Annotated in this window: 55 protein-coding genes and 1 pseudogene (2 of these 56 cut by a window edge); 9 read left to right on the top strand and 47 right to left on the bottom strand. The window is 45.7% G+C overall.

Annotation, left to right across the window (positions count from 1 at the left end):
* The 19 genes from U5R06_04570 to U5R06_04480 form a co-directional block, all read right to left on the bottom strand.
* Positions 1-179, bottom strand: the 5' end (the start) of a protein-coding gene (locus tag U5R06_04570) for a hypothetical protein (protein ID MDZ7722105.1). It extends 721 nt beyond the left edge of the window; the window shows 179 of its 900 coding nt (coding positions 1-179); the start codon lies at positions 177-179; its stop codon lies off the left edge, out of view.
* Positions 180-289: 110 nt separating this feature from the next.
* Positions 290-565 carry a hypothetical protein gene (locus U5R06_04565; protein MDZ7722104.1) on the bottom strand — a complete coding sequence of 92 codons (276 nt, stop codon included), beginning with the start codon at positions 563-565 and terminating at the stop codon, positions 290-292.
* On the bottom strand, positions 543-863 hold the full coding sequence (locus U5R06_04560) for a hypothetical protein (GenBank protein MDZ7722103.1): 321 nt from the start codon (positions 861-863) through the stop codon (positions 543-545). The genes U5R06_04565 and U5R06_04560 overlap by 23 nt, the downstream gene beginning before the upstream one ends.
* A 39-nt stretch (positions 864-902) precedes the next feature.
* A complete protein-coding gene (locus tag U5R06_04555; protein ID MDZ7722102.1) occupies positions 903-2,078 on the bottom strand; it encodes an ATPase, T2SS/T4P/T4SS family in 1,176 nt (391 codons plus the stop codon).
* A gap of 10 nt (positions 2,079-2,088) precedes the next feature.
* Positions 2,089-3,060 (bottom strand): hypothetical protein, encoded by a 972-nt coding sequence (locus U5R06_04550; protein ID MDZ7722101.1) that lies wholly within the window; start codon positions 3,058-3,060, stop codon positions 2,089-2,091.
* A gap of 19 nt (positions 3,061-3,079) precedes the next feature.
* Positions 3,080-3,979: a response regulator gene (locus U5R06_04545; GenBank protein MDZ7722100.1), complete on the bottom strand. Its 900-nt coding sequence runs from the start codon at positions 3,977-3,979 to the stop codon at positions 3,080-3,082.
* Between the two features lie 8 nt (positions 3,980-3,987).
* Positions 3,988-4,896 (bottom strand): GspE/PulE family protein, encoded by a 909-nt coding sequence (locus tag U5R06_04540; protein ID MDZ7722099.1) that lies wholly within the window; start codon positions 4,894-4,896, stop codon positions 3,988-3,990.
* Positions 4,812-5,774 (bottom strand): hypothetical protein, encoded by a 963-nt coding sequence (locus U5R06_04535; protein MDZ7722098.1) that lies wholly within the window; start codon positions 5,772-5,774, stop codon positions 4,812-4,814. Before U5R06_04535 ends, U5R06_04540 begins: the two co-directional genes overlap by 85 nt.
* Before the next feature lie 2 nt (positions 5,775-5,776).
* Positions 5,777-7,117 (bottom strand): type II secretion system F family protein, encoded by a 1,341-nt coding sequence (locus U5R06_04530; protein MDZ7722097.1) that lies wholly within the window; start codon positions 7,115-7,117, stop codon positions 5,777-5,779.
* Positions 7,118-7,208: 91 nt separating this feature from the next.
* Positions 7,209-7,604, bottom strand: coding sequence for a hypothetical protein (locus tag U5R06_04525; protein MDZ7722096.1), 396 nt, complete (start codon positions 7,602-7,604; stop codon positions 7,209-7,211).
* Positions 7,565-7,999, bottom strand: coding sequence for a response regulator (locus U5R06_04520; protein ID MDZ7722095.1), 435 nt, complete (start codon positions 7,997-7,999; stop codon positions 7,565-7,567). The genes U5R06_04525 and U5R06_04520 overlap by 40 nt, the downstream gene beginning before the upstream one ends.
* Positions 8,000-11,477: 3,478 nt before the next feature.
* Positions 11,478-12,848, bottom strand: coding sequence for a sigma-54 dependent transcriptional regulator (locus tag U5R06_04515; protein ID MDZ7722094.1), 1,371 nt, complete (start codon positions 12,846-12,848; stop codon positions 11,478-11,480).
* An 18-nt stretch (positions 12,849-12,866) separates the two neighbouring features.
* Positions 12,867-14,759 (bottom strand): ATP-binding protein, encoded by a 1,893-nt coding sequence (locus tag U5R06_04510; GenBank protein MDZ7722093.1) that lies wholly within the window; start codon positions 14,757-14,759, stop codon positions 12,867-12,869.
* 85 nt (positions 14,760-14,844) lie between these two features.
* Positions 14,845-15,219 (bottom strand): NAD(P)-binding protein, encoded by a 375-nt coding sequence (locus tag U5R06_04505; protein MDZ7722092.1) that lies wholly within the window; start codon positions 15,217-15,219, stop codon positions 14,845-14,847.
* 164 nt (positions 15,220-15,383) lie between these two features.
* Entirely contained in the window at positions 15,384-16,925 is a 1,542-nt protein-coding gene (locus tag U5R06_04500) for a hypothetical protein (protein ID MDZ7722091.1), read from the bottom strand.
* Positions 16,926-17,000: 75 nt separating this feature from the next.
* A complete protein-coding gene (locus U5R06_04495; protein ID MDZ7722090.1) occupies positions 17,001-18,695 on the bottom strand; it encodes a hypothetical protein in 1,695 nt (564 codons plus the stop codon).
* A complete protein-coding gene (locus tag U5R06_04490; protein ID MDZ7722089.1) occupies positions 18,613-18,990 on the bottom strand; it encodes a hypothetical protein in 378 nt (125 codons plus the stop codon). Before U5R06_04490 ends, U5R06_04495 begins: the two co-directional genes overlap by 83 nt.
* Before the next feature lie 21 nt (positions 18,991-19,011).
* Complete coding sequence (locus U5R06_04485; GenBank protein ID MDZ7722088.1) at positions 19,012-20,601, bottom strand: hypothetical protein; 1,590 nt, start codon at positions 20,599-20,601, stop codon at positions 19,012-19,014.
* A gap of 89 nt (positions 20,602-20,690) precedes the next feature.
* Positions 20,691-21,050, bottom strand: coding sequence for a hypothetical protein (locus U5R06_04480; GenBank protein MDZ7722087.1), 360 nt, complete (start codon positions 21,048-21,050; stop codon positions 20,691-20,693).
* Between the two features lie 126 nt (positions 21,051-21,176).
* Here U5R06_04480 and nadA point away from each other — a divergent pair, with 126 nt between their 5' ends.
* Complete coding sequence (gene nadA / locus U5R06_04475) at positions 21,177-22,223, top strand: quinolinate synthase NadA (protein ID MDZ7722086.1); 1,047 nt, start codon at positions 21,177-21,179, stop codon at positions 22,221-22,223.
* 188 nt (positions 22,224-22,411) lie between these two features.
* Positions 22,412-22,681: a hypothetical protein gene (locus U5R06_04470; GenBank protein ID MDZ7722085.1), complete on the top strand. Its 270-nt coding sequence runs from the start codon at positions 22,412-22,414 to the stop codon at positions 22,679-22,681.
* A 209-nt stretch (positions 22,682-22,890) separates the two neighbouring features.
* Here U5R06_04470 and U5R06_04465 read toward each other — a convergent pair whose 3' ends face one another.
* The gene (locus tag U5R06_04465; GenBank protein MDZ7722084.1) at positions 22,891-23,925 is read right to left on the bottom strand and encodes a hypothetical protein; all 1,035 of its coding nucleotides are present in this window, start codon (positions 23,923-23,925) and stop codon (positions 22,891-22,893) included.
* 282 nt (positions 23,926-24,207) lie between these two features.
* Here U5R06_04465 and U5R06_04460 point away from each other — a divergent pair.
* A pseudogene (locus tag U5R06_04460) lies at positions 24,208-25,389 on the top strand (IS4 family transposase).
* Here U5R06_04460 and U5R06_04455 read toward each other — a convergent pair.
* Both U5R06_04455 and U5R06_04450 read right to left on the bottom strand, forming a co-directional pair.
* The gene (locus U5R06_04455) at positions 25,383-25,709 is read right to left on the bottom strand and encodes a hypothetical protein (protein MDZ7722083.1); all 327 of its coding nucleotides are present in this window, start codon (positions 25,707-25,709) and stop codon (positions 25,383-25,385) included. The pseudogene U5R06_04460 and the gene U5R06_04455 sit on opposite strands and share 7 nt — an antisense overlap.
* A 134-nt stretch (positions 25,710-25,843) precedes the next feature.
* Positions 25,844-26,452, bottom strand: a complete 609-nt coding sequence (locus U5R06_04450) for a methyltransferase domain-containing protein (protein MDZ7722082.1) — start codon at positions 26,450-26,452, stop codon at positions 25,844-25,846.
* Between the two features lie 323 nt (positions 26,453-26,775).
* Here U5R06_04450 and U5R06_04445 point away from each other — a divergent pair, with 323 nt between their 5' ends.
* A complete protein-coding gene (locus U5R06_04445) occupies positions 26,776-27,501 on the top strand; it encodes a GDSL-type esterase/lipase family protein (GenBank protein MDZ7722081.1) in 726 nt (241 codons plus the stop codon).
* Positions 27,502-27,615: 114 nt separating this feature from the next.
* On the opposite strand, the gene U5R06_04440 is transcribed toward U5R06_04445, so the two are convergent.
* The 15 genes from U5R06_04440 to U5R06_04370 all read right to left on the bottom strand — a co-directional run bounded on the left by U5R06_04440 (position 27,616) and on the right by U5R06_04370 (position 39,124).
* Positions 27,616-29,079 (bottom strand): sulfotransferase, encoded by a 1,464-nt coding sequence (locus U5R06_04440; GenBank protein ID MDZ7722080.1) that lies wholly within the window; start codon positions 29,077-29,079, stop codon positions 27,616-27,618.
* The gene (locus U5R06_04435) at positions 29,076-29,291 is read right to left on the bottom strand and encodes a hypothetical protein (GenBank protein ID MDZ7722079.1); all 216 of its coding nucleotides are present in this window, start codon (positions 29,289-29,291) and stop codon (positions 29,076-29,078) included. The genes U5R06_04440 and U5R06_04435 overlap by 4 nt, the downstream gene beginning before the upstream one ends.
* A gap of 107 nt (positions 29,292-29,398) precedes the next feature.
* A complete protein-coding gene (locus U5R06_04430; protein MDZ7722078.1) occupies positions 29,399-30,115 on the bottom strand; it encodes a class I SAM-dependent methyltransferase in 717 nt (238 codons plus the stop codon).
* A gap of 4 nt (positions 30,116-30,119) precedes the next feature.
* Positions 30,120-30,926 (bottom strand): class I SAM-dependent methyltransferase, encoded by an 807-nt coding sequence (locus tag U5R06_04425; GenBank protein MDZ7722077.1) that lies wholly within the window; start codon positions 30,924-30,926, stop codon positions 30,120-30,122.
* The gene (locus tag U5R06_04420) at positions 30,916-32,304 is read right to left on the bottom strand and encodes a Coenzyme F420 hydrogenase/dehydrogenase, beta subunit C-terminal domain (protein MDZ7722076.1); all 1,389 of its coding nucleotides are present in this window, start codon (positions 32,302-32,304) and stop codon (positions 30,916-30,918) included. Before U5R06_04420 ends, U5R06_04425 begins: the two co-directional genes overlap by 11 nt.
* Entirely contained in the window at positions 32,291-33,199 is a 909-nt protein-coding gene (locus U5R06_04415) for a glycosyltransferase family 2 protein (protein MDZ7722075.1), read from the bottom strand. Before U5R06_04415 ends, U5R06_04420 begins: the two co-directional genes overlap by 14 nt.
* Before the next feature lie 146 nt (positions 33,200-33,345).
* On the bottom strand, positions 33,346-33,744 hold the full coding sequence (locus U5R06_04410) for a CHAT domain-containing protein (protein ID MDZ7722074.1): 399 nt from the start codon (positions 33,742-33,744) through the stop codon (positions 33,346-33,348).
* Positions 33,710-34,579: a CHAT domain-containing protein gene (locus tag U5R06_04405; GenBank protein MDZ7722073.1), complete on the bottom strand. Its 870-nt coding sequence runs from the start codon at positions 34,577-34,579 to the stop codon at positions 33,710-33,712. The genes U5R06_04410 and U5R06_04405 overlap by 35 nt, the downstream gene beginning before the upstream one ends.
* Positions 34,580-34,602: 23 nt before the next feature.
* A complete protein-coding gene (locus tag U5R06_04400; GenBank protein MDZ7722072.1) occupies positions 34,603-35,454 on the bottom strand; it encodes a hypothetical protein in 852 nt (283 codons plus the stop codon).
* Positions 35,435-36,655: a tetratricopeptide repeat protein gene (locus U5R06_04395; GenBank protein MDZ7722071.1), complete on the bottom strand. Its 1,221-nt coding sequence runs from the start codon at positions 36,653-36,655 to the stop codon at positions 35,435-35,437. The genes U5R06_04400 and U5R06_04395 overlap by 20 nt, the downstream gene beginning before the upstream one ends.
* A 124-nt stretch (positions 36,656-36,779) precedes the next feature.
* A complete protein-coding gene (locus U5R06_04390) occupies positions 36,780-36,962 on the bottom strand; it encodes a hypothetical protein (protein ID MDZ7722070.1) in 183 nt (60 codons plus the stop codon).
* Between the two features lie 16 nt (positions 36,963-36,978).
* Positions 36,979-37,485 (bottom strand): hypothetical protein, encoded by a 507-nt coding sequence (locus tag U5R06_04385; GenBank protein ID MDZ7722069.1) that lies wholly within the window; start codon positions 37,483-37,485, stop codon positions 36,979-36,981.
* Positions 37,451-37,978: a hypothetical protein gene (locus U5R06_04380; protein MDZ7722068.1), complete on the bottom strand. Its 528-nt coding sequence runs from the start codon at positions 37,976-37,978 to the stop codon at positions 37,451-37,453. Before U5R06_04380 ends, U5R06_04385 begins: the two co-directional genes overlap by 35 nt.
* Complete coding sequence (locus tag U5R06_04375; protein MDZ7722067.1) at positions 37,962-38,456, bottom strand: hypothetical protein; 495 nt, start codon at positions 38,454-38,456, stop codon at positions 37,962-37,964. The genes U5R06_04380 and U5R06_04375 overlap by 17 nt, the downstream gene beginning before the upstream one ends.
* Before the next feature lie 29 nt (positions 38,457-38,485).
* Positions 38,486-39,124 (bottom strand): hypothetical protein, encoded by a 639-nt coding sequence (locus U5R06_04370; protein ID MDZ7722066.1) that lies wholly within the window; start codon positions 39,122-39,124, stop codon positions 38,486-38,488.
* 316 nt (positions 39,125-39,440) lie between these two features.
* On the opposite strand from U5R06_04370, the gene U5R06_04365 reads away from it, so the two are divergent.
* A complete protein-coding gene (locus U5R06_04365) occupies positions 39,441-40,670 on the top strand; it encodes a phosphoglycerate kinase (GenBank protein ID MDZ7722065.1) in 1,230 nt (409 codons plus the stop codon).
* A 350-nt stretch (positions 40,671-41,020) separates the two neighbouring features.
* Here U5R06_04365 and U5R06_04360 read toward each other — a convergent pair whose 3' ends face one another.
* Positions 41,021-41,431, bottom strand: coding sequence for a GxxExxY protein (locus tag U5R06_04360; GenBank protein ID MDZ7722064.1), 411 nt, complete (start codon positions 41,429-41,431; stop codon positions 41,021-41,023).
* A gap of 180 nt (positions 41,432-41,611) precedes the next feature.
* Between U5R06_04360 and U5R06_04355 the strand changes: the two genes are divergently transcribed.
* Positions 41,612-42,088, top strand: coding sequence for a hypothetical protein (locus U5R06_04355; protein MDZ7722063.1), 477 nt, complete (start codon positions 41,612-41,614; stop codon positions 42,086-42,088).
* Entirely contained in the window at positions 42,042-42,608 is a 567-nt protein-coding gene (locus tag U5R06_04350) for a hypothetical protein (protein MDZ7722062.1), read from the top strand. Before U5R06_04355 ends, U5R06_04350 begins: the two co-directional genes overlap by 47 nt.
* On the opposite strand, the gene U5R06_04345 is transcribed toward U5R06_04350, so the two are convergent.
* From U5R06_04345 to thrH, 4 genes are all read right to left on the bottom strand, one after another.
* Positions 42,567-42,974, bottom strand: a complete 408-nt coding sequence (locus U5R06_04345; protein ID MDZ7722061.1) for a VanZ family protein — start codon at positions 42,972-42,974, stop codon at positions 42,567-42,569. The two genes, U5R06_04350 and U5R06_04345, sit on opposite strands and share 42 nt — an antisense overlap.
* Entirely contained in the window at positions 42,962-44,275 is a 1,314-nt protein-coding gene (gene thrC / locus U5R06_04340; protein ID MDZ7722060.1) for a threonine synthase, read from the bottom strand. Before thrC ends, U5R06_04345 begins: the two co-directional genes overlap by 13 nt.
* A gap of 14 nt (positions 44,276-44,289) precedes the next feature.
* On the bottom strand, positions 44,290-46,728 hold the full coding sequence (gene thrA / locus U5R06_04335) for a bifunctional aspartate kinase/homoserine dehydrogenase I (protein ID MDZ7722059.1): 2,439 nt from the start codon (positions 46,726-46,728) through the stop codon (positions 44,290-44,292).
* Positions 46,729-46,806: 78 nt separating this feature from the next.
* Positions 46,807-47,424, bottom strand: coding sequence for a bifunctional phosphoserine phosphatase/homoserine phosphotransferase ThrH (thrH, locus tag U5R06_04330; GenBank protein ID MDZ7722058.1), 618 nt, complete (start codon positions 47,422-47,424; stop codon positions 46,807-46,809).
* A 458-nt stretch (positions 47,425-47,882) separates the two neighbouring features.
* Between thrH and U5R06_04325 the strand changes: the two genes are divergently transcribed.
* Both U5R06_04325 and U5R06_04320 read left to right on the top strand, forming a co-directional pair.
* A complete protein-coding gene (locus U5R06_04325) occupies positions 47,883-49,508 on the top strand; it encodes a T9SS type A sorting domain-containing protein (GenBank protein MDZ7722057.1) in 1,626 nt (541 codons plus the stop codon).
* Positions 49,509-49,782: 274 nt separating this feature from the next.
* Positions 49,783-50,253, top strand: a complete 471-nt coding sequence (locus U5R06_04320) for a hypothetical protein (protein ID MDZ7722056.1) — start codon at positions 49,783-49,785, stop codon at positions 50,251-50,253.
* A gap of 113 nt (positions 50,254-50,366) precedes the next feature.
* Here the strand turns inward: U5R06_04320 and U5R06_04315 are convergent, their stop codons facing one another.
* The 5 genes from U5R06_04315 to U5R06_04295 form a co-directional block, all read right to left on the bottom strand.
* Positions 50,367-51,656, bottom strand: coding sequence for a TolC family protein (locus U5R06_04315; GenBank protein ID MDZ7722055.1), 1,290 nt, complete (start codon positions 51,654-51,656; stop codon positions 50,367-50,369).
* A gap of 9 nt (positions 51,657-51,665) precedes the next feature.
* Positions 51,666-54,836, bottom strand: a complete 3,171-nt coding sequence (locus U5R06_04310; protein ID MDZ7722054.1) for an efflux RND transporter permease subunit — start codon at positions 54,834-54,836, stop codon at positions 51,666-51,668.
* Positions 54,730-56,007, bottom strand: coding sequence for an efflux RND transporter periplasmic adaptor subunit (locus U5R06_04305; protein ID MDZ7722053.1), 1,278 nt, complete (start codon positions 56,005-56,007; stop codon positions 54,730-54,732). Before U5R06_04305 ends, U5R06_04310 begins: the two co-directional genes overlap by 107 nt.
* A 91-nt stretch (positions 56,008-56,098) precedes the next feature.
* Positions 56,099-57,412, bottom strand: coding sequence for a diaminopimelate decarboxylase (locus U5R06_04300; protein ID MDZ7722052.1), 1,314 nt, complete (start codon positions 57,410-57,412; stop codon positions 56,099-56,101).
* Positions 57,413-57,561: 149 nt separating this feature from the next.
* Positions 57,562-57,671, bottom strand: partial view of a hypothetical protein gene (locus U5R06_04295; protein ID MDZ7722051.1) — the 3' end only. It continues 184 nt past the right edge of the window; 110 of the gene's 294 nt are visible here — the last part of the coding sequence; its start codon lies beyond the right edge, outside the window — the gene reads right to left on this strand; its stop codon occupies positions 57,562-57,564.

Below are 57,671 nucleotides of genomic sequence, written 5' to 3'. Positions count from 1 at the left end.
AAATATTGGTATGCGTTGTGTTGATCCGCCTCACCGCATAATATAACGGTATTGATTTGCTCAACCTGCCCCGAATCGATTGAAAACAGCAGTTTTGAATAGGCTGTTTCTGAAGCGGTTTGAATATCCACGCCTTCATGGATTGTGCTGAGGATCAGGGTGATCTCGCTGTTTTTCATAAAAAACACTTTTATAAAGTTTGTCGAGAAAAAGATCACACATGCATTTTCCAGATCTTCGGGAGGCAGGGTTTGCACCAGTTCGTTGGCAAGCGCCAGGTCTCATGGTATCAATCGATTTTATTTTGGGAGACTGCCGGTGAATACTGCGCAGAGAATCCGTCAACAAACCGGCAAGAGATGAGCGGATCATCGTGTACAAACGTCAGAAAGGTTCCGTCGCCGCGTTCGAGATATTGGATATTCTCAACCGTGATATCAAGCTCTTCTTCTTCCTCAATGAGCTGAGACCACATTTGCTGTTTGGCTTTTTGCGGGCGTTTGTCGCGGATGGATTCAAAGGTTTTGTTGTAAACATTGGTATCAGCCAGATTGAATGCTGACACCCGTGCCTTTGGGACACATTTTCGTCATGATATCCAGAATCACATCAACATTGGTGTGCCCTCTTTCGCTTTCAATACTGGCGTTTTCCTCATCCGACAGGTCCACTCCGAACGGATTTTTTCCGCCGTCTTGAATGACGTCGCTGAAATCCTCCGTTTCTCCCTTATCCGAACGTTCCAGTACATCAAAGAGATCAAACTCGTCCAGCTGCTCTATCAACAGAACATCTTTCTCCCGGGCAAGCAGAGCGGCCTTAACTTTGGTTTCCTCGACATATAGTCCAAGTGTTCGTTTCATCAGTACAACTTTGACAAGAGTTCCTTGATTCGCATTTTATTATTTGAATAGTCCAGGGCCACATCTTCGTCGATTTCTCCGCGCCTGATAGAGCCTGAACAAATCCTGTTCCATCGTAATCATTCCGTTTTTTCCGCTTTCACTGATCATCTGATAAATCTCGTGTACATTTTTATTTCGGATCGCCGCCTTGACCGAACTGTTAACCAGAAGCACTTCTTTGGCCAGGGTGCGTTTGCCTTTGCGATTCGGTACCAGTTTCTGGGAAACCGCCACTCTTAACTGATCTGCCAGACGAACACGAACGCGATCCTGTTCTTCGGGCTGACATTCAGCAACGATACGGTCAATGGTCTCGACAGCCGACCCGGTATGCAAGGTTGAAAACACTTTATGACCGGTATCTGAAATTTCCAGACAACTCAGGATCGTTTCAGGATCCCGCATCTCACCGACAATGATGATATCCGGGTCCTGGCGCAGGGCCTGCACCGCGCCCTGCTTGAAATCAATCACATCCCGACCGACCTCGCGATGACGAACCAGACAGCGTTTGGACGTGTGCACGTATTCGATCGGATCACCGATGATCACGATATGGCCGTCAACGCTTTGATTGTTCGCATCCACAATGCTGTCCATTGTGGTGCTTTTACCGCTGCCGGTAATGCCGGTTATTAAAATCAAACCTTGCTTTTCATGTAAAAGCGACAAAGATCGTGCCACATTCTTGTGAAATCCCAACTGTGAAAACGGATAGACAGTGGCCTCGATAGCACGCATATTCAATGCAAGGTGGCCGAGGTCGAAATAAACCGTTGCTCTCCAGCGCAGTAAATGTTCATTTTGAGTGATGGAATAGGAAAAATCAACGGCTCCCCGGTCCAAAAGCCGGTTGATCTGCATTTTATCCAGCATGGCATGGCATAAAATATCGCTGTGATCCAGAGACCATTTGCCCAATTTTGCCTGCGGCGTCTTTCGGCCATGTATTCGGAACCATATGGCATCTTTGGACATGGGTCCGCCGACCTCGATATCCGAGGCTTCCTGTTGACGCATAAACAGCGTTATCTTTTGAAAATGCTCCCGAATGGCTTCCAGTTCATTTTGTGGCAGTTGCTGGACAATTTGACTCATTTGTCTCTGACGCTCAACACCTTCTATATGAACCGGGATCTGTTCAATAATGTTTTTAAAAATGTTTTCAATCATGATATTCCGTTTATTCCTGCCAGGTTTCTGCTTTTGCATTGTTTGCATCGGGATTCGTACTCTCCCCCAGGTCATACATGTCGATATCGTTGTCGGGTTTTTCTTTATAGAAATTCTCAATTTCATTCATGATCACTTTCATCCGCATCAGGGTGTCCCGGATGACTTTGCCGCGCTTGTCCAGATTTTTGCCCTTGTCCTTGATCAGCATTTCAAAATGAAATGTCAGAATGGCAAGCGGATTATTCATGGCATGACGAAAGGTGCGGGATAACCGAGAGATCACACTCTGGCGTTCATTGGAAAGCTGTTCTTCCAGAGAAGATTCAAACTCTTTGTTTTTTTCCTCCAGGGTTAAAGAGAGGTCCTGAAAGGCCTGATTTTGATCCCAGAGCGATTTTGCCAGATAGGATGAGACAAAATAAGCCAGAAAAAACAATACCGTATAAGACAACAGGATTTGCAAATGATCTGTGAGAAAAACAGCAAACTCGGAGGAAAAGACAAGATCCATTCCAAACCCGATTTCCGAGAAAAACAACATAAACACCAGGCCAATGACACTGAATACCGTTGCAAAAAATCCGGTTTTGCGGTCAATCGTGATGCTGGACGTGAGAATGGGGATAATATACAGCCAAATCAACGGGCTCTCGAGTCCGCCTGTCATGTATATCCCCAGCGAAAATATGATAATATCCAGCAAGTTATGAAACACCGGATATATTTTCCGTTTTGAGAAATTATCGATCCAGAAACTGTAGCAGAAATTCAGAAAAATGATGCTCATCAGGATAAGAATGAAACTGTATCGCGGAAACTCGACCCGGTTCACAGCCATCTGCAAAATGCCGATCGAAAGGAAAATAATGGTGGACAGCCAGCGCACATAATTCCACCATTGAAGATTTTGATGAAAACTGGTTTCGATTTCGCGATTGACTTCTGACACCGGCTGGTGAGAAGATTTGGACATGATCATAGCGATCCTCATGGATTTTTTAATTCAACGGAACAATATTCTTGTTCAATAATCGCGCCATATTGTCCGCGGCAGTGCAATATTTTTTTGAAAGGCCGAGTGCGGCGTTTTTGTAATATTGATTGTACAATTGATGTTTTGCCAGAAACGCTTGCAAAAGTTTCTGTGAAACAACAAACAAGCGGCTCTTTTCACTCGCTTTTAAAAGATACTGACTTTTTACGCCTTGAAGATCGAACAGGCAGGATTCTCCTATAGAGTCTCCGGTCTTGAGTTGTCCCAATGCAAGTGGTCCGTATGTAAGGGACAGGGCGCCGTCATACACCACGAGCATCTCTTTGAGAATGTCTACCTCTATGGTTTCCCCTTTTTGAAGCTCTACCCGGCGAGATTGTTTAAGCAGTTCCTCTATTTTTTCTTTCGGCATGTTGAGAAAAATGAGAGGCCATTTTTGCTTTTCAGTTTGTTTTTTAGCAGCCGATTTGTCTGCGGGAGCGGCCTTTGTTTTTTCAGGCTCGGCTTTCTTTTGCTTCTGTGGCTGCCCCTCGGGTTTTCCGATCACATCCTGAACTTTTTGCAGCAGCTTTTCGGAGAACATGGGCTTTGTCATAAAATCATCCGCGCCGGCTGAAATCGCTTTTTTGCGCAAATGTTGACCATTAAATCCGGTAAAGGCAATGATATACGAATCTTTTAAAGCTTTCCGGATCTTGACAATCGTATCAAACCCATTCATAGGTCCGGGGAGCACCAAATCAACAAATGCCAGAGCATATTCGCTGTCACCGGCCTTTGCCAGAGCCTCCGTCCCATCTGCGGCGGTTTCCGCCTCGTATCCCTCCGACGTTAATATCTCTGCTGAACTTTTACGAATCTCCTTTTCATCATCAACGATTAAAATCTTTCTATTCTCTGCCATGCGCTATTTTACTCCAGGGTTACAGCAGCCACTTCCTGTAAGGATGTAACGCCCTGGAGCGCGCGCATCAGGGCTGCTTCCCGCAACGTTTTCATACCGCGTTTGCGGGCTGAGGCGCGAATGGCGTATTCATCCAAATCACCTTTTGAATCCAGTATTATATTACGGATTTCAGGTGTAAAAGTCAATACTTCATGGATACCCATTCGGCCTTTGTAACCATTGGTGCAATTTTCACATCCCACCGGCTTGTGAAAGGTTGCTTTCTGGAAATCAGACTCTTTCATATCCAGCGCATAGGCAACAGCCGGATCAAGTTTTGTTTCCACTTGCTTACAATGCGGACAGAGCTTTCGGATCAATCGCTGCGCGACGACCAGGTTAATCGCATAACCGATCAGGAACGGCTCGATTCCCATCTTGAACAACCGCGAAACCACACCCACGGCATCATTGGTATGCAGGGTTGAGAACGTCAAGTGACCGGTATTCGAGAGTTTGATCGCCACTTCCGCTGTTTCCTTGTCACGAATCTCACCCACCATGACGATATCCGGATCGTGCCGCAAAATCGCGCGGATTGCTTTTTCAAAGCCCATTTTATGGCTGATCTTGAGCTGACGGGCGCCGACAATATTATACTCCACCGGGTCTTCCACCGTCAGGACATTGACCTCAGGCGTCAACACATGGTGCAATGCAGCAACCAATGTGGTACTCTTGCCACTTCCGGTCGGTCCAGTCAGGATTACCATACCTTGCGGCTTGTTGATGGCGTTGACAAACTCTTTTTGGGCGTAATCATCAAGTCCCAGCTTGCTCAGATCCGTGATCACCTTGCGGTCATCGAGCACACGAATGACCACACTCTCATACTTGCGGCCGAGAGAACCGGACACAATCGGCAGAATAGACACACGGAAACGAATAATGGTGCCGTCGATTTCACGCTGGATAAATCCGTCCTGGGCGGAATCCCATTCAAAGCGGTCGACATTTTTGGACCGGTCCTTGACGACAGCAAAAAAGCCTCCGGCCGGTAACCGGGTTGCGTGATCCAGTTCTTTAGTTTGCCGTCTTTGCGGAATCGAATACTGATATTATTGTCCTTGTCCGGAATGATATGAATATCACTGGCATCCTGACGCACCGCCTCTAACAGACAGCCTTCGAACAGATTAACCAGCACGCTTTTGTTGACCGCGGCGGCCAGTTCTTCCTCGTCAATGTTCTCTTCCTTGGGTTCCTCTGCCTGATCCAGAATTTCCTCTTCGGCGTCTTCAAGAACCTGCAGAAATTCGTTCTTCATACCGGCGGCGACGGCTTTTTCCAGGACCTGCTCTACATCTTCCAGGCGGGAATAGGCGATTTCAAATTTTTTAATGCCGCCGTTCAGAAAAACATCCGTCAGAACATTGTCGAGCGGATAAGGGGTGATAAAGAGCATAATATCATCGCTCTTGTCGCTGTACCCGAACGGAATAATTTTGCGCTTGAGAAACTGGGTTTGCGCTTTGGAGGGCAGATTTTCATAAAATTCCTTGATGAATTTCATGAAATATTCCGAAATCTCTCCCGGATCCAGCTTGATCTCACGAAAAGAATAGACCTTGCAGAATTTTTGATACAATTCATGCCGGTCAAATCCCATATCCTCGATCAATACATCTTCAAGCTTGCGTTCCCCGGAAGAGGCGTTCATTTTTTCGCGCGCTTTTTCGAGCACACTAACTTCCAGCGCGCCGTGCTTGGCGATCTTTTCAATGATCGCATTCGATAATGTGTTTATAGCCATAATTACATCCCCGGTAACTCTGGTTGTACAACTGCGGTTTCGCTCGACACAATGGTGAGCGCTGTCATGACAAGCATAATCACAAGCCCAATAACGACCTGGATCCACTCGGTGATCGCTTTCATGCGGTAAGACGTTTCCTTTTCATAATATTTGGCGATCTGAAGGGCGACCTTTTTCAAGGTACCGGATTCAGCGCCGGTATTAAAACGCGTAATCGCATTTACAGTAAACACATCGGATGCCTTTAAACTTTCCACAAATCCCTGACCGCGACGCACCATCATGGGAATCGTGATTTCCTTGATCTGTTTTTCCATATACTTGTTCCGGCATGCCTCGGCTGCGGTCCGGATCACTTCAATGTTCTCTCCGGAACCCGAATACATGGAATAAAAGACCCGGCAGAAAATTTCAATTGAACTTTTGTGCATCAAAGAACCCATAACCGGCATACGAATCATATATTTACCGGTGACCACCTTGCCTTTTTCGGTTTTGGCAAGCTGCCAGAGAATAATCGGCGGCACAATAACAGCCAGCAAAATCCATACCAAATTATCGGTAATAAAGTAACTGGCTTCCAGGGTAAACGCGGTCATGGGCGGCAATGTGGCGCCCACCCGGGCAAACATTTCCGCGGTCTTGGGGAAAATATATCCCACGTAAAACACCACAGCGCCGAATAAAACCAGCAAGGTTATAGTGGGCATGAGCAAGGCGCTGCGAATACTCTTTTTAAATTCATAGTCGCGTTCCAGGAATTTGGCGGTATTTTCATAGATCTCCGCCATATTACCGCTTTTAGAGGCCACGCCCAGCATTTTCGACGGGAATTCGCCCAGAGCCCAGGCCTGCTTGCGGAACACTTCCTCCCCGTCCATGCCGTCCTTGAGATCGGAAATGACTTCTTTGATCATTTTTTTCATGGATTTGTTTGAGGCGTCGATCTGCATCAGCTGCATAATCTCATCAAACGGTAGTTTTTCGTGCAGGAGATCGGCGGTCAGCCGAATAAAGGAAATCACGTCGGAATAGGGGGGTTTGAAATTCAAATTCAACAAGGATTTTTCAACTTTGATCTCCTTGTATCCCATCTGCTGCAACGCCAGTTCAAGGTCTTCCCTGGCGTAGGCCTGCTGCTCGCCGCGAACCAGCGTGCCGTCGCGTTTGCGGTACCGATACAAAAAAATGGTCTTTTTCTGCAAAGAGATCAGTTCAAAGCGGTATTGCCGGGCCAGACTGTCCACCCGCACCCGCGCTTCCTTTTTAGTGGCCGCAGTCAAATAACCGACGATGCGTTTTTTTCTCGAATTGAGACCGTTGTATCGATATTCCGCCATGAGGATCCATCTCTTTTATAAACGCAAAAACCAGCTTTACAGAGCAAGCTCTGTAAAGCTGGATTTGAAAGCTGTTAATGTAATTTTAAACTTAACGGTTGCCTACAGCCGTTCTTACGCTGTCTTCGTAAACAGTGACCGTCGCTTCACAATTACCGGCAACATCGTCACCGTCCATTGTACCTATACCAATAATCTGAACCTGATCAGAGGCTACAGTTCCCAAAGAATAGGTTCCATTATCATTGGAAGTTTTGGCTGTCAAATGCTGAATGGTCAGGTCTGCGAATGAATTACCGCCGCCGCCCATACCCGTGGGTTTCACATAGTATTGCTGGGCGCGCGCCGCCAGATTCAGCAGGTCATTGGTGACCGCTTCCAGGTTCGAAGACGCGGCCTGGCTGTTGAACATGTTGATACCGACCACCACGGCGATACCGACAATAATCACAGATAAAACGATGAGTAAAAGTTGCTGTTGTCCCATGAGAGACTCCTTTCAATTGATTTGAATATATTATGTGGAGAATGGTTTATCAACGCCAAGAGTTGTTTGACATCAAACGGCTTGTTCAGTTTCACAAACGGCTTGATTTCCGGATAGTCTTTTTCATAATCATCAAAATCATAAGCCGTCACCAGAATAATTTTGAGTTCCGGCGATATGCGTTTGGCAACCTGAGCAAGCAGCGCCCCGTTCATTTTGGGCATGCTTATATCGGAAATCAGAATGCTGTACTCGTCCCGGGTTAACAGCTCCAGAGCTTCTACGGAATCGGACACACCTTGCGTCTCAATACCCTGCTTGCTCAGGCCAATCGCCATACTGTGGACCAGATTTTTGTTATCATCAACAAACAATATTTTCAGGTGTTCTTTCAATCCATCCTCATTTGTTATTCTGATTTACTTAACAACAAATCCCGTGCCAAACAATGGGTCGATGTTATAACACCTTGCAAGCACTTGTTAATTTTACCCTTATATCTTACTGTCACTCTATCGGTGGAACTGGTAACTATTGAACCGATTTCAAATTGAAATTCGCTTTGTTTCAATTTGAAAAAGAAATGAAAAGGGGAGGTTTACAGCAAAAAGACAACGTTGTGTGACTGAATCATTAATGTATCAATTTGTGGCAGCAGCGCAGACCGTCGTTCAATCACGCGCCGCTATTTGCAACACCAGGCATTTTCAAATCCGCGAAACACCCGGTCTGATGAAATTTTGCACAGTCCCCGTCCCGGAAGGGACGGTATATCTATAGCAATATCCATCAAACGAAAACAGGCGTCCCATAGGGACGCAATAGGACCAATTTTAATCAGGGTGTGGAAAACCCTTTCCAGAACATCCCGGAATCAATCGTTCGCAGCATTGACGGACGGTTCCGGCCTATGGCGCCCCTGACGGGGCGCTTTTTTGGCTTCGCATGGGTTCTATAAATATTTTGTCCCTACGGGACAGGTTGGGTGATGCCGGAATTGAATGCAACAATGGAGCTATGGATGGGCTGATTGCCATTTGTCAGGCATCACGAGCCGAAGGATCATGACGAGATTAAAAAATGTCTCCCACCCTTTTAAATACATTTTTGCTCTCTCCAGCGGCTTTGATTCTAAATCGAAAAATAACTGCCCGTAGCCGCCCGTCCGGTTTCGCCGGTCGATATTGATTTCGTAAACAAGTTGCAAACAAGGTGTGATAAAGCCATTTATAAGTTATTGTATATCATTAATATAAATTAATATTTAAAAAGTACGTACTCTAGGATGTACTGATGAAATTTTGCACAATCCCCGTCCCGATAGGGACGGTATATCTATAGCAATATCCATCAAACGAAAACAGGCGTCCCGTCAGGGACGCGATAGGCGCCATATTGATCAAGGTGCGGGAAATCCCTTTCAGCATAGTCCGGAATCAATCGTTTGCCGCGTTGCCTGCCGTTTCCGGCATATGGCGCCCCTGACGGGGCGCTTTTTTGGCTTTGCATGGGTTCTATAGATATTTTGTCCCTACGGGACAGGCTCCCGATGCTCGGGACAGGCTCCCGATGCTCGGGACAGGCCCCCGATAGTCGGGACAGGCCCCCGATAGTCGGGACAGGCTCCCGATGCTCGGGACAGGCCCCCGATGCTCGGGACAGGCCCGATAGTCGGGACAGGCCCCCGATAGTCGGGACAGGCCCCCGATAGTCGGGACAGGCCCCCGATGCTCGGGACAGGCCCCGATGCTCGGGACAGGCCCCCGATGCTCGGGACAGGCCCCGATAGTCGGGACAGGCCCCGATAGTCGGGACAGGCCCGATTCTCGGGACAGGTTTGTGAGGTGTCATGAATGAAGGGCATGTAAAGTTCAAATCACCCTTGCAATGAAATATCGAGTTTACAAAAACTGGAATATTCAAATCCGGGAAACACTCGATATGCTGAATCTTCAATGCTGCACAATCCCCGTCCCGGCAGGGACGGTATATCTATAGCAATATCCATCAAACGAAAACAGGCGTCCCATAGGGACGCAATAGGACCAATTTTGATCAGGGTGTGAAAAACCCTTTCCAGAACATCCCGGAATCAATCATTCGCAGCATTGACTGACGGTTCCCGCCTATGGCGCCCCTGACGGGGCGCTTTTTTGGGTTCGCATGGGTTCTATAGATATTTTGTCCCTACGGGACAGGCTCCCGATGCTCGGGACAGGCTCCCGATGCTCGGGACAAGCCCGATAGTCGGGACAGGTTTGTGAGGTGTCATGAATGAAGGGCATATAAAGTTCAAATTACCCTTGCAATGAAATATCGAGTTTACAACACCAGGCATTTTCAAATCCGCGAAACACCCGGTCTGATGAAATTTTGCACAGTCCCCGTCCCGGTAGGGACGGTATATCTATAGCAATATCCATCAAACGTGAAACAGGCGTCCCATAGGGACGCAATGGGACCAATTTTAATCAGGGTGTGAAAAACCCTTTCCAGAACATCCCGGAATCAATTGTTCGCAGCGTTGACTGCCGGTTCCGGCCTATGGCACCCCTGACGGGGCGCTTTGTTGGGTTCGCATGGGTTCTATAGATATTTTGTCCCTACGGGACAGGCTCCCGATGCTCGGGACAAGCCCGATAGTCGGGACAGGTTTGTGAGGTGTCATGAATAAAGGGCATGTAAAGTTCAAATTACCCTTACAATGAAATATCGAGGTTACAAAAACTGGAATATTCAAATCCGGGAAACACTCGATATGCTGAATCTTCAATGCTGCACAATCCCCGTCCCGGCAGGGACGGTATATCTATAGCAATATCCATCAAACGAAAACAGGCGTCCCATAGGGACGCAATAGGACCAATTTTAATCAGGGTGTGAAAAACCCTTTCCAGAACATCCCGGAATCAATCGTTCGCAGCATTGACTGACGGTTCCGGCCTATGGCGCCCCTGACGGGGCGCTTTTTTGGGTTCGCATGGGTTCTATAGATATTTTGTCCCTACGGGACAGGCTCCCGATGCTCGGGACAGGCTCCCGATTATCGGGACAGGCCCCGATGCTCGGGACAGGCTCCCGATTATCGGGACAGGTTTGTGAGGTGTCATGAATAAAGGGCATGTAAAGTTCAAATTACCCTTGCAATGAAATATCGAGTTTACAAAAACTGGAATATTCAAATCTGAGAAACACTCGATATGCTGATTCTTCAATTTTGCACAATCCCCGTCCCGGAAGGGACGGCATATCTATAGCAATATCCATCAAACGAAAACAGGCGTCCCGTAGGGACGCAATAGGACCAATTTTAATCAGGGTGTGAAAAATCCTTTCCAGAACATCCCGGAATCAATCGTTCGCAGCATTGACTGACGGTTCCGGCCTATGGCGCCCCTGACGGGGCGCTTTTTTGGCTTCGCATGGGTTCTATAGATATTTTGTCCCTACGGGACAGGCCCCCGATGCTCGGGACAGGCCCCCGATTATCGGGACAGGCCCGATTATCGGGACAGGTTTGTGAGGTGTCATGAATAAAGGGCATGTAAAGTTCAAATTACCCTTACAATGAAATATCGAGGTTACAAAAACTGGAATATTCAAATCCGGGAAACACTCGATATGCTGAATCTTCAATGCTGCACAATCCCCGTCCCGGTAGGGACGGTATATCGTATAGCAATATCCATCAAACGAAAACAGGCGTCCCATAGGGACGCAATGGGACCAATTTTAATCAGGGTGTGAAAAACCCTTTCCAGAACATCCCGGAATCAATTGTTCGCAGCGTTGACTGCCGGTTCCGGCCTATGGCACCCCTGACGGGGCGCTTTTTTGGGTTCGCATGGGTTCTATAGATATTTTGTCCCTACTCTATTTCCCCCCTTCTTCTTCTATCGTTTGAGCGGGCTGATCTGTGGACAGGTCATAGCTTTTGATTTTTCGCCACAATGTAGTTGGAGATATCCCCAGTTTTTTGGCAATCAGTTTGGGATTGTTGCCGTATTTGGTTAAATGCTTCATAATTAGATATTTTTCCATTTCCTCCAGCGTACATTCCTCGAAATTGATATCATCGATCAGTACTTTTTTAGGAAAAGAAGGAGACAGGTCTTCCGGCCGAATAACGGTATGATCGGTTAGTGCGATGGTGCGTTCAACGAGATTTTCCAGTTCACGTACATTGCCGGGCCATCGATATTTGATCAGGATATCCATGGCCGCGTCGGAGATTTCAGGCACATTTTTATTCATTTGGCGGGCATGCGCATCGACAAAATGCCTTGCCAGCAGCGGTACATCCTCACTGCGTTCACGCAGACTGGGGATCTGTATGGGAATCACATTTAACCGATAGAACAGATCTTCGCGAAAGAGTCCGCTTTCTACCTGATGCGCCAGGCTTTTATTGCTGGCGGCAATCACACGCACATCCACTTGTATTTGCTTATCCGATCCCACGGGACGGATTTCCCCTTCCTGCAGCACTCTCAACAGTTTAACCTGCATTTGCGGAGAGATATCACCGATTTCATCCAGTAAAATGGTTCCGCCATGGGCCTCGGAAAACAGTCCTTTGCGTTCTTTTACAGCTCCGGTAAAAGAGCCCTTGATATGCCCGAACAACTCGGTTTCCAGCAGCGTATCCGGCAGGGCGCCGCAGTTAATCGAGACAATGCTTCCCTGCTGGCGCCGGCTGGTCGAGTGAATGGCGCGGGCAATGAGTTCTTTGCCCGTACCGCTTTCCCCGGATATCAAAACCGTCGAGTCTGTATTGGATATCTTGTCAATCAGAGTCAAGACCCCGTTCATGATCTCTGATTGATAAATAATATCAGGGAACTTGTTCCGGGTTTCACGGTCTACTTTTTCTTCGTAATACTTGCTCTTGTTGAGGGCGCGGCGGATCGCAGACAAGAGTTCTTCTACATGATACGGCTTTTTGAAATAATCATAGGCGCCCAGCTTCATGGCATCGACACTGTTTTCAATGGTGCCAAATGCTGTCAAAAGAATCACTTCGGTGCTGGGACAGAATTTTTTTGTTTTGCGCAAAATTTCGAGACCGTCAATCGGTTCCATTTTGAGATCCGTTACAATCAGATCATAAGCCTTTTCGCGCATTTTTCCCAGCGCTTCCATCCCATTTCGGGCTTCTTCCACATTATAGCCTTCTTTGCGAAGCAAAATGGTGAGTACCTGTCTGGGATTATCCATATCCTCAACAACTAAAATGTCTGACATATCATCATCTCCACAATATTAAACCGGCAGTGAAATGCTTACCTGCAATCCATTGCCGGCGCTGCTCTTGAAGCGGATGAACCCGTTGTGATGTTGTACAATTCGTTCGCTGATCGCCATGCCCATTCCAATACCTTTGTCCTTTGTGGTGTAAAAGGGCTGAACGATCTTTTGTAATTTATCCTGATCAAATCCGGGGCCATTATCCTTTATTGTAAATTGTACCTGGTCTCTGCCGATATAGTCCTGCTGCATGGATGAAGTAATTTCAATCTTGCCGCCTTCGGGCATGGCCTCGACGGCATTTTCCAATATGCTTTTAATCACATAAGCAATCTGACGCGAGTCCGCCTCGATCGTATCCACATCGGTTTCAAGAACGGTTTCAATTTTATAGACCTCGCCAAAATCTGCTTTTACAGCGTTGATTTCCTTTATCAACAGATCATTCACATGAACCGGTTCCAGTTCCGCTTTTTGAATCCTGGCAAACTGTAAAAAATCGGTAATGATCCGGTTCACACGCATGGTTTCTTCACCGATTATTTTGAACAATATGTGTTCGTCGCCGTCGAGCTCAAGAGACTGTTCCAGCACATCGATCGATGCGTTAATGGCGCCGAGAGGGTTTCGGATCTCGTGCGCCAGCGAAGCCGACATTTCACCCACCTCGGCCAGGTGTTGGGTACGATTTAGTTGATTTTGCAGTTCACGAATCTGCGTAACATCCGTCATATTGGCCAATACGATCAACGTATTGGGCAGCAAACTGACATTCAGATTCACCCGCTGGAATACATCATCGCCGGTTTTCAAAACAGATTCACAATTCAGCGGCTCGTCCATATATTCTGAACTGCGCGCGGTGACCATGATCTGTTCGATATCTTTTTGATCCGCGTTATCGAACAATTCGCTAAAATCATTGATACGTTCAATCTCGTTGCCGGACAACCCGCTCAAGCGCCTGAACTGATGATTGACCATGATCAGAGAGTTATCCGGAGCAATCAAAGCCAGAGCCGTCCCCGAGTGTTCGAACAACGTTCTGTACTTTAACTCGGACTGTTTGAGATCGGCTGTGCGCTTTTCAATTTCATGTTCCAGATTATCGGTGTAGCGCCTGAGCTGTTCCCGCGATTCTTTTAATTGCTCAATCATCGAGTTGAAGGATGCGGCAACGAGGCCAATTTCATCGTGAGACTGATGCTTGACATGGATTGACAGATTACCCTGCCCGATGGCGCGCGCCGCTGTCGTCAATTCTTTCAAAGGCAGACTGGCGCGGTCCATCAAGATCACACTGATGGTGATAAATATCAACAACAAGGCGCCGATGATCAGAATGGCCTGTTTGATCCAGGAATCCATACGCTGCTGCATGGAAACCGGAGAAATGCCGAGCAGCAACATGGGATTCTCCAAAAAGCCCGGCGAAGCGACTGTTCCGGCCCGATCATCCCCTTCCGGCCCCTCGATCGCGCGTATGAACCGGAAATGCTTGCCTCTGTTTTCATGCTCGATTTCGAGCATCTGCTGGGATCTGACCTCATCCCTGTCAAAGAACATGTCCTGGTACATATCTCCAGGGTCGTATTCTGCAATCGGCGTGCCAAATTTATTCAGAACGACCACATATAAAATACGGGAATCATTGCGGGCGGTTCTGATAAAGTCATTTATTTTCTCTGTATCGCGCTGCGTCACCACATCCCGGAGATAAAAGGCAAAATTATCAGTATAGGAATCCGCCCAGTGCTGCAGATTCTGCAGCATGGCTTTTTCACTGATGATATAAAAAAAGCCGCCGACACAGAGCGAAAAGGACAGAATAATAATCACCGTGTAAATAATCAGCCTGGTTTTCAGACTGATAAAAGATACGGTTTTTGATGTCTCGGATCCGTTCATGCAAGCTACCTCTCTCTATTCAATTGAATATAAAAAAATAGAGCCTGAATCACAATATATATTCCCGGTACCCCGGCGCCGAAGCTCAACGCTCCTCGTGATAGTTATCGCATATTCTTGAAAGACGCGCGCGCACCAGCATCACCACATCCGTTTCCACAGGATTTTTTTCTCCGTCCAGGATTGGTTGCGAAAGCGGTACGCCCTGAACGCTTGAGGAACCCTTTTCAACAGGTAAACTATTTAACCACCAGTCCATGACCCGTCCGGATTTGGGAAAAAACAGGAGCCCTCCAATATCTATTCGATTCCCCCGATAATTGACGGTTCGTGAAAGGCCGCCGATCACGGATGATTTCTTAAAGACAACGGGTTTGGTACGGGTCTGCTTGCAGAGTTCATAAGCTGTCGTAAGGCCCACAGGTTTGGCGCCGATAATAATGGCAGCGCGTTTAGACATGAATTGAGAATCCCAAAATAAAACCTTGATTTTTAATCTTACTTTAATTGCGTTTCAGAACAGGTAAAATGATTCAGATGTGTGATAAATACCCCCCCAAATAACAGAATTTCTCAAAATAATTTTGGGAAATCTTTCCACACAACAAAAATTAAGAAAATTCTTCATGTCTTTTTATTCAAGTTGTCTTTATACTTGTATTTTAAAATAATAAACAGGCCGGCAAATAATGTCAAAAAAACTGCGGAACCAAACAGCCAAATGTTGAGATTGGTTAATTCCGTATTTTGCATTAAAAACGGTCCTGTTTTCCCTTCTAATATATGCAGCACGGGAGACAGGTGAAGGTTGAAATAAAGAAGATTATTTTCAAAGACATTAATCCCCATTTGGCTGTATTTGAACTTTTGAAAATGAAGAAATGAAAACACCTCACCGGTGTTAAAGTACAATTCCTGCAGCACACAGACAGATGTTACCAGAAAAAGAATGATCTCTGCTTTCTTTCTTTTCATCTTTTCAAATGCCGGACCCAGTGGAATAAGAAAGAAAGGAATAGCCATAACCAGATACCTGGGTCCCAGACAAAATCCGCCATGCCAGTCGGTTCTGCATGAAATGAATATTATACGGAACGCGATCATGAACAAAATCAGGATCGACAGAGACTTGTATTGATCATGGAAGGAACGCCAAAACGCCAATCCCAGAATCACAGCCGGACAAAACCAGATAACCCCTTTGCCCGGGCTTAATAAAAGCCCGAGCAAACCTTCAAATGGTAATGTAAAAAAAGCATAGCGCAGATGAGGATCTGCTGTACGACCAGTCTCTAGAAATGATCCAAATCTCAGGTAATTATACAGGCCAATACAGGCAATGACCAGGAGAAATAAACTTGAAAATAGGAATAATTTTTTGATCCACTCGTACCTTTGAAGTTCTTTTTCTTGCTTGATAAGCGGGATAACTAAAAAAAAGGGGGCAAATAAAATTGCGCTAATATGAGTTGCGACAGCCAGTCCCAAAAACAATCCAGCTGCTAAAAGTGTTCGGTTTGGTTTAAAAGCCGTGCTGTATCGCAAAAGCTGCAAAAAAGACAAAAGCACAAACAACAAGGCCAACGGTTCACTGAAAAATGTGAGAGCGTAAGCGAATACCAAAGTTCCAAACGCAAACATGTTACCTATTAAATAGAGAATGAGTCTGGATGCCGTAAAAAATATCATGATCTTTAAAAACACGATCACTGACGCTGAACTGACAAAAACATAAAACAAACAGACCCAGAATCGCAAGGCATGCTCTTTTGCAGGCGTTGCAGTTTCTCCTCGTAGAAATGACATGATACCTCCCGGTACATAATGAGAGGTTGGGACTATGTTGAGGTAGCTTTGATACCATTTTGACTTGTTGATAATCTGCGATAACTTGATCAGCGGCACGGCAGCTATTGCCTGAGCCGGGCCAAAAATCGAATAGCGGTTTCCATCTTTGCCTTTGGGTAATCCAAACTCTTTCCACTGTAATTGTTCGGAAGCGTAAAAATGCCCTGAATCAGCCAGTGCCAAACTTGTTCTGAACATAATTTCACTGTCAGGAGAACGAATTGCCCCATAACTGAAAATCAAATAAACCAGAGTGGTCAGACAGAAAGCAACAAGTAATTCCTTTTTCGAAAGCTTTACTTTTGCAGCAGATGGCATAAAATTAATTCCTTAACGTTATCTACACTCATTTCTTGACATACAGCCAATAGGCTGCCGGGATATGATAACCGTTCAAGTTGATAACCATGTTCCGATCTTTAACGGTGTTTTCGGGATATGGATCAAAAATTCATTCATTTTTCCGGGTATCGATCCTAAAGTATCTGCAACAGCACCTGTAAATCCCGAAGCAAGCTGCAATGAAAACGAATTATAGTCATCCAATTCAATATCGATTAATTTGCCAAAGGCCTGAAGCTGAACAAACTTGGGGACGAAACAGCGAACAACCAGCCAATGATCACGATCCGAATATGAGCGGAAGTGAAAACGGTCCTGTCCCAAAACGGGTCTGGCGACATCCAAATACTCGAGAGAATCCCGTTGAAAAGACATACTAAAAGGTCTGGCGTAATGGACATCATAATCAAGCTGATAGGAATAATCACAACGCTCCTCGTCACAAACAAAACCGATGTCCAGACTATCTATACAAGTAAGAGAGTCGTTTAAGCGTGAGGCAAAAACGGGACTCGAAGACCTGAGAAGAGGCTGCCAATTCATCTTTTTTAACGAGGAAGAAATATCAAAAATAGTGGCAACTCTAATCTCTTTTTCACTTTTGAACAGCAGATTCGGAATAAGATGCTTTTCATTTTTATCCAGGAGATATTCAAACTGTAGTTCCGGATTATATTGTGCAGTTTTTAATCGATGCACCATAAATGGCATTCCCCGGAAATAAGGTGCAATCCCCCCCATATTAACGACATTATGACTCTCGTTAACATATTTTATTCCGGCATTATTGATTGTTCCGATTGTAGTCTGTTCATTGACAGACGCCAAAGCAGTGGTTAATATATCAATCCGGGTTTGAGTGCGGGCACAGGACTCGGCGTACAAATTGATAAAAACGGAAAATGACATGATCTGAAAACCGATGATCAGACTATAAAACAGAATTATTTTATTTTTTGATTTGAACAGATCTCGCACTGAATCAAACAAGTAGATTGTGAGTATCGGAAATATCCATGTAAAATATCGGTCTGTATGAATGCCCTGATAGCCGCTCCATGCCACCAGTGCGAACTGAAGCAGAACAGCCCCCAGCCACCAATATTCCACAAACACATGAATCGGCTCTTTGTCTCTGCGTGAAAACCGCCTTAAAAGTCCCCACATGATCAGTACACCGGCTACCACAGCCGGGAAATAAAATTCACGGGATCCAGTCCGTCCAAGAAATAATATCTCCCGAAAAAGAGCAAGAATATCTTTTACGAAAAAACTCAGTGCCGTCAGGATGTCATGACGAAAAAAATAATTTTTCCCGATGCCCGAATCAAATGCGATCATTCCGGTCAGACTGTAATTCAACATCATGATAAAACCGATTCCGGTCAGACCCGCAGCAACAGGTATCATATTGTTGACTGTGAGTCGCCTTGAAACCTTTTTAGCAGAGAAGAGCAGAAAAAGAGCGACGATAATAATACCCTCAGGTCTGGCGATTGCGACCAGAAAGAGCAGCACAGCCTGTAAGATCGGCTTTTTATAAAGCACCGCAAACCACAGCGCAAAAAGCAAGGTTACAAACAGCCCCATATCACTGGCGCCCAGATAAATTAAAATCAGCTGCCCGTTAAAAAGAACAGTCAATACAGCCGGCCATTTGATTTCAGGTGCAATGACACTGAGGATGCGCCAATAGAAAAAGAAAAAAACAGCACTCAATACAATATTCAGGATCAGCATCAGCATCTAAAAGTTCAAGACCGCGTATGCCTGTTTTATGCAGACCTGCTAATATCCAGACATATAAATGGCTGGATGACCCCGTTACGGGCTGTTCTCCTGCATTGAACTCATAGGCATGTCCATTCGCTATGGTCTTTGCAAACTGGGCATAAATCATTGAATCCATATTCAATACCGGGGCGTGGCCCATCAGCCCAAAGGGTTTGGCAGGTGCTAAAAATAAAAGGATAGAGAGAAATAGCAGAACAATGATGAAAAACAGGGATAAGAAATTATTTGTGTGTTGCGGATTCAGCATTCTTTTTTCCAATTGTCAGATTTACTGCGTTGTAAATATCCAATAGTGAGCGGGCAGATGATCACCATGAATCGCAAACCGGGTAAAAGGGCCAGCAATGGCTTCAGGGGGCAAGGCAAAAAGGTATTCATTGACTTTTTCCTCGCCCGGATCGAGCTCCAGAATGGTTTGAAACCCTGTTGTGGTTTTCAGCAATAACTCTTTAACGGTTTTTGTATCCGTTGCAACATTATGCACAGAGCCGAATGCCTGATATTCGACTGTATCCGAATTAACAAAACGTACCGCCAGCCAGTGTTGTGTTTCAGGTCTGGTTTTCAGGGTAAAATAATCAGATCCCATAACAGGCCGGGCCACATCAACACAGGAGATGGTATCAGCATGAAAGGAGAACGCAAACGGCAGCACCTTTTGAACATGATACTGGCTGTCGAGCCGATAATCACAGCGTTCTTCATCATCTGCAAATCCGATGTCCAGCTTGTCAGTCAAAAGCAGTGTATCAACTGCATGTAGGGTCAATGGCGCTGCACTTTGCCGGAGTGGTGACCAATCCATTGGGAAAACATAGAGAATATCATCAAAAATAGAGGGAACATCCACAAAATGTGCATCGGAAACCAGAGGCCCGGGAAAACCATGACTAGAGTCACTGGATAAGAAAAGATCAAATTGGGCATCAGGGACATACTGTATCTGTTTTAAACGAGAGATTTGTTCAAACACACCACGAAAAAACGGGTTTGTAACTCCAACTATGTTGATTACCCGATTTTCAGGCAAAAGATATTTGACACCACTGCCGCCTTGCAGGCCAAGTGTCAAATCCATACTAATCTCTGCTCCAAATTGTTCATACTCGGTTAATTCTGAACGTGTTTTGGCGCAGGCTTGTTTGTATTGATTGAGAAAAAACGGGTAATTCAGTATTTGAAACCCAATAAAAATGGCAAACAGAATACGAGTAACCGGCTTGTGAAGCGGCAAAGCCTGAATACCACGAAGCAGATACAATCCAATCAGCGGAAAGATCCAGACCAGGTATCGGTCAAGATGAACCCCCTGCCAGCTGCTTGCCGCCACCACGGCAAGTGATGAAACAGCAGATAGTATCCACCAGGTTTCAATTTTTCCGGTTTTTTCAAAATCAGGTTTGTCCCATGTGCGTTGCATCAAGCCCCAGAAAAAAAGCAGACCGGCAATCACAGCAGGAAAAAAATGCTGGCGGAATCCGCCGGATACGGCAAATACGATCTCGCGTATCAAAATCACAAAATCACGGGCGAAAAAGGTGAGGGCTGTCAATGTATCATAAAAATTAAAATACCCTTTGCTTGCTGTGGAATCAAAGGTCAGCATACTGGTCATATCAAAGTTGATACCCAGAGCCAGGATTACACCGGCAATACCGGCAGCCACTACACCCCATCCGGGAGACTCTGGTTTTGAAATTTGTTTCTCAATTACGGTCAGAACAGCGAAAAAAGCAGCGATGATCATACCTTCCGGGCGCGTTAAAGCCAAAAGAAAAAGCAAGCCGCCGCCCCATTTGCGCTTACCGTAAAGTAATAAGCAAAATACCCCGTAAAGAAGAAAAACAAACCAACCCATATCACTAAACCCCATAAAGACAAGAGCAAAGTGACCGCTGAAAACCAGCAAAAGAATACCCGGCCATACAAGAGAACGTGCAACCTTTTTTAAAATGAACCAGAAAAAAAGGACAGATCCCATAAGGAGCAGTATATTGAGAACCAACATGGCATCAAATAGTTGATAGCCGGTAAAGCCGAGCCTGTAACATAAAGCGAGCAGCCAGATATGGAATGACTCGTCGAGCCTGTCGTGGGGCCATCGCCTGCATTAAACTGATAGGCATGCCCGTCTGCCATAGCGCGGGCATATTGAGCATAGATTAATGTATCCGTATTCATGATAGACATATGTCCATCATATTGGTATGACTGCACCGCAAACACAAATAAAAGAACACCGATAAAACAAAGAGACAGAATAATCAGGACTGATAACATATTTTCGAAATTTTTAATTTTCCCCATCTCTAAATCCTTTTTTATGAAAATATTATTCTAATATAAAATAAATCCAGCAGTAATGAAAACGAAAAGATTGATTTTTTTACTTTCTTTGCTTACTTTACACGTTGAACTTTAATTGAGGATGTTATGGATTCCAGCGTACAATCAATATATGAAAAAATGCATGAAAAGCTGCATTCCGTTGTCCCGGAGGTTGAATTGCGCCTGAAAGCGGAACTGGTAGACGAAATTAATATTTTAAAACACGAAAAGAATGCGGTCATCCTGGGACATAATTACATGGAACCGGCTTTATATCATACCATTCCCGACCACGTCGGGGATTCACTGGCATTGGCCCGCAAAGCCGCGACCACGGACAAGGATATCATTGTGTTTTGCGGGGTGCGGTTCATGGGCGAAACCGCGAAAATCCTGAGTCCGGATAAAAAAGTTCTGGTTCCCTCTCCCAGGGCAGGTTGTTCTCTGGCGGAAAGTATCACCGCAGCGGATGTGCGTAAGCTGCGCAAACAGTATCCCGGGGTGCCGGTCGTCACCTATGTCAACACATACGCCGATGTCAAAGCCGAGAGTGATATCTGCTGCACCTCCGGCAATGCGAACGCGGTGGTCGAGTCTTTGAATACAGACACGGTCATTTTTTTACCGGATGAATTTATGGCCGAAAATATCGCCCGGGAAACGGGAATGCGGGTGATCTTTCCCACCAAAAATCCGCAGGATCTGGACAAACGCAACAAAGACCTGGACTATACGATTATAGGCTGGGGAGGCCGCTGTGAGGTGCATGAACAGTTCACGGTTGATGATATCAAACAGGTGCGCAAACAGCATCCGGAGGCCATTGTTCTCGCGCATCCGGAATGCCCGCCTGACGTGGTCAAGGCGGCGGACTATAGCGGGAGCACCTCGCAAATGATCCGCATGATCCGGGACAGTGAGGCCGGGCAATATCTGTTGCTGACGGAATGCAGCATGGCCGATAATATTATTGCGGAAAATCCGGACAAAGACCTGCTAAGACTGTGCAGTATCCGCTGTCCGCACATGCAGGAAATCACACTGGAGCAGACACGCGACGCGTTACTGAAAGAACAGTATGAAATACATGTGCCTGAGGATATCCGCAAACGCGCCTATCAGGCCGTCGAGCGGATGATTTCTATCGGATAATCCGGGACGGGGACACTCAACCTGCCGTTGAACACAGGTTCGGAACCGGGTGTGTGATCTGTCATGTTTGAGCGGAATCTGAAAAAAAGGTTGTTATGCAGGAAACGGATCATATTGATAAAACACCCGGACCCTCAAGACGATTTATGCCCGGCTTTTTTTCTCGTTTGCTCTGATCGTTCATATTTGTGTTTATTCCCGCTTACCGGAATGCGGCAACACAGTTTATTTTCGGCCCCTTGTCCACCATCGTGTATCACCCGCATTTTAGCCGCGAGCAGAAACTGGTGCTCAAACCGGGCTTTGATTACACCGATGTTCATCCTATCAACACACACACCCCGGACAATGCGGTTATTCTCATACCGGACAGTTCTGCGATGTATCAGGACTTTTTATCTTCCTGGCCGTATGGGCGCGATCCGATTCTGTTATTTTTGCCTGTGTTTTTATCCTGACAGTCGTGATTTATGGGATTAAAGACAAAACATTATCACAGCTTTTTATCGGCGCGGACTTTTTTATTCCAATTATCTGGTATTATATCGCTTCACAGCATCTGATCAAAAAGCTGTTCAATATAATTGAATATAGATGCTTATTCAAAGCAGAATCCTGAATGCAGCTTCAGCTATATCCAGTATCCAACCTGAACAGGGTATTAAAATTAATCAGAAATGACACTTGTCTCCGGGCAAGCGCTATTTTTGTTGTTATAAACATCATCAGATGTACTGCTTTTCTCATAATGTACCAATTTGGCACCGGTTTCTTTATAAACCGTCTTTTGGTACTCTGGGGCTTTTGGATAGTCTGTATGTTTCGTTAAATGAGAATAGAGAATCCAGATATTTTTACCAGTCAGCAATGTAATAGAATCCGGTATTCCTACTGTAAACTCGCTGTTATCAATATTGTAGTTTGGTTGATAAACCCGAAATGCCGGAAACGCATTCGGATACACATATAGAGCATCCGACGCTTGTCTGTTTTCTGTAAAAATTTCAAGGAGCGGTTTTATCTCTTCCATTTTGATAGGTTTATATGATAATTCAATTCCGGTTTTAAGAAAGGGCATGCAAAGAAATAAAACAAAAATCCAACCAGCCAATCGTTGACAAGAGAAAAGGGGTATCATACCAGACGCTATGACAATATAAAATATTGGCAGAAGAAATAAAACCATACGTCCTGAAAACGGATATTTTTGAATCATCGAAGCAAAAACCGGCATCACAAATATCAATACAAGTATAAACGCCTTGACAGGCATTGTTTTAAAAAAGTGATAAAGGCCCAGCAAAAAAACAATAACAGCAGCGGATACTGAAACATAGGGAATACCGGCATAGTGAATGAAATTCTGAAACATATGCCCGATGCGCTGTAAGGATAGAGTATCTGACGGAAGAGGTATAAACGCAAAATTCCAATAAGCCGTTAAATCACCCATTTGAATACCCTGCCGCTGTACAAGAGCAAAAGCAATCGTATTGAACAGCCAAAACAAAATGGGGAAAAGAAGCATGGCTGTTTTCTTATGAAAATATAAAACCACAAAATAAATCGAACCCGCTGCAATCAAAAAAAGTGTGGCAAATGAAAACCATAGTGCCAGACTCCCCAGGACCCCCATAATAACTGCATCTGCCAGGCGGACGTTATCTTTTTTTTGTACCTGAAAAAAGAGCAAAAGCAGCACAACCGTCCAAAACACATCCAGTGAATAGGGCTTTAGCTCCTGACTATAATAAATCAGCTGCCGGGAACATATAAAGAAAAACAATGCGATCGATGTGATCTTTTCGTCAAATATTTCACGCAGTAAAAAATAAACCAGGAATACTCAGTAACGTCCGGTTAGGTAATTGCAACGCTCAGATTCTACAAAAAAATATGACATAACACAAAAAAACACTTGACATTACGTCAAAAATTTCAAAGTCGACTTTCATAACATTAATAAATATAAGGTGTTATGGAAATGCGACGTAAATTCAAAAAGTTTAAGCCTCGACAAAAATCTAAAACATTCAAAAGACTAATGGAACCGATCAAGGCTATCTTGTCCAAGGTACCACCATTAGTTTCACGAGGAGATCGACCTCTGCAAATGACATTTGAAGATCAACTCAATGCCCTCGTGTTTTATCATCTTGAAGAGCATGAATCAGGGACTCATCTTGTCCAGGTTCTTCAAGAAGATACATTTGCTCGGGAGCATATTGCCCCGAAAGATGGAATCAAAAAAAGTAGCTTTTTTGAGGCTATCAACAATCGCGGCCTTCGAACAACTAGCTCGTTGTTTTTAATGAACTTCAAGCCAAAGCTGCGGCCACTATCCCAAATCAATTTGAACATTTGGGAAGCTTGTTGCCATCGATGGTTCTTTGATTGATGCTGTTCTTTCAATGACTTGGGCTGATTATAGAAACGGCTCTAAAAAAGGCAAAAGTTCATCTCGGTTTTGATATCAATCGGTCCATTCCAACAAAACTATATCTCACAGGCGGTTTAGCCGGTGAACGACCATTTGTCGATCAAATACTCTCTTCTGACCAGTCCGGCGTTCTTGATCGGGGCTATCAATGCCATAAACGCTTTGACCAATGGCAGGAGGACGGTCGTCAATTTTTCTGCCGCATCAAAGCATCGACGAGAAAATATGTCTTTATGCACATGACATAAAACCAGAAAGCATCTGTTTTTTATGATGCTATAGTTTTATTGGGGACGCCGGGCACCAATCAAACAAAAAAGTCGATACGACTTGTCGGTTATTAAAATCGGCAATGTAAAATACTGGATCGCGACAAATCGTTATGACCTCTCTGCAGAAGATGTTGCTCAGGCATACAAACTTCGTTGGGAAATTGAAAATTTCTTCGCTTGGTGGAAACGCACGCATCTCAAAGTCTATCATCTCATAGCTCGAAGTCAGTACGGACTTATGGTTCAAATTCTCGGCGGCCTCATTACATATTTGCTGCTGGCAATCTATTGTCATGAAAATTATAACGAAAAAGTTAACATCGAAAGAGTGCGAGAACTCCGTATTCAAATTCAAAATGAAGTGCGAGATTCCGACAAGAAAAATCGTAGAAAATCTCATAGAAAAAATCGACGAAATTACTCTACGTGCAAAAACCTAACCGGACGTTACTGAGGAATACTGACAAAACACCTGCAATAGAAAGGAAGCAGTCTGTAAATAAAATCCGAATATCCAAACAGTTCTGCAAACAATTTTGTTGTATAAAGGAAAAACAAAGGCACAGCCTGACCATACTCCAGGGGGCCGGTCAAACCGGAATAAGAATGCTTTAAAATATTCCAGGCCACACAAGCTTCGTCGAGCCATAAACTGCGGTTCCATAAATACTGGCGCGTTCTGATATACAGCCCCCAAAGGATGATAAAAACTTGCAGTATGATGTAAGGATTCGGCTTGTCCAGAAATCCTGTTTTCATGAATTTTGTTTTCACCGGGACCTCTTTTTTCAACGAATAGATTCATAATCCAATAAAACTATAATCAGTCACTGCGTTTATCTATAAAATCAGAATCAAACATGATATCAGGTTGTTTCAGAACCTGGGTGGTCAATCCTGTTGCCGGTTTATTTTACAGCCATTTCATATAAATTTAATCCGGCCTCAAAGCGGCCGCTTTGGATAGTGTGGCGATCGAATCCGGATAAAATGAGCAATTCTTTGAGTTCATCACGGGTTAACAAATCTTTGTGTTCCCGGAGCTCCTCCCGGCTGACCATATTAAGCTTTGCCAGAATAATCAAAATGGATTCTGTCCATTTGCAGGGTGTTGTTAAAAAAAACATCCCGCCCCTTTTTAAAACCCTGTAAATCTCGAGAAACAATTTTTTCCTGTTTGCATCATTAACATGCTCGACAAAAGCCAGGGCCGTGATCACATCAAAGGTGTTGTCTTCAAATGGCAGCTGGACATTGACTTGTAAATCCTGGTTTGTGAAATGGATATTCAGAGACGGGGTATAGACAGGAATCCGGTCTAAAGCGTATTTGTTCGTAAAATTGACTCTTGAAAGGAAAAATGGAAAAGTGCCGCAACCGATATCCAGAATGCTGGTTTGCGGGCCATTATGTTTTCTAATATAATGGGCGGCCAAAGCTGCTCTTTTCTTTGAAAGTAAATTTTCAAATAAACCACTGCCTCGGGTAAAGTTTGTTTTAATAACCGAGCCTCCCATCCTATATTCAACAGAAAATAACAAGCCCTTGAAATTTGTTGACATTGAGCCCTGATAAAACACGACCACAAACATCTGAACCCAAATCAAAAAGAGCAAGCCCGTAGAATTTCCGATAAAATATATATGGAATTTGAATTAGATGCAAGGAGGATTTTTTTGAACGGAAAAAGCAATAGAACCGTCCTGAAACAGTCCTCTTTACAATTTGCATGTAAAAGAACACACCCGTATCAGTTAAATTTCATTTGCTATATTATCCAGTAATTGTTATAATTGATTTCAAGCGTTATTTTTTTAGTTAAAAACCGGAGTATCATATTTTGCGTAAAGAATTTTTCAAACCCGACCCGGCTGTCAGGAAAAAACTATACATCATTTATCTCTTGAGTATTCACCTTTTACTCATCGGTCTGCTTTATAGTTGTGTGCTGTTTCGCAGACCATCGATCGAAAAAACTATTGATAGAACATCACTATATTACCACCGTCACGTCAAATATCATCTGAGAGCAACCGGTAACTGGCCGGATGGAAGTTTCATATTTATTGGCGACAGTCATATTGAAGGGCTTTGTGGTTCGGCTGTCGCCAATCCCGCTGTCAATCTGGGCATAGGTAAAGATACTATTGCAGGTTCGATTGCACGAATCGACCAATACCAAAATCTCTCAAAGGCAAAATGTATTATTCTCTCAATCGGAAGCAATGATTTGAATCGCCAATCCATCATTCAAATGATCGAAGAAATGACTATACTGATAAAACATCTTCCGGAAAAAGTGCCCTTTATTTGCTGCGGTCTGTTTCCCACATATGACACTCTTGGAGACAGAAATAAAAAAGCGAGATTGTTTAATCAAGAAATGGTAAAATTATGCCATGAATATTGCACTGGAAGTTTTATCGATATTTATGATTCACTGCTTGATGAGCAAGGCCGGGTTAATAAACAATACTATGATGCGGACGGTATACATCTGAATTCAAATGGAAATGCTATATGGATCAAAGCATTGAGAAACCAGTTAGCGGAGCACGGGGCCTAGTTTGTACCAGAGCAAAATCCTGGTTCACAAACAAACGGGTTCAATTTAATCAATAAATTCCGTGGACAGGACACTCTATTCTTTCATACGAATCAAAGTGCATCAACTGTAATTTTATAGAATAGACTTTGCTTGCAAGAGTGTATTGTACACTCGCTCTGCTTTTTCCAATACATGCTTATCGCATCCACCCCGCTCCCCTCTCATAGACGGTTCCCCAAACAGACCGGCAATCGCATCAAGTTGACCTTCAGTCGGGATATCCAGAGTCGTACAAATCCGTTCAAGAGCAGCCGCTCCCTGTCTGCAGGTTTGTTCATAGGGAATGATATACAGATTATCCATGAATTGACTCACAAATTCGAACGCGGAAATCCAGTAACCCAGCCAGTAATTTAGAGTCAACGGATTTCGCCGACCACAATATTCAGCAAACGCGGGAAACCGAATCGGCCGGTGCAGATCACCGAATTCATAATGGCCGATATCGCGCATATACTGGCGGACAAAGGGATCTTTTTCATGCAATTCCAGGAAATGCCTGTGCTGGCGCAGCAGCGAGGTCGCCTGTTCAAGCGGGTGGCGCAAAATAAGGAGGATGACAGCATCGGGGAACATCTGCGCAATGAGTTGCAGTCGTGAAATATTGGCATTGTTTTTAGAGACATAACGCGCCGTATCCCGGTGATCGGGGCATCTCAGGGCAATAATTTTTTTCATGTGCTGCGTAAAGAAAGAATCGGCTGCATCTTTTTCATCGTCAGCGGTCCACAGTTCAATGCCGGATGAGCTGTATTTTTCCGGCCAGAAACTGCGCCAGAGAATTTCTTCAAACGCCTCGGGACTGTCAAATCCCACCTGCATACCGTCCCCGTGCGCGCGTTCCCGCAGTTCTGATTTTTTCTGAAACACCCTGCTCATTTTGGCCCACAGGTAGGGTGTCAACAGAAACGGCATATCCCGGTAGGTATGCGAAGCCAGTGACGGGAAACGGCTTAGCACTTCCAGCATCAAGGTGGTGCCGGCACGCGGTAATGAGGTGATAAAAATGGGAGATTTTATTTCAATGTTTTGGAAACGTCTGCCGTACATCAACGATTCCAACCGGGTCGCAGATTTTTGCAATCCGATGGCGCTGAACGCCATCGTGTGCAGCAGCTGATCGGAAACCGAATAATTATTTGTCTGATCATCCCCGGTTTTCTTTTGTTTTTCAGTGATATAGAACCACACGGTGATCAGTACAGCTGAAACAAGGATCACCTGCCATTGGGCGAGAAAGTCAAGATAGGCGTCAATCGGCGCTGAGAATAACAGACCGGCGAGCCCTATGGGTACAAACGCCAATGCAAGAACAAACAAACTGCGCAGCAAGATGGAAAAAAAGTAGCCAAACATCCTCAAAGAGGCTTTCTGGATCTCTTTTTCGCGCATGAGATCATCCAGATCCTCATCCCCAAAGACGCCCAGAACATCCTTGAGCGCACTGAGAATGTCTCTGCCTTTTTGAATGACCCCTGATTTTTTCAACATGACAACAAATAATACAATAGACAGCGTCGAAATGGCAATGATCATATTTCGGAGGTATCCTGTTTTTTCTCACGTCGTTTTGCCATTAACCGTTTTACGGGATACCAAACGAATCCGATAATCGCCAATAATAAAGCCGCAACAAAGGCAATCAATGTGCCTATGGCGCTCAACCCGGATCCCGGTCCAATATAAGCAACCAGTGTGGCAATCTGTCCGGTTAGTAAAAGTGCAACAAATGTTAAAAGTACCTGCATTATTTTTCCTCGTTATAAATTAAAATCAGTTTTTATTCCACGTTAATGTAAAGAGAAAAATTAAAAAAGAAAAGAGCATTTTTGTGTTTTGTACTGGAAACCCAAAGTTATCGTTTGGCGATAATAAACTGATTCACATAAAGCCAGTTCAACACCCAGAGTTTGTAAATAAAGGCATCAATTTTCAATGATGCAACAGGCGAAACAGAAATATGCAAATACGGCAGGGCCGAGACGGGCGCCCACATAAATCTGCCGTATTCCGCACCCTTATATCCCGACCGAATGAAAAGTTCACGTAGCGATTTTTTATTCAGGCTGCTTTCGTGGTGGTCCTGAAGCAGACCCAGACGAGTGGCAATCTGATCCCACAACGGACTGGGGACGGTCGCCACAAACAAGCCGCCCGGTTTTAATACAGAATGTGCAGTCTGCAGTGCTTTTTCCGGTGTTTCGAGGTGTTCAAGCACAGCCAGGGCCGTGACCAAATCATACTTTTTACTCCGGATCTTGTCATCAAGATTAGAAATATCCCCCTGACAAAGGTGTATATTCGAGGGTAACGGAGGAGCCGTTTGCAGCAACTCGCGGGAATATTCGACACCTGTAAAATGAGCATTGGGAAAATATTTACACAATTGCAGCAGCGTCAGTCCTTCGGCTGATCCGAAATCAAGGATCTGCAGGTCCCGGTGACCGGACAGGTAGCGATCCATGATCGTTTTGATCAATGCCGCCCTGACCCTGTAACGGAATATCAGTTCAGGCTTGCGCTTTCTTGCCCATGCATAGTTTTTATCCAACACACCTTTTTGCAGCGACATATGCTTATATCCGGGTTTGTTTACGGAGAATAAATGTGCGACGCAGCGCTATTTTTTGTTTTATTGATTCGGGGAGATATTGTTCCAGTTTTTCGTTCAGTGTAATGGAAAATCTGTTTTTAAACGGCAGGATGACCGTGGAATTTTCCGCCAGAATGCGCAGCCTGTGTTTACGAAAACTGTGCAGCAGCTTTTTTCTGGCGATGAACCGATGCGGCCCTTCGCTATGGTTAATATTGACAATCGCGGCGATCCAGTGCACAATCTCCCAGCCGACGTTCGGACAGGTCAGGATACATACTCCGTCTCGCGTCAAGACGCGGCTCAATTCAGACACAAACTGATCATATTGATAAACGTGTTCTATCGTTTCATAGGATAATACAAGATTGAACGAATCATCATCAAACGGCAGCGGGAAATCAGTGATCTTTACAGTGTTATAACAAATCTCTGTGCCTGTTAATTTTTTTTCCGCACACTTTTGCAGGAAATCAGAAAAGTCCACAAGTGTTACGAAAGACATATCAATCTTGCGACTCCAGTATTCCGTTCCATTCCCGCTTCGGGCCTGAATATCGAGCGCCACATAGGTTTTATTCTCCAGATACGGCGCCGCAAGTTTCCAGGATTCTGTAAAGCGTTTATCATAGGTATACAATCGACTGTTAACCTCGTCATAGGCTGTCACGGTATCCCAGAATTTTCCAACCTGGGTCAGTGTCCAGGGGCGTTGTGTATAGTATCGATATTCATCGCAGAGCCGGGACCAGACCCCTCTGAATGTAAAGTGATACTCATTATGGGTCATGGGGTATCCCCTGTTCTTTAAAACGCTGCTGTTCAAGTCCGCTGCGTTTTGTTCTTCGGGACAGGCTCTTCCATTTATAGCGCAAAACATCAAACTTTGGACCTAAAATTCGCGGCGGTATATGTTGCACCAGTTTGCGGAAAACCGGGCGTTTGCCGAGTGCAAACAGACAATATATCAGTATTTCGATCAGTATTCTTTTTTTCGGAATCCTGACAGGTGAATAACCGAAATCCGGATGTTTCATTCCCAGTGCTTTACGGATTTTAAAACGGATGAACGCGCCTCTTTTCTTGAAATCCAGCATATGCGCGTGCATGGCCATAGCATGGTCAGGCGATATTGCGCTCAATTCAATGCATTTTTCAGTCTGCATAGCGCGCAAAAGTTCCACTCCCTTTTCCGAGCGCGCTGCCGCCACTGAGAATCCCATTCCCTGCCGGATATAGCGGGGCGACCAGGCGTCGCCGACAGAAATATCAGTCAGCTCATTGGTAAAATCAACAGAAAGCAGCGAACTTTGCGTGATGTAAAAAGGAATCAAATAATTGTAATAAAATTTTTTAGCGGTTAAAACGTTTCCATCTTTTAACTCTATTTTCAGATAGCCGGGCCACTCGCCGTCTCTGTACTTTAGCGAACGGATTTCTGAAAGAGACTGAACCCGGTTGCTTTTCAAAAAGCTCTCGACCGCGCCAATATACATCAATGTGCCCACATACAGGCCGATGATGTATTTTATTTTCAGGGCGGGTTCGTAGCGTCGCATTTGCAGGTAGCGAATTGACGCCACCTGATCCGGTGTGCCCACAAAAGCCAGCCTGCCGTCAAATGCCTGGATTTGCGCCAGAATCGTGTTCACCGGCACCGGTGTATAGACACTCTGCCCGCCGTCAAGGATGTCCGCGGGGGTATGCGCAATCACAGGTCGTGCCAGCCAGGGTGTGTCGTTGCACATTTGCACTATAACAGCGCCGTCGATCATTTTTTGCTGTAACAGGTAAATCAGCACCTGTGAGACAATGCCTCCGGAGGCCGAGTTTTTTCGAATCACGCGGTCTCTGGAATAACCGACATACAATGCCCGACAGGTTCCCAGCAGCATATTTTCAGGTGTTTTGCCGAATACATAGCGGTTCAGTTCCGGATAGGACAATCCTTTTCCGGGACAGGCATCGTAAATCAGCGGATCTTTTAATGTCTCATTCCCCCGGTTTAAAACCGGCAATGGTCCTGATGCGGTCTCTATCATGTTCAGAGCGCCGCCGGCAAGCCCTGCACAGGTTCCGCAATGAGTACAGAGTCCATGATTAATCACATTGTTCTTCAGGTACTCGAATTGATCGCAATAGACCATATCTGCTTTATTTGTTTTCAATTGTTTCACTTTTTTTTCTGAAACTTGCATGAATACGGGTATTGATCAATTCCGCCAGTAATCCGAGTGCACCAATCTGAAAGGCGGCCATCAGAATAGCCATGGTGCTGGCATCAGCGAATTGGCCCATAACAAACACACTAAACAGCGCCCAAAAAACAGCGACAAGCACGAGAACCAAGCTCAGAGAAAAAAATATTTTCAGCGGTTTAAAATACAATCCGATCTTTAAAATCAGATTAACAAATCCCAGGGTATCATGTACAGGGCGTATTTTTGAGCGGCCTTTGCGCTCAAAATAATCAATAGGATAATATCGGACCGAATAATCATTGGTGAGCATTGCCAAGGTAATGGTTGTCGTAAAAGAAAATCCGTCCGGCAGGATGCTCAGAAAACCGACCAGAGCCTGTCGGCGAAAGACCCGAAGCCCGGAATTCAGATCCGGAATTTTTTCACTGACAAGCCAATTGGCAATCTTTTTTAGCGTCCATTTGGTCAGTCCGCGGGCTTTTTGAGATTTGATGTATTTCCCCTGTCTATCCCCTACGACCATATCATAAACCCCGTCGGCAAGCTCATTGACCATTACAGGCAATTTATCATTCGGATAGGTCTCATCCGCATCTGTTATGCAGATTATTTCGGAAGAACTGGCTAAAATTGCTGTCTTTAGCGCCGCGCCATACCCTTTTTGCCGGGAATGCCTGATGAGTTTGACACGACAGGAAGATGCGATCTTTGCGGTGTCATCCAGTGACCCGTCGTCCACTACAATACATTCCCAAACACGCGGATCGGAATCCATCATGATCTGCAACTTTTCGATTGTGTTGCGGATGCTCTCCTGCTCATTAAACGCAGGTATCACCACTGTAATATCAGGGTTTTCCACATGTCTCAAATAAACGACCTCCAAAAGCTGTTTAATCAGAAACAATCAAGTGCGGAACAGTATTGATAATCGAACCCATGCATTTATAAATAAAATACAAACGATACATCCTCAGAAACGGCCCCACATTTTTCAGGGAACAGCGATCAACGTACATTTCGCCGTTTATGCAGGACGACCCCGGCTAATGTGAGCATCACTGCCGCAGCAAGCAGGTACAACCACGCTTTAGCTGCGGCGGCCCGACTGCTCCCCGGATGCCCGTACAGCGCAAAAGACGCCCAGAAAAACGGATGCTGAGCATGGTATTTAGAGGGTTCTCTTTCATTGGTCAAAACCTGCCGCTTTGCAAAAGTCAGAGCTTTTGCCGTCGGGATATTCTTTTTCAGATAAAACCGGTAAAACTGCGGCATCAATCTGGATGTAAACTCGTCATCAACCTTCCAAAACGACATGAGCACTGATTTTGCGCCGGCATATAAAAACTCACGCGGCAAGCTCATAATCCCTTCACCGCGCACCACTTTGCCCACTGCCGGTTTCACAGGCGCTCAGTGTCACCAGATCGCAATTCAGAGGCAGGGTTTCGATTTCGTAGCCCATCAAGATCCCGTCGTCTGAGGTTGAATCAGTGCGAGCCAGGAGCACCCCTGAAAAGGCTTCATACACGGTATCGGCAAATGCGTGGGTGGCAAAATGCAGAATATCGGCATGCGGCGCTCTTTTGTTAACCGCGTTTTCAGTAGCCGATTCGCGTTTCAAAACACGCTGCCTGGAAAACAAATCCCGATTGACTGTGATTCCAGTTCCGAGAAACGGCAGACTGCCGAACACCCAGTCGAACTGACTGCGCAGCCGCTGTCGGGCGGCTGAATTTTGATGTTCGTCAGCCGTGGGATTGGCCAGCACAAGAATCGAGTTGTTGCGGGTTTTCTCAGGCCCCACAATCAAAAAGTAAGCAGACGGAGAATAAGAGATTGAATATGTGTGAAGCAGAAAATCATCGGAATAATCCGGGATATCCGGCGGATAATAACAGGCGCGCGAGGTTTTCCGGGTCAGCAACATATCAAAAGGCAGATTATAGAGCGGCGCGTCCCGGATAATAACCAGATTTTCAGGTAACGGCATTTGATCAACAACCGGCTGAATCAACCACTGATAAAGCTGGTAGGCAATATGAGAACGAAAGGCCGGACTGTCCATGCCAAGGTTTTGAATAGTATGAAAGGGCACCAGCAGCGAATCGACTGCATTTCCGATCTCCGGCGCGTCCACCGGCAGCCGTATCACATCCATAGTGTTGTTAGTGATCGCCAGGACATAGCTCCCGTCTGTGGAAATATGATAATACAACAAGGCGCTGTTTAAATCCTGCAAACGCGATTGCAGATCCTACAGGATCAATGATGAAACTCGGGTGTGCTTGTGTAATCCGAATCAATCCCGCTTTCCGCTTCGGCTTTGCGCATGAGCAATGTCAATTTTTCATTTTCCAGTTCTTTCAAAAGAGAATCTATTAAAGCCGTATCCTGTTTTGCGGTTTGTCTGAGTTGGCTCTGGATTCGGCTGATTTCCATGCAGGATTGTTGATAAAGTGTATCCTGTCGCAGGACCCGAACACGCTCGTTAAATGACTGGCGATTTCTAACCCGGTCTCTTAACACCAGAGCCCGTTGTTGTTCTTCGAACCGCAGCAGTGAATCGAGATAGACAGACCTTCCTGTCTGCTGGTAGAGTCGCTGATAACACTCAGAGATTCCTCTCAGATTGTTCAGGTTAATATCAACAAACCCGATACGCAAATCGTCGGCAGAAAACCCGGCGGCGGACTTTATAAAAATCCGGTTGCTGCGCTTAAAATGCACAATAGCCTGTTCACAACTGTCCAGAGCCACAAGCCCGGACGCTAAAAATGATTCAGCGTTCATCGGTATGAGATTGCTGGTCTGCTCGTTCACCCGGGAAAGGATCTCCCTGCAGATCGCGAGACCTTTAATGACCTGTCCTTTTTTTATAAAGGTATCCGCCAATTCCAGCCGGTTGAAATCTTTTTTATATTTGGAGCCACACTTTAGGCAAGCATCAATAGCTTTTTTATAGTACAATTCGGCATGCTCCAGATCCCCCTCTGCTTTATAGCTGTCCGCTATTTCCGATAGCCAAAAAGCTCTCAATTTCGGACTCGTATCACTGGATGTTTTTAATATATGCTCTAGTTCGGGCCGGGTTTGTTCACAATTGCCCTGACTCATTTCCAGACCCAGCAGGGACAATGTTCAGTTGCAGGGTCAGATCGGCATATTGATTTTCGCGGGCTATGTTCAGCGCTTCTGAATAGTATTTATAGGCCAAATGAAAGGCGTGCATTCTGTCAAACAGTTCTGCTTTTTCTAAAATCAGCTTTGCGTACTCGAGAGCATCATTCTGTTTCCCGGCTATTTCCCGGGCTTTTTCATAGTATGCAAGACATTTTGTATAATTATATAACCCGCTTTGAACATTTCCCAGCTTTGTGTAGGTTTTTAATGCACGTCTATATTCATGCAAGGCAACGAACCCTGTGGCGGCTTTTTCGAGATAAGGCTTTGCGAGATTATATTTATCCTGATTCAAATAGACAATTCCCAGATTATTCTGAGCCATACATAAAGGAAACATTGCATCCGTTTGTTCGCCCGCTTTTACGGCCTTTTCATTGAGTTCAAGGAATCCGATAGGGCCGGATTCTTCAAAGGCGATACAAGACAAGCCTATAAACGCTTCAGAAAGATGATAACTGTCACCCACTTGTTCCGAGCATTGCTTCATTCGCAGAAAAGCATTTTTTGCGGCCTGCATATCATTGACCTTGAATAGCGCAGCTCCGTAATCATAGAGAGCCGTAGATGAGAGATGCGACATCCCGACCCGATTGAAATAACGGACGGCTTTTTGAAAACGGCCTTTATTTTGAGCCTGAAAGGCGAAAAGGGAAAATTTAAGAGGGTCCGGCAGGGTGTTGTGGTTTAACAGATGATGCAGCTCTTTTTCATTCTCTCTATCAGCAAACTTTACAATATCGCGCAACATCTCGTAGGGCGGTTCGCTGCATGTCAGAGCATCCTGAAAATGTACAGCGGCCGCGTCTGTCTGACCGACATAATCATACAAACGGCCAAGCATCCAGTTTTGAAAACATGGATTAAAATGATGCGGTTTGTTAAAAAACTGCAGGCCGCGCTGTATTTGATCAAATTTATACAGCCGCTCAAGATATTTTAAATAGGCCGGGTGAAAATCAGGCAGGTTGAGTATGTTTTCTTCAAGCCGGGAAACCTGCTCATTTTCAGGCAGTTGTACAATATCCCGGAGTGAATCATAAAACTTTAATTCCTGTTTGACCGTGGCGGACTGCAGAGATGCGGACAACAGGATACAAATGATGCTTGAAGACAAAAAACGTTGCATTTTCATTGACTTTCCGTTGATATTATTCATAAAATAAACAACACCTTTGGTAAAAGTCAAGATAAATATGGTTGCGCTCAGATAAAACGAAACAGGCAGTAACATGTACGGCCTGTTTTGGGCAAGCTTTTCATCGTGCAGCCGGGTCCGGTTTGTCGTCGCCGTTATCATCTTCCCCGGTTTGACTTTTAGCAATTGCAGTTATCTTTAGAGCCATTTCGCTCTGTTTTTCTTTGATTTTTTTCAGCAATGCTACGATCCACAGCAATAATCCAACACCTGCAACCGCGATAACCAGCATGACAGTTTGCATACATACCTCCGATAAATTAATTTAAGGTTTTCAGCATCCTCGCACCGTCTTTATAGAATCGGCTTTGTTCCGATATCAACTGAAAGGCTTGCGCCGCTTTTTCTTTTTGATCGGCTATGGTGTAAATCAATCCTTTGAAAAAGTACAACTCGTCTTTTGATGTTCGGGCCGCCTGTTCCGCCTGGATGATAGAGTGTATCGCGTTATCGATATATTCTTTTGATTTGTGCCGCCTGTAAAGGGCAAGATTGGATAAAGCGGAATAAAAATGTACAGATCGCGATAGAGAAGGATTTTTTCCTGTCAGCACGGATTCTGCGTTTGAAAATTGATTCAAGGCTTTCTGATACTCACCCGTTAAATAGTCGGCAAATCCGATTCGAAATAATTCGGCGGCCTCTTGATTGACCTCAGAATCTGCGCTGCGCAAGGTGTGTACAGGCGAATAATAGGGTTTACATTTTGAAAAGTAATCATTCAGCAGCTTTTCACTCGATGCCGGCCGCATGATCAGCATAAACACAGCAACGGCTGCGGCGGCCAGTGCAAGACCCGGCAGCGGCCGGTTTTGTCTTGAAAAAGTGACCTTTACGGACGTTGGGTTCGCTGTTATCGGTCTTTCCGGTTTTGATAAAGTGAAGCAAAGATTCATTGGAAAGCATTTGCAGACCATACGGTTCCGATTCATCCCTCACTTTATCCGGACCTGAGGGTACCTCGATATCCTGCAAAACCTGCTGCAGAAAATCAACAAAATCCGAATCATAAAGGGCATGCTGCAAAAACCGTTGCGCTTGCCATTTTGTGAACGAACCGGACAGAATTTGCGTGATCAGTTCCTGGGATTGTCTGATGTTTAGAGGATGCAGTTCCTCTGCGGCGCCGGAGCGAGGTTCGGCTATTTTCAAACAATCGCGCACTGCGTTTTGGCAACAAGCCGGGATAGAGCAGGATCGCGGCAGTTTACCCCGCTGTCGAATGAACCGTCTTAGACATTCTTTAAAGTGATTCATCATGGCCTCCCCCGTTTTTCTCATCCCCGTTCATTCGGGTGTGATATCTTTCTTCGATTGCCCTGCGTTCAATTTCATAGTATTTAAAAAACGCAGAATAATAAGCAAAACACCAATAACAATCATTCAAATGCTTAATAAATGCCTGAATTTGGCGAGTTGAAAATTTATCATTCGGACTTTTCACAAGATAGCCGATAAAAAAATCCAGATTATCTTTAAGAAAAAAATCATAACTTTGACACGAATAACGGGGTAATGTTTCAAAACAGGAATTCACATCAGATAATCCTTTATATCGCTGGTACAAAGCATGAATGGATTCAGGACAACCGTCATCCTTTTCCGCTGATTCAGAGAGCCGATCAGATTTCGCATCGTACTCGGAAGCATCATCATCCTTAACAAGCCCCTGACGGCGCTGTAAATAATGACTCAATGTTGCAATGCAGTGAGCGATTTTCCTGACAGAATCCTGCACGAATGTCCTTTCACAGTAATAGTGACAAATTATTGCCAAAAACTTACATTTTTTTCGCGTGCCTGCGCCAATTCCCGGCGTGTGCGATGAACGACGACGTCGACGACCCGGTCTCCCAGATCATGAAACAAAGGCTGACTCTTGATTTGATCGGGATTCAAGTCCGCAAAAACATACAAATTGAACAATAAAATATCGCGTTCATTTTTTTTGCTGCTGCTCATTGAACGCAGTTGATCCACAATGCACTCGTAAATCTCACGCTTTTGCGGAGGAGATACATGTTGCAGCCAATCAGGCCGGTCATGAGGAGAAGTGGAATCAAAGAATCCGGGAAACTGCTTGCCGAGTTTTCTATTGGCGATACGTCTGGAAATAACCCCGATATAGGCGCGAAACGCATCCTCATTCGTTCGCTTGTCAAAGCGTTTCAACAATAAAAAATCGTCTTTGCACAACTCGGCAAGAATATCAAGTACAATATCATGCACAACCTCGTGCTTTTGCATCCCCAATCGCTTTGCATGCCATAAACTGCAGGCTTTATGCGCGATCTTGTACATGTATTTTTTGTATTTTTCGACAAAAAACCGCCATCCCTCATCAAATTGCTCGGATTCCTGGTTTGTACAAATCTTTAGCATGTCTTCAATTGTAAACTCTCTCATCCTGCAACCTCCCGTTTGCCGAGGATTGATTCCTGTTTTGATGCGGTTTGTTCGCTGCAGCCCGTTCAATCAATTGGTCTATGCAACATAATGAAAATTAGCTTGAAATTCAAATAATATTTTCCAATGCATTGATTTTTCAACGGGCCATGCAAATAGTATCCAAATCCTAAATTCAGCCCTTGTCATAGAGTCTATGCCTTCTCTATCGGGGTATTATCAAATAGAGACATTTTATTTTTCTTGATTTTGGATATAAAAACTCTAAATTTATAGACTGATAATAAACTGAACATGTTGTATAAACGCATGGAGGATAAATATGAACAAACAAACCATTGATGATCTCAGTCTGAAAGGTAAACGTGTACTCGTAAGAGTTGATTTCAATGTTCCGTTGACCGAAGACAAAAAAGTGGGGGATGACAAACGAATTGTCGCGGCTCTGCCCACCATTAAAAAAGTCATTCAAGACGGTGGAAAAGCCATATTGATGTCGCATTTGGGACGTCCGAAAGGCAAAGTCAAACCGGAATTTTCACTGGAACCGGTCAGCAAAAAACTGAGCGAGTTGCTCAATCAGCCGGTCACCTTTGCACCGGATTGCGTCGGTGAAAAAGCTGATAACATTGTGGCTGATATGAAAGAAGGCGATGTGGTTTTGCTTGAAAATCTGCGCTTTCATCCGGAAGAAGAAGGAAAAAAAGACGGTGAAAAAATATCCGAGCAGGACCGACAATGGTTTATAGACGGACTTGTGTCGCATGCTGATGTTTATATTGACGATGCATTCGGCACAGCGCACCGCAATCACGCCTCCATGGCCGGCGTCCCGCGCAAGCTCGGTCAGGGCGCGGCCGGTTACCTGCTGCAAAAAGAACTCGATTATTTTTCCAAAGTGTTTGAAAAGCCGGAAAAACCGTTTCTGGCCATTCTCGGCGGCGCCAAAGTTTCCGACAAGATTCAGGTTATTGACAATTTGCTGGACAAAGTCGACAGTCTCATGATCGGCGGCGCCATGGCGTATACCTTTTTAAAGGCCAAGGGAATCGATGTGGGCAAATCGCGGGTGGAAGAGGATTATATCGAAACCGCAAAAGAATATTTGAAAAAGGCAAACAACAAAGGCGTCACCCTGCTGCTGCCTGTGGATCATGTGGTGGCAAAAGAATTTCCGAGCGGGGATACGGGCCAGGGTGACATTACGTCTGATGCGAGCATTGCGTCCGATTGCATGGGCCTCGACATCGGTCCCAAAACCATCAAAGCCTATACCGATCTGGTCAGTCAATCCAAAACCATTGTCTGGAACGGTCCCATGGGTGTTTTTGAAGTCAAGGGTTTTGACAAGGGCACGTTTGATCTGGCAAAGGCCATCGCTGAATCTTCCGCCACATCCGTGGTCGGCGGCGGTGATTCGGCGAGTGCAGCCAAAAAATCCGGTCTGGCTGATCAATTCAGTCACATTTCCACCGGCGGCGGCGCCAGTCTGGAACTCATGGAAGGCAAGGAACTTCCGGGTGTAACCGCTTTAACAGAAAAGTAAATTACAAAGGCCGGATTTGTTCCGGCTTTTTTTATGATTGTTTTTTCTTTTGCGTGTATATCTTTTAAAAACCAATTCACGCAAAGAAGCAAAGGTCGCCGAGAAAAGTGCAAAAGATATTCCGGTTTTCTTTCTCTGCGGCGTTGCGCCTCGGCGTGCATTGTTTCAAAAACCAATGCACGCAAAGACGCAAAGGTCGCCGAGAAAAGCGCGAAAGATATCCCGGTTTTCTTTCTCTGCGGCGTTGCGCCTCGGCGTGCATTGTTTCAAAAACCAATGCACGCAAAGACGCAAAGGTCGCCGAGAAAAGCGCGAAAGATATCCCGGTTTTCTTCTTTCTCTGCGAATCCTTATTTTAAATTCTCCTCCACCTCTTCCTCCAACCCTCGCACCACTCGCACAATACCATCCCGCATCACCGGCACATTGAAATTCAACAACAGACCTAACTTCGTCCGGGTTTGCTGTAAATAGGTGAATACCTGTTTTTTGTAAACAGGATGCAGCCGTTCACAGGATTTGACATCTACGACTACCGTCTCTTCAACGATGACGTCCAGTCGATACATCCCTTCCTTGATCACCGCATCTTTATAATTCATGGGCAGCAACAACTGTCTTTGAAAGGCAATGCCTCGCTGTTTTAATTCATAACACAGACACTCTTCATACGCCGATTCCAACAATCCCGGTCCAAGTTCCCGGTGCACCTCAATAGCCGCTCCAATGATCTGATAGGATAATTCATTTTCGTAAAGCATAGAAACCTCCCCTCTTTTAATGAATAAAATACAGACAACAAAAAATATATTCGGATTTTTTCCCTCTGCGGCTTTGCGCCTCGGCGTGCATTGTTTTAAAAACCAATTCACGCAAAGAAGCAAAGGTCGCCGAGAAAAGCGAAAAAGATATTCCGGTTTTCTTTTTCTCCCTCTGCGGCTTTGCGCCTCGGCGTGCATCTTTTTAAAAACCAATTCACGCAAAGAAGCAAAGGTCGCCGAGAAAAGCAAAAAAGATATTCCGGTCTTCTTCTTTCTGCTGGCTTTGCGCCTCGGCGTGCATTGTTTCAAAAACCAATTCACGCAAAGCAGCAAAGGTCGCTGAGAAAAGTGCAAAAGATATTCCGGTTTTCTTTCTCTGCGGCGTTGCGCCTCGGCGTGCATCTTTTTAAAAACCAATTCACGCAAAGAAGCAAAGGTCGCCGAGAAAAGCGAAAAAGATATTCCGGTTTTCTTTCTCTCTCTCTGCGGCTTTGCGCCTCGGCGTGCATTGTTTCAAAAACCAATTCACGCAAAGAAGCAAAGGTCGCTGAGAAAAGTGCAAAAGATATTCCGGTTTTCTTTCTCTCCCTCTGCGGCTTTGCGCCTCTGCGTGCATTGTTTAAGAACCAATTCACGCAAAGAAGCAAAGGTCGCTGAGAAAGCAAAAAAGATATTCCGGTTTTCTTCTTTCTCTCTCTGCGGCGTTGCGCCTCGGCGTGCATTGTTTCAAGAACCAATTCACGCAAAGAAGCAAAGGTCGCAAAGAAAAGCAAAAAAGATATTCCGGTTTTCTTTTTCTCCCTCTGCGGCTTTGCGCCTCGGCGTGCATCTTTTTAAAAACCAATTCACGCAAAGAAGCAAAGGTCGCCGAGAAAAGCGAAAAAGATATTCCGGTTTTCTTTCTCTCCCTCTGCGGCGTTGCGCCTCGGCGTGCATCTTTTTAAAAACCAATTCACGCAAAGAAACAAAGGTCGCAAAGAAAAGCGAAAAAGATATTCCGGTTTTCTTTCTCTCCCTCTGCGGCGTTGCGCCTCGGCGTGCATTGTTTCAAGAACCAATGCACGCAAAGAAGCAAAGGTCGCAAAGAAAAAAAATGATAGTTTGGTTCTCTTCTTCTCCCTCCGGGGCTTTGTTCTTATGTTTTTTCTTTAGCCAAAAACTTTACGAACCCAAATAAAACCAAAGCAAACAAGATTCCAAACCCATTCGCCATCATATCGTCCGGATTGAATTTGCGAAAAGGGATGAATATTTGCAGACATTCACAAAAACAGCTGTATGCCAGCACCGCAATCGATACCCCAAAAAGCTTTTGAAACGCCAACACGCCGAGCAACAACAAAACCGAATAGGCCAAACTATGTATATAGAATCCCTGATCGGCGGTCAAAAGGCCCTCATCCCCGGTGACCGATTGCTGCACCGTACCCGGCGTTACGCTGAAAAAAAGAATCGCGGCCGCACATCCCCAGAAAAGAAACAAAAAAACACCGCGCCCCTGATCACCGAAAAGAATACGAGGCATCCGGGCTATAACGTCCATAAAAAGTCTTTAAACGCATCAAAGCGGTTATCCAACGGTTGCGCTTTTTTATCCATGTTCAGACAGCGTTCAAGCGCCGGCGGCAGCTGCGGTTCGAATTCCAGCGCCCGGCTCACGGTTTGCCGAAATTTTCCGGGATGCGCTGTCGACAATACGATGGCGCGATCAGCAATCCCTGATAAACCGGAACTTCGAGAGCGCTGCAGCGCTTCCAATGCGACCGATGTATGCGGGTCCGCGATATAACCATAATCCGCATAAATCTGCTGCATGGTTTGCAGCGTAGACGCATCGTTCACCGAGGTCGATCCAATACGGGACGCAATCTGTTCAACCTCTCCATTGAACAGATAACGAATGCGTTCCCAGTTGGAGGGATTCCCGACATCCATGGCATTGGAAAGCGTGCGAACAGAAGCGCGCGGTTTGTATTCTCCGCTCTTTAGGTATTCGGGCACCACGGCATTGGCATTCACCGCAGCAATGAACCGGTTGACCGGACATCCCATCTGCGCCGCAAACAATCCGGCGCAAAGATTACCGAAATTGCCGCTGGGCACACAGACATCGATAGCGTCCGAATGTTCAGCATCATAAAGCTCGAGAACACCTTTGAAATAATAAATCGATTGCGGCAGTAATCTGCCGATATTGATGGAATTTGCCGAGGACAGGGATTTTTTTGCATTCAAGTCAGGGTCCCGGAACGCTGTCTTGACCAGCGCCTGACAATCATCAAACGTACCGTCCACCTCCAGAGCGACAATATTATCACCGAGTGTGGTAAACTGCTTTTCCTGCAGCTTGCTCACCTGGCCGGAAGGATACAGCAGTACGATCCGGATGCCTTTAACGTTGTGATAGGCATGCGCCACAGCGCTTCCGGTATCGCCCGACGTTGCCGTCAAAATCGTCAGTTCCTGATTTTCGCGCTGCATAAAGAATCCCATGGACTTTGCCATAAACTGGGCGCCGAAATCTTTGAACGACAAGGTGGGACCGTGAAACAATTCCAGAATAGAGGTGCGATCATTCAGGGGTTCCACATTCGGGGCAAAAGAATACGCTTTTTCAATAATTTGCTGCAACTCTTGCGCTTGCAACTCGTCTTTTAACCAGGGGGTCAGGACGCGGAACACCAGGTCGCGATAATCCAAACTCGCAAAATCCCGCAGATCACCTGCGTCAAACCGGGGAAACATCACCGGCATATACAAACCGCCATCCGGCGCTTGTCCGTTGAACAGGGCTTTGCGAAAAGAAACGACAGGGGATTGATCTCGAGTGCTTTTACATTGCATAAGTGTACAATCCGTTATGGAAGATGAAAGCCTAAATTGATTATATTGGCAAAAATGCCGCCGGCCGTAACTTCAAGTCCGGCGCCCGGACCCTGCACGGTCATGGGATTGTCATAATAACGATTGGTGACAATTTGAATGATATTGTCGGTGCCGTCCGCGCGCGACAACACGTGCTGACGGTTCACGGCCTGGATACCGACTTTGGGATTTCCGTCTTCGAGCGAAGCCATATAGCGCAGCGCTTTGTTTTCACTCTCGGATTTACGCCGCAGCTCTTCGAATTTGGCATCCATTTCCGGGAGCTTTTTCCAGAATTCGTCCAGGCTGCCCTGATTAAATTCATCCGGAAGCGGCGGATCGATCTGCACCTGACTCAACTCCATCTGCAGGCCTATTTCACGCGCAAGAATCAGGATTTTACGCGCCACATCCATGCCGGACAGATCATCGCGGGGATCGGGCTCGGTGTATCCTTTTTCAAAGGCCTCCCTGACAATGCGGCTGAACGGCTGATCCGCGGACAATTTGCTGAAAATAAATCCCAGAGTACCGGAAAAAATACCTTCAATTTTCAGCACCTGATCACCGCTCTGCAGCAGGTCTTTGATGGTGCTGATCAGCGGCAAACCTGCGCCGACGGTGGTTTCATAATAATAATGCAGACGATGATCCTGAGTCAGGTCCGCCAGCTCGTCATAATAATCCTGCCCCATGGTGTTGGCGCGTTTGTTGGGCGTGACGATGTGAATGCCGGCGCTGAGGAAATCAGCATAAGTAGAAGCGACCTGATCACTGGCGGTCACATCCACCAGAATACTGTTTTGCAGGCGCAGATCATGAATGATGCTGATCAGTTCGTTCATGTCCGGTTTTTTATCGGATTGATCCAATAGCGTTTTCCAGTGATCCAGATCAATCCCGTCCTTGTTGATCACCATGCCGTCAACGTTGGCAATGCCGCACACCTGGATATGCAATCCGTTTTTATACGCCAGAATATTCTGTTTTTCCTGAATCTGTCTTAACAGCGTTCCGCCGATATTGCCGGTGCCGACCACAAAGAGATTCACCACGCGCCGGGACAGATAAAACGCGGTATGGATCACATTCACCGCCAGTTCGGCGTCATCTTGATGGACCACCAGAGACACATTGCGCTCGGACGCGCCCTGGGCGATGGCCACCACATTGATTGAATTCTGACCCAGCGCTTCGAACAGTTTCCCGGAAATACCGGGAATGCCGGCCATATTCTCGCCCACCGCCGCAATAATCGCCAGATTATCCTGCACCAGAATTTCGTCAATTTGTCCGGAGACACGTTCCGCTTTAAATTCTTCTTTGAGAGCCTCGAGGGCGGTTTCGACCTCGACAGAGCGGATAACAAAACAAATGCTGTGCTCTGAAGACGCCTGAACGATCATGATAATATTGATCCCCTGATGCGCCAGTGCGCCGAACAGCCGGCTTGCAATTCCAGGCACCCCGACCATACCGCTCCCCTGCACATTGATCAGAGAAATACCATGAAAGGAAGCAATGCCTTTGACCGGATGCTCGGGATCGCCGCTCTCGGCAGAGATAACCGTGCCCTCTTTTTCAGGCGAAAAACTGTTTTTAATGCGCACGGGAATGCCTTTTCGAATGACCGGAGTCAAGGTTTTGGGATGAATGACCTTGGCGCCAAAATAGGACAACTCCATGGCTTCTTCATAGCTGACCGTCGGCAGCACAAACGCGTCGCCGACTTTGCGCGGATCCGCGGACATGAATCCATCCACATCCGTCCAGATCTCAATCTCTTGCACATTGAGAGCCGCTCCCATCAATGCCGCTGTGTAATCGGAGCCGCCGCGTCCCAGGGTGGTGGTGATGCCGTCTTCGGTCGAACTGATAAATCCGGTGACGACATAAATTTGATTGTCTGTGAAATAATTCTGAATATTGGCAATGGTCTTGTCGCGCAGCACTCGTGCGTTTTCGCGGCGTTTTTCAGTAATGATCAGGTCCCGGGCATCGACGTAAGACGCCAGCGAACCGCTGTTTTTCAAAAGCCGGGTCATCAATTGACAGTTCAGCCGCTCCCCGAAACTGAGAATATGATCCAGGGTCCGGTCTGAACATTCCCGCACCATACTCACGGCGCGCAGAATATCCTTGAGTTCATCAACAGATTCCCGCAAGACGCGTTCTACATCCGGATCCGTGAGTTCATCGGGATACACCTCAAAATGCCGATTGCGAATGTCTTCCAGTTTCTGCATGGCCAGGGGACCGTCCTTTTCAGCCGTTTTTGCGGCGCTTAGCAGCTGATCGGTCACGCCGCCCACCGCAGAGAGCACCGCGATTACGGATTCACTGCGGGCGGCAATGTCTTTAATAATACGCGCCACATTATTCACGCGTTCAGCCGTCGCGAGCGAACTTCCACCAAATTTAATCACTTTCATAGAATAACCTGTATGTGTTTGGGTTGCCAATCATTCACGAATCGTTTTGATCGATTAGAAAACAGAGATTTTCAAACGTTACTGCTGATCAATCGCAGCAGATGCGGTTTCAAATTCCCGATACAGCCGAGTGTAATCGGTTGCCACGGGAAACTGCGGGAATTCATCAATAACATTCCGAGGCGGTTTGAACAAGATACCGGCGTCCGCTTCGGCCAGCATGCTGGTATCATTATAGGAATCACCGGCGGCAATGACCTTGAAATTCAAACCATGAAAGGCCATCACGGAATGGCGTTTTTGGTCCGGCATGCGCAGATGATAATCCGCAATGCGTCCGTTTGCATCGATTTCCAATTGATGACAGAACAAGGCCGGATATCCGAGCTGCTGCATTAAGGGCATGGCAAAGTCATAGAATGTATCCGACAGAATGATCACCTGAAAGGATTGCCGCAACTGATTCAGGAACGCTAAAGCGCCGTCGAGCGGCCCCATGGAGGCGATCACGTCCTGAATATCATGGATACCCAGGCCGTGCTGATCCAGAACAGCCAAACGCTGCCGCATCAACTGATCATAATCCGGGATATCCCGGGTGGTTGCTTTGAGTTCATCGATACCCGTTGTCTTTGCCACATTGATCCAAATCTCGGGAATTAGAACACCTTCCAAATCCAGACACGCCAGATGCACCGTTTTCTCCTGTTTGATATAAAAAAAAGGCCGAAACTTTACGCTATGGCCTTGTTTATTGAATAAATAATATTCAATTTAATATTTTTTTACGTATCAGGCAAGAGAAAATAATTTTTTCTCCGTTCATTTTTCTCTTGATTTTTTTTAAATAAAAGTATACTTTGAGCTTGGTGTAAAAAAAGTTTCCTTCCTGACCGTACTCTATGGCGCCTCACGCATTTCGGTCATTTTATCAAGAGCAGTAAAAAGTTTTGTGGTCGTTGGGTTATCTCTCAAACGGATAGCAAATTCGGAAAAAACCGGATTCCGCATAGACAGTTTAAGAGGGCTGTTTTTACCGGATTAGGAGATTTCATTCAATCGTTGATTAAAATATCATGGTTGAATATTGTATCTGATGCTTTGCTATCAAGAAACAGAATAAATCACTTGGAGAATAGAGGGAGTAACTTACCATGTTTACGTTAAAATCGCGGCTTTACATTTTCTTTTTGATTAGTATTTTTTTAATAAGCTCTTTGCATGCAACACCAGCCTGGTGGGATAATCCGGATGGGGCTTCATCACACCATCAATCCATTTTCACAGGCCATCTCGAAAACACAGGGGATCAAGGAATTAACGCTGAAGCTATTTTAGATGTTCCAAACCTCGCTATTCCAGCAAATACCAAAGATATATGGATGCAGGTAGAATGGGAAGTAACAAGAGGATCAGGTAACCTTTTAACAGGAGTTTCTGCTCATACCATAGAATGGACGTATGATGGCTGTCCTGCTGATCCACTGGAAGATTTGACTAATATAGTAGACGCTGATTTTATGGATTATGAAGGAACTTTCTCTCCAGAGCATGAAGTAGAAACAGGAAACACTTTTGATAATGGGACTGAATTTTCGTATCAAATCGTAGGGCAGCCAGGATGTGAACGGATATATTTAAAATTTTCAATTAGCGCTGACAGTAAAATTAATTATTACGTTGATGTACAAACCATCTGTTGGGGACAGTTAGAGTGTTCCGGCGGCTGCCCGCCCGGCGGTTCTCAAGTGGGTCCCGGTAATCAGGATGTAAATATTCTCGAATTTACTTTGGACACAGGAGACGGCGGCGATGGATGGTGGGAGTCCGTTACACTTTGTCGAGCTCCTGGTGTTGATGATGCTAATATTGATGCCGTTGAAATTCAAACATCAGGTGGCATATCAATTGGTGGTCCGGTAGCATGGAGCCCTGGCGATTACATATATGAAACGACTGAAGATGGGATATTTCGGGGACAGACAATAGATATCACAGACCAGCTAATAGAAGAAACCTCGCAAACATTTAAAGTGCTCGTTGACATTAGCTCTGGAGCTGAAGCAGGAGACGAAATTGGTTTGCAGATTTATAGTGTAAATGAAATAACCGTAACCGATCCTGCAACAAAATCTTCCACAGGATTTCCAATCCTATGCGATGAACCGATTGCCATTTCTCTTTCTTCATTTCATGCAAAATTTGAAAACCAGTCAACGGTACTCCGCTGGAGGTCCGAATCCGAAATCAATCATGCCGGCTATAATATACACCGCTCGATGTATCAAAATGGACCATTCTCAAAAATTAACAGCCAACTCGTCACTGAATGCCAATCTGTAAACAATGGCGTCAAATACTACAAATACTGTGATCCCGATGCCATTGCCGGAACACTGTATTATAAATTAGAAGATGTGAGCCTTGACGGGCAGTCCACATTTCATGGACCGGTTGCTGTCAATGTCACGTCAGACGTGAACAACACATCGGCCCTGCCACGCGAAAACAGACTGCACAAAGTGTTTCCGAATCCGTTTAACCCCAGCACAACCATCCGCTACGAATTGGCCAATTCGGAAATGGTACATTTGCAGGTTTATGATTTAAACGGCCGACTTGTCCAATCCATCACAGAGGGAATGCAGCCTCCAGGGCAATATCAGAGCCAATGGAATGGCGTCAATGAATCAGGGCAAAGTGTTTCCAGCGGTGTTTATCTGTTAATCCTCAGAGCCGGATCGCAAACCTTTCAACAAAAAATGACGTTATTGCGATAAGAATCAAACATTTAAAAAAGGCTCATTAAACAATCATGAGCCTTTTTTGGCTCTATAACGGTCAGAATGGGTAAATATTAAACGCAGAAATTAAGATACAAAATAATTCAAAGAGAAAACTGTATCGTTTATTTTTTATCCTGGCGTTGTGTGAATTGAGTATCGAAACATGTCACGCAGAGGCGAGAGGTCGCAGCGGGGAAATCCAAAAACACGCCTAACGTACAAATAGTCAAATAGAGGCCAACGCTTTTTCTCAGCGACCTTTGCTGCTTTGCGTGAATTGGGTCTTGAAAGAAATGCACGCAGAGGCGCAAAGCCGCAAAGAAAGAAAAAGAAAACCGGAATATCTTTTTCGCTTTTCTCGGCGACCTTTGCTGCTTTGCGTGAATTGGTTCTTGAAACAATGCACGCAGAGGCGCAAAGCCGCAGAGGAATAAAAACCGGAATGTCTTTTTCGCTTTTCTCGGCGACCTTTGCTGCTTTGCGTGCATTGGTTCTTGAAAGAAATGCACGCAGAGGCGCAACGCCGCAAAGAGAGAAAAAGAAAACCGGAATGTCTTTTTCGCTTTTCTCGGCGATCTCTGCTGCTTTGCGTGCATTGTTTTTTAAAAAGATGCACGCAGAGGCGCAAAGCCGCAAAGGAAAAAAAACCGGAATGTCTTTCGCGCTTTTCTTGATCTTTGCTTCCTGGATTGCTAAAAAAAAAGCAATTGAAAACCAAAGAATAGCACTGGATTTTTAATTGTCTTTACGAGACCTTGCCGTTTATAGAGTTCTGACTCGATTTTTTATCCCCTTAACCCCGCACCTCAAACCACACACCACACACCCCCCTTAACACTTAAAACCTGCCACTTAAAACTGTCCTAATTCCGACACAATCCCGCCCGTCAATTTGATCAACGAATAATGCGAATCGATTAAATCATAGATCGAATTCAGTCGATTCAGTGCGGCGTTCAGATAAATCAACTGCACATCCCGGTAATTGAACGAGTTGATGGCGCCGGTTTTGAACTTTTCCTCGGAAATATCCAGATTGATCTGCGCGGCCTGCAGGGATTCGTCCGCCAGATTCAGCAGTTCTTTGCGCACCTCGTACAATTCGTAGATATTATAAAGTCGATTGACCAGATTGTGTTTCATCTGTTCAATGCCGACCTCGCCGTTGGCCAAGTCCACTTTGGCGATTTCGGTAGCGCGTCTGCGGCTTCCGCCGGTGAACAGGTTCCAGCTCAAGGTCAGGGATGCGTATTGATTTTCGGCGCTGCTCTGTGATTGCGGTTGACCGGAAAACTGCATGCGGCTATCCGATTGATCATAGCCGGCGCGCATGGAAAGTTCCGGGTACCAGTTGCTGCGTTTTAGGGCCAATTGCTTTTTCAACAATTCCAGATTGATGTACTGATTCTTCAGGGTTGTATTGTTCGTTTCAAGTTTATTCTGCAACGCTTCAAGATCGAACGATTCCGGCTGTACATAAAACGAGTCTGTAAACGTATAGATCGTTCGATTTTGAATGCCCATCAGATAATTCAAATCGCGCACGGAATTGCGGAATACCGTGCGTTGACGCAGGTAATTGGTATGGTCTTCCAGATAAGCATTCTGGGCCTGCAACAGATTATACCGGGTCTGACTGCCCAGTTCGTGACGCTGCTGCTCGTAGCTGTAGCGATCCCGGGATAACTGCATCACCTCTTCCAAGACCTGCATGCGTTCCTGCTGCAGCAGGCAATGGTAATAGGCCATGATTACAGATTGAATCGTATTTTCAACCAACAGGGCTGTGTTGCCCTCTGATAGATTTTCCAGTTCACCTAGTCGGCTTTTGCGGATATTGACCGCAAAGCCGTCGAACAGCAGCCAGTTCAGGGTCACAGAGCCGGTCACGGCATTCTGAGAATATGCCCCGGATGGATCATCGTTTTCACGCTCGGTCCCGGTCAGAGATACACTCAAAGTCGGAAAACGTCCTGCCCCGCCCCATGAGTTTTGGATGCCGGCGATACGTTCATCCGCCTGTTGAATCTGAATATCATAATTCGTTTCAAGCGCCTGATGAATGGCATCGGATAAACCGAGATCCTGAGCCGATACAGTAGAAAACAGGATTAAAAAACAAATAAAAATTCGATGGTGCATACTAAACTCCTATTCTATATGACGCTCGCTGTAAAGCACGGCGACTTCAACTTGTTCGGGTTCATATGTTTTTTTGTTCCACAACCCATAGGCCAGCCGGCGAATATCGTTCAAGATGTGGATGAGCACCGGAAAAAAGATGAGAATGAACAAAGTGCCGAATGCCACACCATAAGCCAGAGAAATGGCCATGGGGATGAGAAACTGCGCCTGAAAACTTTTTTCCAGGATCAGGGGATACAGTCCGATGGTTGTGGTCAAGGTTGTCAAGACAATCGGGCGCAAACGGTTTTTGCCGGTTTCAATGATGGCCTGTTTGATTTTGGCGCCGGAAGCAATGTAATTATTGTATTTTGACAAAAAGATCACCGCATCATTGACAATCACGCCGGTCAGGGCCACCATACCCAGGATACTCAGCATCGATACCGGCTTTCCATGCAGCCAGTGGCCCCAGAAGGCCCCCAAAAGCGACAGGGGAATCATCAGCAGGACAATAGCCGCCTGTTCAAAGGATTTAAAATGGATCATGATAATCAAAATGATAACAGCAAAGGCAATGATAAACAGAGATCTTAATTTATTGGCGGCAATCATGCTTTCTTTTTGCTGACCCTGGTACAACACGCGTATGCCGGGATATTGGGCCTGAATATCGGGGACGATATCGCGCGTGATCTGTGACAGGATATCCGGCACAGACGCGTACGGATCCACAAGATCAGCATCGACCCGCACCTCGCGTTGTCCGTTGTAACGCTGAATACTGACCGGACCACGTTCGATGCTATAATCGGCCAATTCGATGAGGGGATACTCGCCATCGCGTGTTTTAATTTTCATGCGTTCCAATTGTCCCATAAAGCGCCGATCTTCAGGCGGATAGCGTACCCATACCCGCAGTTCCTCCCGGCCTTCCTGAAGGCGTTGAGCCTGTCCCCCGAAAAAGCCTTCGCGCACCTGTCGGGCAATATCGCTCTGATTCAGTCCGAGAAAATAAGCCCTGGGTTTCAGGTGCAGACGAATTTCCTGTTTGCCCTGGGCATTGTTATCCACGATATCCTTGAGAATCGGCATTTCTTCCAGCTCTGCCATCAGCATGATTTTAGCGGAATCCAGCGCTTCCAGATTGCGGCTTAAAAGACTGATGGAAACCGGAGACCCCCAGCGGTTGCGGCCGCCGACGGTATATTTTTCCGCTTCCGGAACCGGTCCGATCTCACGCCGCACGCGTTCGGCGATTTCCATTCCGGTCAATTCCATATTGGTCAGATCACGCGGCCACACCATCAGCCGTCCGGCATGCGCGCCCTGTTCGCGACCGGAAAAAGCGCTGCCGACCCTCAAACGGGTATCATCGATGACCGGTTCATCCATACCCAGTTCATCCATCAATTGCTGATCCACCCGTTTCACGGCAGCCTCAAACTGATGCAAATAATCGTAGGTTTGTTCTTCACCGGACCCGGGAACAAAAGCAATATTAATCTCAAAACTGTCAAAGTCCACCACCGGGAAAAACGTGCTGTTGATAAATCCGCCCAGGAACAGACCCATTGTGATCATGAGCAGCGCGGCCGGCACACCGATCATCACCCAGCGCCATTTCAGCATGAATTTCAGCAATCCCACATAAACATGTTCGCGCAGCCAACTGAAACCGCGTTCCGTGTATTTGCGGACGCTAAACCCGCTCGCCGGCTTGCGGCGCCGCAATACGTGTTCATTTCCCAAATGAGCCGGGAGAATAAAAAAGGCTTCAACCAAAGATAACAAAAGAGATACAATCACGATAAAGGCCATTTCCCATTGCGCCTCGAACTGGGTGCCTTGCATAAAAAGCAGGGGCGCAAAGGCAACGACCGTGGTCAAGACAGACGTCACAACCGCAGGCGCCACTTCCATGGTTCCCTCCACAGCGGCCAGACGCGGATTCTTTCCCTGTTCGAAATGATGAAAAATATTTTCTCCAATCACAATTCCATCATCCACCAGAATACCGATCACCAGAATCATTCCGAACAAGGACATCATATTGATGGTGATCCCATAGGCATTGGCCAGGATAAACATGGCCAGAAAAAACGCCGGAATGCCCCAGGCCACCCAGGCAGAAACGCGAAAATTCAGGAACAGGGTTAACGTCAGGAGCACCAGACAAAAGCCGATCAATCCGTTGTTGAGCAGTACATTCAACCGACTGGAAAGAACCTCAAAAAAACTAAAGATGAGACGCATTTCGACACCGGAATGGGTGCTGTTAAACTCTTCCACATAATTATTCATATAATCTGTAATGGCCTCGAGGTCTTCTTCCGGTAATTTATCAATCGAAAACGTGATGGATTTTTTCCCGTTTCCAAAGGTGGGATAAAAATTTTGCGGTGTCTGTTTTTTAACCACAGCGACATCACGAATACGCAGCTGAGCGCCGGATTCACTGCCCCGGAGGACGATATTGCCGATTTTATCCGGATCTGCGCTGCGCGAGCGCAAGCGGATGAGCATCTCTTCATTTTTAGATTTAATTTGACCGCCGGAAAAATCACGATTGTTATTTAAAACAGCGGAAGCGATTTCACTCAAAGTCAGATCATATCGAATCAGATCAGATTCGCTGACCTCGACCGATATTTCCGGCGTAGGAAGTCCCCATAAATTCACCTGACTGATCACACCGGAATTTAAAAGATCGTCCTCGATGCGATACGCATAATCATGCAGCGTAAAAATATCATCCGGTCCGGACAAAGTGACAAACGCGGCTCTTGACGTGTTCCGCTGTTTGTAAATAACGGGCCGTTCCGCAGCGCTGGGCATCGCGGATATACCGTCCACGGCGTTTTTGACTTCCATCAATACTTCATCAATATCATATTCGCCGGTGGTTTCGATGGTGACCCGGGAACTGTTCTCAGACGAGGTTGATGTAATTTCTTTAATACCGACAATTCCGCGAACAGCCGCTTCGATACGAGTGGTAATTCCTTCTTCCATTTCAATCGGCGAGGCGCCCGGATAGAACACCGAAATGGTAATGATGCGCGATGTGGTTTCCGGAAAAAACGATTTTTTAAGATTTGAAAAGGACACCAGACCTGCGATCAGTATAAAGGCGATCAACAGATTGGCATAAAACGGAAACTTTACAAAGGTTGATACGATTCGACGAAACATCATAATCCTCAAATAGTTCAGCTGGCTCAAGTCTGTTCGCGGGTTCATCGCGGCCGAGAATTTTAACGGGAATATTTTCAGACACGTTGATCAAGGGCTGCACAACAATAAATGTACCCGGTTCTACACCCCGGAAAAAGACAGTTTGATCATTCACTTTGACAATATCGATGGTCTCTTTTTTCAGACGTCCCTCCCGCACCACAAACACCGTATTAAAATTAAAAATTGCGTTGCGTGGAATTTCCATGACATCATGGATCTGACCGCCTTTGAAAGATGCAGAGAGATATTGGCCGGCATACAGCTGCGTCTGGTTCATCAACGGGACTTGAACGAACACGGGACGCGACTGAGTCGTTTTGTCTACAAATTCCGCAATGCGAATCACATTACCCTGCCAGGTCTGGCCTGTTTCGGACGCCTGCAGTGTAACCGGGGCTCCCACTCGAATCCATTTTGCAAATCCATTCTCGATCGGCACCTGCACTTCAACGGTATCAGTATGAATGATGCGTGCTATTCTTCCCCCGACATTTGTATAGGCGCCCACTTCCAAACTGACACTCAGAAATGTACCGTTAAACGGAGCGTACAATGTATGGCGTTTCAATTGTTTTTCATTTTTTACAATCGAATAATAGTCATTCAATATATTTTGTCCGGCAAGAAATATTTTCAATTTTTCAGATGTATAATCGGGCAGCGGCGGCATATCGTCATCCAGATTGACAGCGTTGAAAAACTCTTTGAATTCCGGATAACGATCCGGAAAATCAATCTGCAGATCAGGCAGGACATTGGCCAGCCGATTCAGAAAACTGCTTTTCTGCGCTTTGAGAGCCAGTTCCACCTCGTCTTTGTAGACGGTTAAAAGAACATCCCCTCGCTGAAAGGATTGACCGGTTTTCAACGGCACATCCCCTCGCTCTATTTTACCGGAGGCTTCGGCTATCAAATCCAGCTCGGCGCTTGAGAGCACCCGGCCCTCTCCGTTTACGATCGATTTCAAAGTGGTGTATTTTACAGGCTCTGCTTTCACATATCGGTCGCCGGGCTTTGTCGGCGTTTTGACAAAATCTTTTTTCTGAGCAATTAAAAAACGCATCAGTAAGAAACTTGCCAGTAAAAGTCCAAGTAAAGAAGCAACAATTATAAATCTTCTTTTTTTCATCGTCCATCTCGTTTTAGTTAAATATGCCCTGTTTTGACAATCAAACCTGGTCTTTTATTCCCGGTTCGGCTAATATTTTTTCACCTATTGATCAGTCTAATGAATGTTCATTTTGTATCATCTGTTCCAGAGTTTCTTCGGAGCGTATCAATTTCAATTCACCGTGTGTGCGCAGCAGAACCTCGGGTGGGGTTACATAGGAATTATAATTTTTCAAACTCATTGCCGAGGTATAGGCGCCGGTGCCGCCCACCACCAGATAATCCTCGAGGTCCGGTTCAGACAAGAGTCGCGGAATAATATGTCCGCGGGAATCCAGGCTCTGGGAATCACCGCTTTCGCAGCAACGTCCCACCACAACCCGATAATCGGCTTCTTCCATCAAATGACCGAGATCATATTCCGAAGAATAGAGATCGCCCTCTTTTGAGATGACATAAAAAGGATGGCGGGACCCGTAGAGCAACGGCCGGGTATTGGCTTCCATCCCGCCGTCGGTGATCAGAAAGTTAAAACCATCTTCTCCGGTCGACTTTTTATCCATCACCCGGGTCACCAGAAAACCGGCATTGGCCACCAGATAGGTTCCGGGCTCGATTTGCATGTTCAACTTGCGGCCGGTGCGTTTTGCAAACGCTTTGAAACGATCTTTTGCATACTGACCCAATGCCTTGATATCAGCCTGTGTTTCATCCGGCATGCGGGCTTCCTTGAACCCGCCTCCCAGGTTCACGGTCTTGACATCAGGGAAAAAAGTTTCAACCAACTGCAGTTCGCGGTCAATATTTTCGCGCCAGAGTTTGGGATCCCCGCCGGAACCAATATGGATATGGATTTGATCAATGGTTAATTCTTGTTCCCGTGCAAATTTAACGGCTTTGGGTAAATCCTCCAGATGCACGCCAAAACAGGAATACTTGTCACCCGTATTTCGGGTCACGGATTCGCCTGAACCGACTCCCGGATGAACGCGCATGGATAATTTCAGGTTATGCGTCCGGGCAAACTCTGAAATCAATTTGAGCTGCCGCAGGGAACAGACATTATATTTCAGCCCGTCCAGCAAGCATGATTCAAGTGTTTCGCGTTCTTTTCCAAGCGGGACCTGCTGAGAGGTTAATTCCATACGAGAGAAAGGAATGCCCGCCATATGGGCACGCAGCGCCTCATTCAGCGAGCTGGTATCCAGATCAATTCCCAGATTTGTGATTAACTGCAGCAGAGCCCGGTTCGAGTTGGCTTTCATGGCATAACTGACACTCAGTCCATAGGCATGCGGCATTTTTAATACTTTGTGACACTTGTTCAATATCGTCTGTTCATCATATAAATAAAACGGCGTGCCGAATTTTTTTGCAGCATTCTGAACCACAGACGGTTCTATAGTAGTATTACCCAAAGTCATAGAGTCCTCAATTTTATTCATGATATTAAAGACGTAATTTAATATTTTTAATGCAAATCTACAAATAAATCGTCGGCGATTTGGTTGTATACCTGAAATGGAAGGTATGCGGATGTCATGCCGCTTTTTTAAATGGCCCCCAAGCGGTATTATTTGCTTTTTTTAAACAGCGAGTCCAGATTTTTTCGCGCCTCTTGGGCCCGGCTTTCGGAATAAACCGTCTCGTGTTCACAGGCTTGAAAATAGGTACACTTGTTCG

The sequence above is a fragment of the candidate division KSB1 bacterium genome (genome assembly GCA_034521575.1).
Lineage (GTDB): Bacteria > Zhuqueibacterota > Zhuqueibacteria > Residuimicrobiales > Krinioviventaceae > JAXHMJ01.
The sequence above is the reverse complement of the archived record's forward strand: the minus strand, read 5'-3'. Positions and strand labels throughout refer to the sequence as shown.

What these genes read in the sequence shown, in the direction of transcription:
- U5R06_04450 (MDZ7722082.1), bottom strand. Translation starts at nt 26,452, where the DNA reads ATGGGAGGCTCGGTTATTAAAACAAACTTTACCCGAGGCAGTGGTTTA.
- U5R06_04480 (MDZ7722087.1), bottom strand. Translation starts at nt 21,050, where the DNA reads ATGGGGAAAATTAAAAATTTCGAAAATATGTTATCAGTCCTGATTATT.
- U5R06_04430 (MDZ7722078.1), bottom strand. Translation starts at nt 30,115, where the DNA reads ATGTCGCTGCAAAAAGGTGTGTTGGATAAAAACTATGCATGGGCAAGA.
- U5R06_04485 (MDZ7722088.1), bottom strand. Translation starts at nt 20,601, where the DNA reads ATGGGTTGGTTTGTTTTTCTTCTTTACGGGGTATTTTGCTTATTACTT.
- U5R06_04370 (MDZ7722066.1), bottom strand. Translation starts at nt 39,124, where the DNA reads ATGAGAGAGTTTACAATTGAAGACATGCTAAAGATTTGTACAAACCAG.
- U5R06_04395 (MDZ7722071.1), bottom strand. Translation starts at nt 36,655, where the DNA reads ATGAAAATGCAACGTTTTTTGTCTTCAAGCATCATTTGTATCCTGTTG.
- U5R06_04390 (MDZ7722070.1), bottom strand. Translation starts at nt 36,962, where the DNA reads ATGCAAACTGTCATGCTGGTTATCGCGGTTGCAGGTGTTGGATTATTG.
- U5R06_04495 (MDZ7722090.1), bottom strand. Translation starts at nt 18,695, where the DNA reads ATGCTGATGCTGATCCTGAATATTGTATTGAGTGCTGTTTTTTTCTTT.
- U5R06_04360 (MDZ7722064.1), bottom strand. Translation starts at nt 41,431, where the DNA reads ATGCTTTACGAAAATGAATTATCCTATCAGATCATTGGAGCGGCTATT.
- U5R06_04425 (MDZ7722077.1), bottom strand. Translation starts at nt 30,926, where the DNA reads ATGACCCATAATGAGTATCACTTTACATTCAGAGGGGTCTGGTCCCGG.
- U5R06_04510 (MDZ7722093.1), bottom strand. Translation starts at nt 14,759, where the DNA reads ATGAACGGATCCGAGACATCAAAAACCGTATCTTTTATCAGTCTGAAA.
- U5R06_04555 (MDZ7722102.1), bottom strand. Translation starts at nt 2,078, where the DNA reads ATGATTGAAAACATTTTTAAAAACATTATTGAACAGATCCCGGTTCAT.
- U5R06_04380 (MDZ7722068.1), bottom strand. Translation starts at nt 37,978, where the DNA reads ATGATGAATCACTTTAAAGAATGTCTAAGACGGTTCATTCGACAGCGG.
- U5R06_04435 (MDZ7722079.1), bottom strand. Translation starts at nt 29,291, where the DNA reads ATGCAGGTACTTTTAACATTTGTTGCACTTTTACTAACCGGACAGATT.
- nadA (MDZ7722086.1), top strand. Translation starts at nt 21,177, where the DNA reads ATGGATTCCAGCGTACAATCAATATATGAAAAAATGCATGAAAAGCTG.
- U5R06_04300 (MDZ7722052.1), bottom strand. Translation starts at nt 57,412, where the DNA reads ATGACTTTGGGTAATACTACTATAGAACCGTCTGTGGTTCAGAATGCT.
- U5R06_04440 (MDZ7722080.1), bottom strand. Translation starts at nt 29,079, where the DNA reads ATGATCATTGCCATTTCGACGCTGTCTATTGTATTATTTGTTGTCATG.
- thrC (MDZ7722060.1), bottom strand. Translation starts at nt 44,275, where the DNA reads ATGCAATGTAAAAGCACTCGAGATCAATCCCCTGTCGTTTCTTTTCGC.
- U5R06_04515 (MDZ7722094.1), bottom strand. Translation starts at nt 12,848, where the DNA reads ATGTCAGACATTTTAGTTGTTGAGGATATGGATAATCCCAGACAGGTA.
- U5R06_04305 (MDZ7722053.1), bottom strand. Translation starts at nt 56,007, where the DNA reads ATGAAAAAAAGAAGATTTATAATTGTTGCTTCTTTACTTGGACTTTTA.
- U5R06_04545 (MDZ7722100.1), bottom strand. Translation starts at nt 3,979, where the DNA reads ATGGCAGAGAATAGAAAGATTTTAATCGTTGATGATGAAAAGGAGATT.
- U5R06_04560 (MDZ7722103.1), bottom strand. Translation starts at nt 863, where the DNA reads ATGAAACGAACACTTGGACTATATGTCGAGGAAACCAAAGTTAAGGCC.
- U5R06_04505 (MDZ7722092.1), bottom strand. Translation starts at nt 15,219, where the DNA reads ATGTCTAAACGCGCTGCCATTATTATCGGCGCCAAACCTGTGGGCCTT.
- thrA (MDZ7722059.1), bottom strand. Translation starts at nt 46,728, where the DNA reads ATGAAAGTGATTAAATTTGGTGGAAGTTCGCTCGCGACGGCTGAACGC.
- U5R06_04530 (MDZ7722097.1), bottom strand. Translation starts at nt 7,117, where the DNA reads ATGGCGGAATATCGATACAACGGTCTCAATTCGAGAAAAAAACGCATC.
- U5R06_04345 (MDZ7722061.1), bottom strand. Translation starts at nt 42,974, where the DNA reads ATGGACGTTATAGCCCGGATGCCTCGTATTCTTTTCGGTGATCAGGGG.
- U5R06_04500 (MDZ7722091.1), bottom strand. Translation starts at nt 16,925, where the DNA reads ATGCCATCTGCTGCAAAAGTAAAGCTTTCGAAAAAGGAATTACTTGTT.
- U5R06_04310 (MDZ7722054.1), bottom strand. Translation starts at nt 54,836, where the DNA reads ATGATGTTTCGTCGAATCGTATCAACCTTTGTAAAGTTTCCGTTTTAT.
- U5R06_04525 (MDZ7722096.1), bottom strand. Translation starts at nt 7,604, where the DNA reads ATGGGACAACAGCAACTTTTACTCATCGTTTTATCTGTGATTATTGTC.
- U5R06_04400 (MDZ7722072.1), bottom strand. Translation starts at nt 35,454, where the DNA reads ATGAGTCAGGGCAATTGTGAACAAACCCGGCCCGAACTAGAGCATATA.
- U5R06_04535 (MDZ7722098.1), bottom strand. Translation starts at nt 5,774, where the DNA reads ATGGCTATAAACACATTATCGAATGCGATCATTGAAAAGATCGCCAAG.
- U5R06_04315 (MDZ7722055.1), bottom strand. Translation starts at nt 51,656, where the DNA reads ATGCACCATCGAATTTTTATTTGTTTTTTAATCCTGTTTTCTACTGTA.
- U5R06_04490 (MDZ7722089.1), bottom strand. Translation starts at nt 18,990, where the DNA reads ATGCTGAATCCGCAACACACAAATAATTTCTTATCCCTGTTTTTCATC.
- U5R06_04325 (MDZ7722057.1), top strand. Translation starts at nt 47,883, where the DNA reads ATGTTTACGTTAAAATCGCGGCTTTACATTTTCTTTTTGATTAGTATT.
- U5R06_04550 (MDZ7722101.1), bottom strand. Translation starts at nt 3,060, where the DNA reads ATGATCATGTCCAAATCTTCTCACCAGCCGGTGTCAGAAGTCAATCGC.